We start from the raw sequence: 54,907 nt of genomic DNA, 5'->3' as shown, positions 1-54,907 counted from the left end.
TGTGCTCGACTTCGACTCCCCCGCCATCACCTTGATCCACTATAAGTCGCTGAAGGGGTTGGAGTTCGACACCGTGTTCGTGCCTGAATTACAGCAGATAACGGTTGATACAACGTCCGCCGCAACGCGCATGATGTTCTACGTAGTGATGTCAAGAGCGCGCAACGAACTTTATTTATCGTGGAGCGGTTCCTCCGAGGAGCCAGACATCGTTGCGAATCTACAAGGCTTGGTGCGACAACCATGACTGGTGAAGGGCAACGCAGCAGTTTTGAGGTCACGGGCGATCGGCTGGCGCTCAAGGCGAACTCATCGCTCGGGCAAAAGTCAGCTGGGGTTGCCAAACTATCCCCTGCGCTTGCGGTGTCGACGGGCGAGGCAGCCAAGATGGCAGGCGCCAACGCCGTTCCCGCGCCAGCCTCCTATTATGGCGGACCGACCGCCGATGGGATCGCAACCTGGACAGATGCGAGCGACGAGTCGCGGACAATAACGAATACATTGCTTCGAAATGACGATTTACCAGAGAAGGCGCTAAGGCCATCGGTTGAAGTCGGCGCCGAGGTCGTTCAAATATCCGAGCACCGGAGGCTGTTCCTTCTTACCAACCAGATGAATCTCAACGGAATTCTAAGTTCGCGGATCCTGGCCCCACGTGAGTCCTTCCACAAGTACTACGCCGATCTGTTGGAACTGTCTCCTGGTTGGGTGCCTCTGCTGACGATTCCACCGCCCGCTCAATTAATAGAAAGAGTCGTGCGAGAACACGGTTCCGGCGCTGCCGTGCTCCTAGAACTTTCCACGTCAGTTCTGAACGGCCGGGAACTTGGCAGCCCGGTGACCTACATTCGCGCTGCCAAGTTCCTAGATGTCGTTGCCATCCACTTCCGCGAGGAGAAGTCGCTACGCGAGCACCAGGCTCGCGAATACAGCAATGTAAGGCCTCACGATGAACTGCTTAGAGTCAGCCCGCAGCTATTCGAAGCGGCTTCGGAGGATGGGTTTGCGATTGGAATACCTCCGCGAGGATCGTCAATCGACTGGCTGCGAATCGACCGTGCACGAGGTGCCGTGAACGGCCTTCTAGCGGCCGGAGACAGCGGTGAGGGCCTTGCTGTCGCCGCAGGTGTGTTAGGAGCACAACTAATCCCTCCAGGAGCAGTCCTGCCGCCTTGGCTGACTTGGGACGCCATGGCAGGTTCCGTTCCGGTTCGTGTGCCTGCTACAGAGAACGAAGCCGAGCGAGCGGACCGGCTCATCTTCCACGGGGCGTACCGAATACTGGGCCAGCGAGATCGGACCGTCTCCTGGAGACCCTCCGAAGTGCTCGAGGCAGTCGCTGGCGAGATCGCAGCGAAGCAACCCAGCTCGAGAGTTCGGAAGCTAGTCGACTGGAACCTCCAGCATGTAGGTCAGATTGTCAACGTCGAACGCGATTTTGAGCCTTTTCGCAATCCTGGGACCCCGTACGTTGCCGCGAAGTCGTTGCTGATGGTCTTGTTACGACCTGACCTCGGGCAGCTCCTTGATTGGCCAGTCCAGGAGTCAGGCGCTGACCCAACCACGCGCGCGGGGGCGGCCGTCCTGGCTGGTCAATTGCGCGGTCTGGCCCGTGAGTCGGTTAAGCTCCGCAACGTGGCCTTGGACGACCTCACCGCCGCATTTGCCGTGAAAACGGCAAACGGCGTCACGGGTTCGCTCGGTCAAGCAGAGTTTGCGGCCAGCGTGGCCCGTACCGAGCTTCGGCTCGACGGCAGAGAAATACGAACGGCGCCTCCGCTCGGCCAGATCCCCTCTTGATCTTTCAAGCCCTGGGCTCTCAGGAGACTCTGCCAATACCTTTGCTGACAGTGTGCGGGCAAGACCTCCGCCACGCATCGCCGCGCCGGGCGTCTTCACCACGGCGATCCTCACGTTCATTCACAGCTGGAACGAGATCATCATCGCGGTGTCCATGACCAACGATCCTCGGATTCAAACCGCCACCGTCGCGAACTCCAAATTCACGGGTGCCACGGAATTCCAGCCGCCGTTCGGTTAACAGAAGGCCGCGGGCGTGATCGTCACCGTGCCGCTGGTGATCATGGTGCTCGTGTTCCAGCGCAGGATCGTTGAAGGCCTGACCTCGGGGGCCGGTAAATGAGTTCCTGGTGGGAGTCCGTCGTTACCTACCAGGTCTACCCGCGGTCCTTCGCGGGACGGCGGCGGCGTGGGCGACCTCGCCGGGCTCAGCGCACGCCTCCCGTACATTGCCTCGCTGGGGGGCGACGGGATCTGGATGCCCCCTTTCCAGCCCTCGCCGACCAGGGCTACGACGTGAGTAATTACTGCGGCGTGGATCCCTTGTCTTTGGACCATGGCGGAGTTTGATGCTTTGTTGTTCCGGGCGCATACTCTGGGTTTACGGGTTCTCTTGGATATCGTGGCGAACCGCTGCTCCAGCGAGCACCCGCTGTTCCAGGCAGCGTTGGCTGCCGGGCCGGGATCGCCGGAGCGGGAGATGTTCCAGTTTGTGCCCGACGGCGGTGAATCTGCCGCCGAACAACTGGCAGAGCGTCTTCGGCGGGCAGGCGTGGAGTCGAGCCGTGCCGGGGTCTGTTATTGATTCTGATTGGTACCTTCACCTGTTCTCCGCCGGCTAGCCCGACTGGAACCGGCGCAATCCCGCCGTCGGCGACTACTTCGATGGAGTACTCCGCTTCTGGTTCGACAAGGGCGTGAACGGGCCCCGCGTCGACGTAGTGCATGCCCTGTTCAAAGCGGAGGGCTCGCCGGACGCCCCGTCCGTGACCGGCGTCGTCGATGGCCTCCGCACCAACCAGCTCGTGTCCGACCAGGAGGAAGTCCACGAAGTCTATCGGCGCTGGTGACGCATCGCGGACAAGTGCGTGCCGCCGTGTGTGCTGGTGGGCGAGGTCAGCCGAGAGCCCGACCACGCCGCCCACTAGATCCGGGCCGATGAGATGCACCCTCGTTTGCCATCGCGTCCGTGCACCACGAAGCCATCAAATCGATGGCCTTGGCAAAGTCGTCGAGGCGGGGTTGGTTCAGGAAAGCGTGACGGGATCCAGTCAGAATGTGGTGTTCGACGTCGACCCGGGCGCCTCGGAGTTCGGCCGCGAACTGGTCGCCTGAAGCGCGCATGACGTCATTGTCTGCATTGATCATGAGGGTGGACGGGAACCCGGAGAGATCGTGCCCTCCTGGGAAAGCCAAACGGTCTCTAAGCGCCACTTCAGATCCTGCGTAGTTTCGGTTCAGCACATTCAGAACCCACCGGGCGTGCGTTAGCCGGCGATGACCGCGCACTCGCCGTTGGATCTCAGGCGCCCGCGGGTGCTCGGCGTGGAAGAATCCGTACGTAAAGATGGCTCCTCTCAGGTCCAGGTCCATCTCGACGGCACGGAACGCCGTTGAGGCAGCCAAGCAGGCTCCGGCGCTTGCTCCGCCGAGGATCAACCCTCCGTCTGTCTGGCTGCCGACGTGCTGAAGCGCGGTCAGAAGGTCTTCCATCGGTAGCGGGAAGCGTGCTCTTGACCGAGTTCGTCCCTTGAACGCCCAATTCAGTCCAGGGGCGGTGCGAGGCGGTAGTCGACCGTGACCACGGTAACCCCTCTATCAGAAAGAGCCCGGGCAACATCGTGCGCTTCAGGTTGGTCGATTCCGCCAGCGAAGAAACCTCCTCCGTGCGCCCAGACAAGTATGGGAGCTGGCACACGAGCCCGGCTGGGTATTGGCCGGTACCAGCGGAGCCGAACGGGTCCGTCCGGTCCTGTGGCCACCGACTCAAGAATCCCTGAGTCTCTTTTCTCATTGAACGACATCGCCATGAAACCGACCCTAACCGTAAGTGGCAGCCCGCCATCCGAGGTGCTTTGCCTGCCTTTCCGTGACTCAAGCCGCCGTTTCGAGGGCAAGGCCTGTCGCTGTGGTCGTGTACGACCACCTAGATGATTTTTCGCAGCACCTAATTTTGGGTTTTTACCACCTAATTTCCCTCGTTTCGATCTAGGGAGAGCCTTTTTCGCCACCTAGAGGCATTTTCGTGTGTTCACAATGTCCCCGGTTGCGCGGCCATTTCCGGTCGCGGGCACCCACTGGTTGGTGGGTTTGTTTCGAGGGCTATTGGGGGCCTTTTGTATGGCTGTTTTTGATCTGGGCGCGCAGACACTCGCCACCCTGGGTAAGCAAACGGATGCTTCGCATCAGGACCTCGGTGCGTTGGTGCGCCGCTTCGTGGACGCCGTCACCCCACTGGAAGGAAAGTTCAGCGGCGCAGGCAAGGCCGCGTTCGACTCCTTCAAGAACCGCTCCGATGTGGTCGCTTCGGAGTTGAACACCGCGCTGGGTGCGATCGTGCAGGGCCAGTCCGGGATGGACACCGCCTTCACCCAAGGCGACCAGGCCGCCTCCGACACGGCCCGCCGGGCCGAGGGGTCCGCGAACTTCGACGCCGCACGCTTCCAGGGAAGGGCCTAGCCATCATGAGCCGCATTGCCTACGACACGAACGTCTCCGCCCAGGTCCAGTCCGACATCCAAGCTTTGGCTGCGCAGTTGGAGAACCTCATCACCGCCCGGCAACAGGACGTGAACCACGCCATGGCCGACTTCCGCGCAGACGGAGTCGACGCCGAATACCAAGCAGTCGAAGCCCGCTGGACCAACGCCGCCTCCGACGTACGGGCCATCGTCGCACTGGTCCGCTCCACCCTCGCCCAAACCGACGACACGGCCACCACCGCGGTGGGCGCTGCACGGAACGCCGTGCAAGGCATCGGCTAACCCCCGGGTCCGCGGTTTCTGGCATGGCTGTCTGGGATATTGACGTGCCCGGCACCCACGGGGTGCTGACCGCGGCCTCGAAGGCCGTGACGGGGTTGCAGACCCCGGTCAAGAGCCTCGGTGCCGCGCTGGAGGGGGTCGCCGGTGCGGTTCCCTCGACGGTAGTGGTCCAGGCCTTGGGCGGGTTCGCCGAGAACGGGCTGAGCCCTGACCTCACCGGGGCCGTGCTCTCCGCCGGCGCCGCCCTGTCCGGGACGACGGAGGCGGTGGGGCATTACGTGGCCGGAGACCAGGCCATGGCCACCATCGCGGAAAAGAGCGCACTAATCGCCGCAGGTACCGGCCCGGCCCTGGGCACGGGTCTGGGGGCCGCGCAAGGCATCGAACCAGGCACCGAACCCGCCAGTGCCGGTGATGGCGCTATTGGGCGGTGGCCGTTACCCGACGCCGGCACCCAGCACTCGTCGGGTGGTTCGGCTGGGGGCGGGTCGCCGTTCCCTGGCCCGGGCCGCGTCAGCGAACCCGGCACCGGGGGTGGTCCGCGGTGGAAGCTGCCATGAGCTGTGACGTCGTCTTTGGCTTGACGGGAGTTTGGGAATGAGTGGGGATTTCACGCAGGTGTGTGTCCCGTCCGGTGGTGGTGGGTCGGGGATCAACCTGGAGGCGTTGCCGCCGTTGCCTGATCCTGAGGTGTTGGACGCCCAGGTCCAGTCGATGATCGTTGCCGGGGTCGGGTTCCATAACGGGGTTCAGGACGCGGCCCGGAACTGGGCCGGGCTCCGGGCCTTCTACCGGACCCCGGAAGCCGAACAAGTACTCGGCGCGTTCACCCCGGCCCTGGCCAAAGCGGCCCGGGTGAAGGACCTGACCGGCGCGGCGGCGAGGGCCCTGTACGCGTACGCGGACCGGGCAAGGGACTTCAAGCGCCGCATCACGGGTTTACGGGCCGAGGTGCAGGCGCTGGACGCGGTGATCCTGGCCAACGATGACTGGCACACGAAGGCCCAGATCGTGGACACCCACGAACGGCTCATGTCCGCCGCGTCCGGGCTGGCCCAGCAGATCCTTGACTCCGACACCCAATGCGCCAACGAACTCTCCGCCCTGACGCACGGGCACCGGTACACCCCGGTGGAGGTCCCGCGGCGGACCGTGTTCGCCTCCACGGACCAGGTCGCCAACGGGTTCAGCTGGCTGCAGCACCAATTGGGTACCGACGCCCCGGTCCCTGACCTGCCCTGGGGGCCGGCGGTATCGATCCGGCACGAGGGCCGCCTGTCCGCGATGCAGGGTTTCGGGACCGCCGCCGTCGGGGCCGTCCAGGGCCTGTACACGCTGTTCGGAACGAAAGACAAAACCCAGCAAGCCCAGGCCTGGCAAGGTGTAGGGGCGTTGGGTGCTGCGGTGTTCCGGTCCAAAGCCGTGATCGACCGGGGCTTCACGGACATGGACGACGGCGACATCGAAGCGCTCCTGACCGCCGCCGCCGCGATCAAGGAAACCGTGCACGCCGACGAATGGGCCACCGATTACTGGCGCGCCGGCGGGCAAACCACCTTCGACCTGGCCACCGCAGCAACAGGAGGCGCCGGCGGCGGCCTCACCCTCGAGGCCCGCATCACGGCCCTGGCCGCCCGGCTCCGTGGCCTGCCCACCAAGGCAGCCGCGGTTGCGGAGCTCGGCGGCGAAGCAGCCTCGGCGTCCGTGAAAGCCGGTTCGGGGACGGCAGGACTTGAGGCGGCTACAGCACGTATCGAGTCTCACCTAGCCGCTGTCGGCAAAACCGTCGACGACTACGAAATCCCGCGGGCCACATCTGAGGCCCCCGGCCTCCCCGAGGAGCCGACACCCGCGGATGGGCAGACGGCCAAATGGTCCAAGGAGGTGTCTACCCCAGACCTCAACGTTCAGCCGGCCCAATCCAAAGGCATCTGGACTGACGATATCAACCGCACAAAGACCACCCCACCCCCGGAACCCGGACCCAGAACCAGCGGGATCGACGAAGCACGCCTAAGACAACGCCTCAATCCGGCAAACCCCGAGCCGGCGGCAAGTTCGTCACATGCCGCGCCTGAGGCTCCTGAGCACAGTCCAGGGCCGGGCACCCATGTTGGCCCTTCCGCGACGCTTGAGCACGGCGCCGACGAGCTGCTGCAGACCGAGGATAGGTCCGTTGATGTCAACGCATCCGGAAGGCCAACATCAGACCCTGCACACGTTGAGGGTCCGGTGCAGGCTACGGAGGTCTATGGGGAACCGCGGGCCGTGCATGGAGAGCATCCGCCCTACCCGGAACTCACCGACAAGAACCGCGAAGTCATGGCTCTGCGTACCGACTTCGAGGCCCGGTGGGGACGCGACGACAACGGTTACGGCCGTCCTTTCACCAAGCATGAGTACGAGATTAGATACAGCGGTCCCGAAAAGAACGGACAGCCCCGTCACGTTTATCCTCCGTTCGACGGTGCGATACTTGAGACTCTTCAGAAGTTTCATGATCTATCTGCCTTCGTTCAGAAGTTCGGTAGTCAAATGGATCGCGTTGGCCCCCAAAGTGGCCGATTTATTGGAGTGATCGAGAACGGGGTCCCAGCTACATTCGAAGAACGTTCGTTACCCGTTGCACAATTGGGTGATAAATACTATCAGTACAAGTTGGTTGATGCCTGGCCTCCGGACGCGAAGGGCTGGAGCATTGAAGTTGCCCGTATCGCTCCAGCTTTCGGACGCAAAGGGGGCGGTCTACAGATGGTAATAAAGGATGCTAACGGACTAAATGTCAGCGTTGAACGGTTGATCCAAGTAGGAATTTTAGAAAAATGACAATATCTCTAGAATCGCTAAACGAAATCTGTTCCAATCTCACTGAATTACTCAAGGAATCCGATTCAGGTCTATGGCAGGAGGAGGAGAACGACTCATGGTATATAGCCATGGGGGCAGAGGCGACTCTCCGTTTATATACGAGCGATTCCGTGATCGTGATAGCAGAATCCGACAAAGGCGGGAAGGAGTTTCTTCTATTTGAGTCGACTGAAGCTGAAGCGGTTGAGTTGTTCCTTGCCCGCTTGCTATGCATGCACATTCGCGGAGACGCGGATCTCCCCATGCTGCTTGTTGTCCCCATTCCCCTAACGTTGAAAGACACAGCTCCGGGGTTTGTGCTTGCCAGCGACGGCCCGGTATCTACCCTAACCGAGACCGCCACGGGAAAGATTTATCGCGGCGATGACTTGGATCTAGTGGTCTTTTCCCATTACGCAAAAATGACGCCGCGCGAGATTCGAGAAGCCTACGCCGCGCCAGAGGGCAAACCGCCGTTCTTTCCGTTGACATGAAATAAGGGTGCACCTCGACGGGCATACGGCTAGACCTGCCAATCTCGTTGCTGCGTCTCACACTGCGGTTCTCAGTAGGGCCAACAGTAAGAAGGGTATCGAGCTTCGCAATGAAGCCGTTGGAAGATGAGGTTTGTAGATCATGCAAGAATCTCTAGATCAGTTAGTAAATCGGATCGACGACCTCGCAACCCGGTCATGTTCTGCTGCCTGGCGGAGCGCCCCCGACGGGACATGGTTCTTGCGTACCGGCCACGATCTCAGATTGCATCTTTTTCGTCGTGGCACGATGTTGCTTCTCGGCCAGTCTGAACGAGGTGCAGAGGAAGAGCTGTATTTCGAAACATCCGCAGTCGGGGCTATGGAAAGATTCATAGTCAATGAGCTCTGTATGATACTCAGAGGTCGAAACGGAAACTCATTTCTAGTGGTTGCACGACCGCCTCTTACCGAACAAAGCGTTGCTCCGGGTTTCACTCTTACGAGAGAGGGACACTTGGCGAAACTAAGTGAGGACTCCACAGGTCTCATTTGCCGCGGAGAATTTACAGATCTCATCAAGTTCTCGTACATTGCCAAGATGTCGCTGACGGAGATTCAGGACGCTTACACAGCGCCCCGCGGCCTGCCGCCGTTCTTCCCTCTGTGATGAAGTCAGCAGGGGCACGCATCGCAGCCCGCCCGGAATGCAGTTCTTTCCGATACCGGCAATCTGAGTTTAGGGACGGGACACATGGAATCGTTGCAATGGATGATGATTGGGCTCGCAGCCGTGGCTGCGTTCTTCGTCGCGGGTTCCGTCATCTGGGCTATCTTCGACGTCCTCCGACAAGGGTCCATGAACCACGTCACCAAAACGCTCTGGTTGCTCTGCCTCTTCTCCCTCCCAGTCGGGGGTCTTGTCGCGTGGCTGTACTGGCGACCACGAACCGGCGCCAGCGCTGAACGGGTCAAGATCACGAACACCATCAAGCCGTGATCGCTTGTCATTTCGGAAATTTCCGACATATCATCATCGCGTGCTTCCCGATGTCTTCGGCGCCCTCGCGAACCCCTCGCGGCGCACCATCCTCGACAGTCTCCTCGGCGGCCCCTTGTCGGCAGGCGAACTAACGGGACGCTTGGCACTCAGCCGCTCGTCGGCGTCGGAACATCTGTCCGTCCTGAAGGAAGCCGGACTGATCCGCGAGGAGCGGCAGGGCCGGCACAGGATCTACCACCTGCAAGCCACAGGCCTACAGGAAGTCAGCGGCTGGCTGAAGCACTACGAGCACTATTGGAACCAGCGGCTCGACGCCCTGGCCCAACTACTGGATGAGGAGAATCCCCATGACTGAGAACGCCATCCGCCTTGAGCGCACCTTCGCCCACTCCCCCGAGACCGTCTGGGCTGCCCTGACGACGCCGGAACTCCTCGCCAAATGGTGGGCGCCGGGCGATATCGCACCCGTGGTCGGGCACCGGTTCACCATGGACATGGGTGGTTGGGGCCAGCAGCAGTGCGAAGTCACCGCCGTCGAACCCGGTAAGTCAATCACGTTCGTCTTCGCAGAAGGCGTCCTGGACACCACCATCACGTGGTCGCTGGAAGCCACGGAAAACGGCACCATCCTGCACTTCGAACACGCCGGCTTCAACCTTGACTCCCCGATGGGCCGCACGGCTATCGAAGGCATGGGCAACGGCTGGCCAGGCCTGATCGCGCGCATCGACCAGGTGCTGGTCAGCGTCGACTAGACGCGACTACCCGGCGAGCGCCATGCAAGGATGAAGTGATGGACACTTCTTCCGAGCTTCTGGCAATCGCAATCGGCAAGGTCATCGGCGGCGGCCGGGGTGTTCCCTACGAAGCGGTTTCGCTGTGCCAGATCAATGGCCGCGTTGAGCAGTACTCCATCGCCGTAAGTCCGGCCGCCTTCACGTGGTCGGCCACCAGAATGCCCGACGGCGGTACGGACAGTTTCGATCCCAACACCCTGACGATCCGGGCTGCTGATGGTCATGACAGGGTCCTAACGCTGGACCGCGTGCCACGCTTGTTCCCTGAGTCCGTTCAGTTGGCGTTCCCGCTCTCCCTGCCGATCTGGGGCCGGCATATGGATCAGTATCATCCTGTAGCGGCCGAGGATCGTGGCACCTACACCACGCTGCTGCTCCGCCACCGGGAGGATCCCACGATCTTCGGCTCCTTCACGTTCGAAACCAGGAGCGGGGTCGGGACCAGTCTGGTGCTACCAACGTATGCCCTCAAGCTTGAGCGCGAGCCGGAACCCGAACCGGGTGAGCACGACTTCGGCTTCGTGTCTGGCCACAAGCCGTAGACCACGACTGATTTGGGGGATGTATGGAACTGGATGTTGCATCGTTGTTGGCCGGACCACGGGGTCGGCGTTTGTGCCTTGAACTCGCGATGGAGGCTGACGACGAAGTCCGCATAGCAGTCTTCGACTTGGCCTACGACCGCGATCCCGGTGCGGGCAAGTCCCGTTTCATGATGTCGTCGTTTGCAAAGTCGGGCGAGGTTCCGCCTCCGCCACCAAAACCAACGGTTGCCGAACTGGCCGACCTGATGTCCCGTTTGGATCTGAGCCACCTCGATGTCGCCCTCGTGCAGAAGGCCCTGCTTCGGGCAGTCGACACGGCACGGTACTGGCAACAGCCGGACGGTGAGGATGTCTTGGCTGCCGACGCACGCCTGGCCGATGCGCTTGAACATGTCGCCAGCGGTGTCCTGGCTACCCGTGCAGCCAAGGCCTGGGGCAATCAGTTCAGCACACCACAGTGGGCAGTCGACTGGAGATCGGCCGCTGACCCCACACCACTGTCCAGAAATCCGCGCCAGACGCTCTCCGAGTGGACGGAGCACACGCTTGATGTGGAATTCCGCAGCGCTTGGCAACTTCCGGCGGACCTCAGAGCCCAAGTGAGCGGAGAATGGTGGTCCATCCCCTACCGCCTCATTCAAACCATGAGTCGGATACCCGAAGGACTCGACCTCATAGAAGACTCACTGGGTTGGGAAGAAGCAACGGTCATCCCTGTCTCGGGTTCCGGCCGGATTCTCGAAGTCGAGGTCGCCGCGGATTGGGTCACGCTCTGCCGGGACTTCCCGCTCGAGGTCACGGCTTCCCGTCGCCATGACTGGTACCGCGCCACGGGCCGGGCCGGGAATTGGGTGATCCCGGACTGGGAACAGGTAGCCACACGTTGGGACGCCGTACACCTGACAGTGAACGGCTACCTCCACTTGGCAGGACGGGCACTGGAGGTAGACCCCGGCCAGGGCACAGCCAGCGTCATCGCGGGCTGGAATCCAGACACAACGCTGTGGCTCACGGACAGGCTCAGGGAAACCGAAGAACCCCGCCAACACTGGCGCCGGGAGAACAGCTGGGACGAATGGATGCTGCTCGGAAGTGCCTAGCTGGCATCCCTTGCGTCAGCTGGCCGAGCCAGCGGCGGGTGAAGGTGTTTGTCCGTCGCGTTGAACAACGCAGCGGGGGCGCCACCAGAGGCCGCCCGTACCTTTTGACCGGTGTCGTGCAGTTGCGGGACCATTTTGCGCGTGAAGTTGCCGGCGGGCAGGGAAGTGTTCCACACGGCGTCGTAAACGGTACGGAGCTGTGTCACTGTGAACGACTCCGGCAGGAGCCGTGCCGCAATCAGTGTGTACTCCATCTTTCCGCTGAGTCTGTCCAGTCCTTCGCGCATGATGGCTGCGTGGTCGAAGGCGAGATCACCCTTGAGTGTCTCGTGAACCGGCGACCACTCTGCCCCGGCCGCATCAGACCCAGCTGCGAGTGGAGGCAGGGTTAATCCGTCGGTGGCGAGCAGTACCAGATGGGCTATCGACACGATCCGCATGCGGGGATCCCGGTCAGGCGAACTGTAGGTCGCGAGCTGTTCCACGTGCGCCTCCGGTGACGGCAACGTCATGCCTGTTTCCTCGGCGAGCTCACGCCACGCAGCATGCAGGGCGTCCTCGTCAGGGTGAAGGAAGCCGCCGGGCAATGCGAGGGAACCCTTGAAGGGGTGTTCACCGCGGCGAACCAACGCAACGTGCAGCACACCCTGCGCGACGGCCAACACAACCAGGTCCACGGTGACAGCGGTAGCGGGATAGTCCTCGGGCCGGTACGACGCCAAGAATTTCTTTTCGCTGTTCAAGCGGTGGCTCCTGTCAGGGTAGTTCGTTTGGCCCACGGCGGTGAAGTGAAAGTGGACCGTTGCTCCAGTATGAGGTCGATGATGGTGGTAGCCGTAGCCAGCCGTCGTTCGTGACTGCCGCTCACCAATACCCAGGAGTGACCTGCTGCGGTCAGGGCCTCCTTGAACCACTCCGTCATGTCTGCCCGGATGTGCTCACCGTCGCGGATTCCGTCGTCTTCGAAGTCGACACCCTCGTGATCGGTCAGCAGGTAAATGTCACGCGAAGGGAGGTTCGCGGCCGCCTCGGCAGCGCCGAAGCTGTCCGCGCCCATGTAGCGGCGCTCCCACAGCACGGTCGCCAACGAGTCGGTATCGGCGATAACCAGAGGGCATTGGGATGCGGCGGCGTTCTCCAACGCGTTCTGTCGCTTCGCAATGAGGTCGAAATCCTCGGTGGTCCACACCAGGTCCTCAACGCCCGCGCCGGGATTGAGGCTCCGGAGTTCGTCGAGCTTCTCGTAGGTGCGCAGGCGCCCGTATTCGGGGACGTCCCCGATTGTTGGGTACCGGCTTCGGTAGTGATCCATGAGCGCCCGCGTCAAGGTAGTGGTGCCCGTGGACTCTGCCCCGACCACGATGATCCGCGTAGCCAAACCCTGCCGGGCAGGCTCAATGATGTGCGGCCAGGCTGCGTTGAGGTCGTCCCTGCAGAGAGTGCCGCTGACGGGAAACTCGCTCCTATCAGGGTCCACCAGGACGTGCTGCGCATTGAAGGCATCCGCCAGCTGGTACCCGTACATCTCCGAAGTGAAAACGGCATCAACCTTCGCAACCCCGGCGTTCTGCAAAGCCGAGCGCATTACTTCAACGTGGGCCTTCCAGATCTCGTCCGAGCCGTAATCCACGGGGCAATCATCTGCTTGGACAAGGATTCGCACGTTAGCGTGAGTTTCGAATTCGGCGGAAAGCCACTTGGCTCGGTCAGCCCTGCTTATTGATTCGAAGCGAGTGCCCAGGACGATGACATAAACGTTGTCCGACTCAGCCGCTGCCGCCTCGATCAGGTGCCGATGCCCTGCATGTGGAGGGTAGAACTTACCAATGACAAGTCCGTTGCCGTAGAGGTTCATACCAGCGCTCCTTCGCTCTGCGCGGCGTCAACGCCCTGCAGCCGGCGTGCACGGTTCCAGTCCACCAGGCCGTAAATGCAGAGCGCCAGGAAGCCGATGTAGAGAATGCCGGTGAGCGCCAGCCCCTTCACGAAGTACAGCGGTATCGAGACGATGTCCACGATGATCCAGACGTACCACTGCTGCATGATCTTCTTGGCCTGGCCGTAGGTGGCCACCAGGGATGCAGCAAGGATGAACGCGTCGGGCCACGGAACGGTGGAATTGGTTTCGACGGCGAGCATCCATCCCACCAGCGCCGTGGCGACCGCCGTGATGCCTACTCCCCAGGCGATCTCGGCGCGGCTTGCATCGCGGATGGGAAGGTCGTCCTTCACTGCGGTGCTCCGGTTTCCGCGGATCCAGTTGAACCAGCCGTACACCCCAACCACGCCGAAGATAACCTGCAACGCCGTATCGCCGTAGAGACCAGCTCCCAGGAACAGGATCATGAACGCGATGTTGTTCACGATGCCAACCGGCCAGCTCCACAGCTTCTGTCGGGCGACTCCATAGACGCAAGCTGCGCCAGTGACGAAACCGATGACTTCGATCCAGCTCACGGGGCTGCCGAGAAGGTTCGGAACAGCCGGGGAGTTCATCCAGTCGAGCAGGGCATCCATGGCCCCTCCAATCATTATTATCAAATTGATAATAATGAGAGTACACCATCCGGACCTGAAGCCGGGAGGCCACGCGATGCCTCACCCATGTGATGTGCGCAACAGAGGAAACCCGGCAATTTCGGAACCGGGATCACAACCAGGATCGTTGGAAGCTACGTAGGACACCCTGACGTTTCACCCGCACAACTTCCGGAGGCAGCCACCCCAGCCACTCGCCGTCGTACTCCCCCACACGGCCATGAACCGACGCCGGGCGACCCAACCCGGTAGGTTTATGGCAAGAGTTTTTGACCCTCGCTGAGTTACACGCCCCTCACGAAAGCAGGATCACATGACCGTCTCTCCCCTCATTTGGGGCATCACGATCGTCGTTATTTTGGCGCTTCTCGCCTTCGACTATTTCTTCCACATTCGCAAAGCCCACGTTCCGTCGCTGAAGGAAGCAGCAATTTGGTCGTCCATTTATGTGGGCCTGGCTGTTGTCTTCGGCATTCTGGTTTTGGTCTTCGGCGGAGCCCAAATGGGGTCCGAATACTTCGCCGGATACATCACGGAGAAGGCCCTGTCCGTCGACAACCTCTTCGTCTTCCTGATCATCATGGCCAGCTTCCGGGTGCCGCGTGAGGACCAGCAGAAGGTGCTGCTGTTCGGTATCGTCTTTTCGCTGATCGCCCGGACCGGCTTCATCTTCCTGGGCGCCGCGCTGATCAACTCGTTCGCGTGGGTGTTCTACCTGTTCGGCCTGATCCTCCTGCTGACCGCCGGCAACCTCCTCAAGCCCGGCGACCACGGGGACGATCAGGCGAACAACTTCATCATCCGGCTCGCCAAGAGGCTCTTCCACACCACCGATAAGTACGACGGCGACAAGCTCTTCACGGTGGTCAACGGCAAGCGTGCGCTAACCCCTATGCTCCTGGTGATGGTAGCGATCGGCGGCACGGACATCCTCTTCGCGCTCGACTCCATTCCGGCGATCTTCGGCCTGACACAGAACGTGTTCATCGTGTTCACGGCCACGGCGTTCTCGCTCATGGGCCTGCGGCAGCTGTACTTCCTGATCGACGGCCTGCTGGACCGGCTCATCTACCTGTCCTACGGCCTTGCCGCGATCCTCGCGTTCATCGGCGTGAAGCTGATCCTGCACGCGCTGCACGAGAACAACCTGCCGTTCATCAATGGCGGCGAGCACGTCAACGTTCTTGAGATTTCCACGGGCCTCTCGCTGAGCGTGATCTGCGGAACCTTGGTTGTCACCGTGCTCCTGTCGCTGCTCAGCCCAGCCGGCAAGGCCCAGACCGCGATCAACAACGCGCGTCGCCACGCCGTCGACTACCTCGACCTCGACTACACCGCCGACGCCGCCGAACGCGAGCGCATCTACCGGGCACTGACCGCGGAGGAAGCACAGATTGTGCAGATGCCGCTGAAGTACCGGAACAAGGCCAAGGACGTGGAGACGATCCGCGAGCAAGTGAAGGAAGCACACCGGCAGCACGAGGAGTTCCTCAAGCGGTAAGGCCCTGCTGGAAATCAGCGCTGCCCCAGCATTTTCCGGGGCAGCGCTGCTTTGCCCTCCAATCCCGTGCGCCTCACAAACCGTGCACGTACTTCGCGTGGTAGGAGCGTATGCGTAACGATGTCGGGAGCGCTTGGATCCTGATCACCCAAGACACCATTCTGAAGGCAACCGTGGCCACCCAGCCGGGGTTACCTGCGTGGGAAGGAAGCAGACTTCGGCGGACGCTTCTGGTGAGGCGCGCAATTGCCCTCCTGGTCATCGGAACCGTCACGGCTCTGCTCGGTTGGTCCGTCGTTGTGGGGGTCAGGCACGCCATGGACGAATACTCGACTGTTGAGGCGAGAGTGACCAAACAGGAGGACAACTCATCCCGACGTTCGGCTTTGTGTCGCCTCCATGTCTCCTACAGAGTGGGTGATCAGCAGTTGCAAGGCGTCGCAGGAGTCAACGCCGGATGTGGCACCTTGCCAGGAGTCGGCTTTCCTGTGGCTTTGAACGTCTCAACGTCCGATCCACTCGACATCTGGGTGGACGGAGCTGACGACTCGAATCACCCGGATCCCGTTGTCTTTGGCGCACTAATGCCGTTCGCCGCTTTGGCCTGCTTGTTGTGTTTTTGGGGCGACCTCACGGATTTTGGCCGAGCTCGAAAACTTCTTGCCTCAGGCGCTCAGTGGAGGATTGTCCAGGCCACGGTCACTGGAAAGACTGGCAACCGAAGCGCCCTTGCGGTCCACTTGGAGGCTGAAGATGTCGACGGCAGGCCACGATCCTTCAGCATCGTGTACCGCTTCTTCAACCCCATCGGATCTGTGCGCAAAGGCGACACCGTGGAGTTGACACTACTGGCCGATGGACGCTTGCAGGCACTCCTCTGGAGGCCGGACCAGAACCGCATCCGGCTGATTCATGTCGCCCAACCCCCAGGGAGGCACTATCTGGCAGAGCAGCAGACGTAGATCGCAAGGCCGGGAACCCAGAGCATCCCATTTCGATGGCTCGCCACGCATTAGACGACTCCTATCGTCTAAGAAGCAGCCAAGCATCGAACGGGGGCCTTTGGGTTGTCGACTGGTGCTTCACGCTACCTCTAACGACAGCCCAGCCGGGTTTGAGTTCTGCTCGTCTGAAGTGCGATACATTAGCCCAGTGAAGCTTAGATCCAGACGCGGCGAGTCTTTGCCCCTTTATCCCCGTCGGCAGTAACACCCGCCGAGGTGGAGGCCCCGATCGCTCCCGTAGAACAGTGAACCTCCCGGACCTGGCCTGGCTCGAACAGGCAACCACCCTCACCAAACTACGGGCAGGACACGCACTTACCGGGTATACGAGTCTTGGGCAGGTTCATGGTCGAGCATATGCTGTTGCTGCGCCAGTAAGAGACTTAGCGACTTCTTACCGGTCTTAGCGCCGTTGAGCACAACTGGTTCAGTATGGAGGCAGTCCTTGGACCCAGCAGGCCGCACGCCCCTGCATTACGCAGCCATGACCAACGACGTGGCAACCATCAAAGAGCTCATCGATCAGGGCGAATTGGTGAGCGCCCAGGACAAACAAGGCTTCACTCCGCTCCACTTCGCGGCCCAGGAGTATTCAGTGGCCGCCGCGTCAGACCTACTGCGCGCAGGTGCCCAAGTCGATCTGAAGAACGCGTTTGGCAACACGGCGCTGTTTGTAGCAGTTGCCAATTCACGAGGCAGAGGAGAACTAATTCGGCTCCTGCGCAGTCATGGGGCCGACCCGCTCCAGGCCAATGCGTCTGGGCAGACTCCCTTGGGATTTGCCGAATTGATCGGAAACTACAACGTAGTGGAGTTCTTTCGAGACCTTCGCGAATAGACCCCTCTGTTCACAGCCCGCCGCCTTCTCTCTCCTCGGCGATCCGCTCACGAATCGCACGCCGGTCATCCCAAACCCGTGAACCACCCATGGTCCCGGCGATCAGGGCCGCCACCACGCCGATACCGAGTACCAGCGGGCTGGGGGTCTTTCCGCCCACCAGCCAAGCAGTGATCCAAGCGCCGGGTGCGGCAAGGAGTATTGCCACCGTCGTGACAAGAAATACGAACATCGGCTTTTTCAAAAAGCAGTCCTTCTCCAGTGACATCCGCGGGATGAGGGCCCCTACGCAGGCCTGCAGATGCCCTGACGTGTGTGACGAGCTGACAAGCATCAGCCTGCACAAGAGTACAAGTGCAGGAGCCACAGTGAAGTAAAGCCCCGTTATCCGTTGATCCCACCTGGGTCTAGGCTGGCCCTCGTGACTGGCGCAACTGAAACTGACATCAAGCATGGACGCGGCCCACTCTGGCTGCTGCATCTCATAGCAGGCCTTGTCGTGCTGGCCTGCTTCGCCTACGGGATCCGCATCTTTGAGTCGCTTCCCGAGGTTGTTGCAACCCACTGGGGACCTGGTGGACGCCCCGACGCCTGGTCCCCGAAGACCTTCGGCTCGGTTTTCTTTCCTCTCCTGACGGCCGCCGGAGTCATCGTGCTTCTGGCGATCGTCGCAGCGGCGGTGCCGAAGATGGTACTTCCGGATAAGGAACCGAGCCCGTGGGAGCTCCATCACCGGGAAGGCCTGATCCGCGGCACCATCGCTGCCTTGGGCGGCACCTCGTTCCTGATAGCCGTCGTGTTCGCATTCTTTGCCTTGGCAGGATGGTCTGACCCGGATAATGTTTCTTCGTGGCCGGCCCTTTTGCTCATTGCACTGGTCCTTGGCGTGATTCCGGTTTCATACACCATGGCTTCACGCTGGGCGCGCAGGACAGCACTGGCTGAAGGAATTCGCCCCACAGCAGCCGAAGAGGAACAAGACAAGCTCTGGATCGCGGGCATCCTCTACAACAATCCTGACGACCCGCACATTCTGGTCCCGAAACGACCTGGCACAGGCATCGGCCTGACGGTAAACGTGGGCAATCGCAAAGGACGTGCCCTCATGGTCATTCTCCTGGTCGTCCTCGTGATCGGCCCACTGGTGCTCGGAACCATCGCGTCGCTGTAAAAAAGCCCCGCAATTCCGAGCGGCCCTCCCGCATGCCTGCGTCGCGACACCCGGTTCGATGGCTCCCTGTGCATTAGACGATTCCTGCCGTCGAACACGCAGCCATGCGTCTAAATGGAGCGAGGACGGATACGCCCATTTCGATGGCTCGCTGCCCATTCGATGGTTCGCACGGCACTGTGGGCAGCTACGCATCGAAATGGCGGAGGGGCACCCAAAGCACCCCCAGAGAAGCACACAAAAAAGAGGAGAATACCTCTCCTCACTTTCAATCTATACGGCACAGGGGGCCTTGCCGCAAGGCCCAGGGGTTCCTGCACAATTGAGAGCCGAATCCGGACCAAGGAGCTCCCATGCCACTCGCAACCAGTGCCTTCAACCTGCCCGAGCACCTATCCCCCAAAGCCAATCCAGCCCTCGTGGCCAAAGACGAGGAGCACTTCGCAGCCATCGCCGCCAGCATGGAACAGACCGTTGCCAGCCTCGAACAGCAACTGGAAACCATCCGGAGAGCCCCCAGCCGCTTCGGACAGGAAGCCGTGGAGAAGGACGTCGAAACCCGCCGGCTCACGGGCAGGCTCAAAGCCCTGAAATCGTACGGCCTGGACCTCTGCCTGGGCCGCATCACCACAACAAAGAACGCAGAACCCGTCTACATCGGCCGCCTCGGGCTCACGGACAGCGACGGCCAACGCCTCCTCATCGACTGGCGCTCCCCCGCCGCCGAGCCCTTCTTCGGCGCCACCCACGCCAGCCCGATGGGCTTGGCCGGCCGTCGCCGCTACCGGTGGACCCGCGGCCGGATCACGGATTACTGGGACGAATCATTCGCCCAGGACAACCCGGAGGAAACGGCAGCGCTTGAGGACCTCTCCGCCTTCATCGCCAGCCTGGGCTCCAGCCGCTCGGCCAAGATGCAGGATGTGCTTGGCACTATCCAGGCGGACCAGGACGCCATCATCCGGGCTTCGTCCCGTGGTGCCTTGGTGGTCGACGGCGGTCCGGGTACCGGCAAGACCGTGGTCGCCTTGCACCGTGCTGCCTACCTGCTCTACTCCGATCCCAGGCTGGGGCATCGCCGTGGCGGAGTCCTGTTCATCGGACCCCACCGCCCGTATCTGAACTACGTGGCGGATGTCCTTCCCAGCCTCGGTGAAGAGGGCGTGCAGACGTGCACCATCCGGGATCTGGTTCCCGAAGGAGCCACCGCGGCACCCGAGCCGGATGCCGCCGTCGTACGCCTTAAAGCGCAAGCGGACATGGTCAAGGCCGTTGAAAAAGCCGTCCGGCTGTACGAACAGCCACCGGCTGAAGGCATGGACGTGGAGACGCCGTGGGCCGATGTGTGGCTCAGCGCGGACGACTGGGCTGAGGCGTTCAACGCGCCAAGCCCAGGCACCCCGCACAACGAGGCCCGCGAAGAGGTCTGGGATGAACTGGTGACCATCCTGCTGGACAAGTTCGACACCAACGAGATCCCCGAGGACCTCCTCCGAAGGGCCTTCGCGCAGAACGCCGAGCTGACGCAAGCGTTCACCAAGGCCTGGCCCCTGTTGGACTACGCGGAGTTGGTGGCCGATCTGTGGCGCGTCCCGGCCTTCACCAAACTGTGCGCTCCATGGCTCACTGAACAACAAGTCAAGACGGTGCAACGAACCAACCCCACTGCCTGGACCTTCCCGGACCTCCCGCTCCTGGACGCAGCCCGGCAACGGCTCGGCGACCCGGAGGCCTCGAGGAACAGGCGACGCCAACGTGCAGAGGCAGCGGCGGAGAAGGACTTGATGGACCGCGTGGTGGAGGACCTCATCGCCGCCGACGATTCCGAGCTCATGGTCATGTCCATGCTCCGCGGCGGGGACATGCTGGAGAAGCTCGTCGAGGACGTAGCCATCGCAGACCCTGATGTGTTGGCCGGTCCGTTCGCGCACATCGTGGTGGATGAGGCGCAGGAACTCACGGACGCGGAGTGGCAGATGCTGCTGCAGCGCTGCCCGTCGCGGAGCTTCACGGTGGTTGGCGACCGCGCCCAGGCCCGGCACGGATTCGTCGAGTCATGGCAGGAGCGGCTGGAACGCGTGGGGTTGGGGACTATCCACCAGACCAGCCTGACCATCAACTACCGCACGCCTGAGGAAGTCATGGCGGCCGCCGAGCCCGTGATCCGCGCTGCACTCCCCGACGCCAACGTGCCCACATCCATCCGCAGCGGCCCGCCAGTGCGGCACGGCGCCTTGGATGATCTTGAGCCTCTGCTCACCGATTGGCTCGCGGCCAACGCCGATGGCGTCGCTTGCGTCATAGCAACGCACGACGCCGGATTGGGCTCGCTCCCGGCGTCGCCACGCATCCGTGTGCTGTCACCGGAACTGGTGAAGGGGCTGGAGTTCGATCTGGTGGTCCTCGTGGAGCCGGACGGATTCGGTGATGGCGTCGAGGGTGCCGTGGACCGCTATGTGGCCATGACGAGGGCAACCCAGCAGCTGGTCATACTGAGGTGACGCTGCCCGCGTAACCCCGCTGCCGGCGTCGTAAATTCAGCTGCCTTTCTCCGCTGCCGACTTAAGGTCGGCCGCGAACTGCTCAAAGCTCGCGTCGAAGGATGGGATCTTGCTGGCAAACAAAGGAAAGATGGGGCCGCCGATGCGTTCGTTCATCTCGAAGCGCGTGCCTCCGTTGGTTTCCGTGAGGGTATAGACGCGCGTGCCCAGCGCGTCACCCCAGGAGAGGCGCCGGGCGGGTTCGAACTCCTTGACTTTGAGCTTGAAGGTCCGGCTCGAATCCAGCGTGGAAACGAGCCGAATAGTCGAGCCGGGCGTGATCTCACCCTCCAAGGAGACCACCGTGGAGTTCCACGTGGGGTAGTCACTTGCCGTGGTCAGCAAGCTCCACACCTTGGCCGGGGTCGCATTGATGGTGGCGGACACTTGCGTGGTCCGGCTGAACGTCTTGCTGGTGGTGCTGGCCTTGATGCCGGAGTCGTTGGACATATTCCAGATGCTACATTCAGGCATTCCCCAGCGCTTCCCCTGCGGGCACCCATTTTTAAACTGTGCCGTCATGAACTACGGGGGCTCGCCACTGAGTTGAAAAGACTCACGCACAAAAGAGGGATGACTCATGACTGGAACGCAGGAACCCCGGGCTGCCATTGAACCGGGAATCGGCTGGGTTGTGGCTACGGACTGGACCGGGCTCAGGGGCCGAAACGTGGAAGTGTACGATCACGGACAGTTCGTGGACCGCGGGAAAGTGGAGTCCGTGACGCCGAGCGGGCACATCCTGTGGCTGGCCTTCCAAGGGAACATTCCGCGCCGCATCATCGAGAAACTGCCCGAGGTGAGCATCCGGATCATCTCGGACTAGGCTGCCGGTTTCCGCCACATCACGGACAGCACAATCACCACGGCGTTCAACGCCAGCATCACCAGGACCATCAGGCCCCAGTTGGCTTGGTTCACACCTGGTCCGTAGAACACGCCAATCAGCACGGTGGCCGTGATGGCGCCCAAGTACCGGCAGGTCTGGAAAATCCCGGCCGCGACGCCGCGCTCCTCCGGCCGGGCGGAGACGTACAGTCCTTGGTTGGAGGCTGTGCTCACGGCACCGTAGGGCACGCCCATCACGGCGGTCAGCACCAGCACCAGCGGTGGCCAGAGGGACAAGGTCAGCAGGCCAAGCGCCGCGGCCGCAACCGTGAGCACCAGCACCCCGGTGATCAGCACGGCCCGGACGCCGAACCGCTCGATCAGCCGAACGGTCAGCGGCGTTACCAAAACGGACATCGACGCAAGGGGAAGCATCAGCAGGCCTACCAGTCCGGCGTCGTAATTCCCTGCTTCCTGGAGCAACTGCGGAAGGCCGAAGAACGCAAAGTAGTAGACCCCGCTGAACACCACAAACACGAGGTAGATGAACAGGAGCGGACGGTTCCTGCCCAGCAGGCGGAGGTCCAGGAACGGCGGGTTGAAGCGGAGTTCCCGCCACGCGAAGAGCGCGCCGATCACCACGGCAGCGCCCAGCAGGTACCAGCGGAAGTCCGGCATGACGTTGAGCAAGGCCATCATGGCCAGCATCAGGGAGACCACGAACGCGAGGATGCCCGGGATGTCCGAGTCGCGAATGAGTTTGCCCAGCGAACCGGTCTCGCGTCCGGCGTCGGCGGGTGCGGTCCGTTGCACCACCAGCAAGGCGATCAGCGCCAGCGGCACGTTGATGACGAACAGTGCCTGCCAATCGAACAGGCTTACCAGCAGGCCACCCACCACGGGCCCCACGGCGGCAGCGGACGTGTTGGCCATCTGGATACGCCCGAGTGGTCGGGTGGTCGGCACGTTGGCAAGGCGGCTGAGGTCGGTGACCATCACGACGGCGGACGGATACGCCGTGGCTGTGCCCACCGCCATCAGGGCCCGGGCAACGCAGACCAACGCGAAGTTCGGCAGGAAGGGCGCGATGGCGCACGTCACCGCCACGAGTGCCATGCCGAAAGTGAACAAGCGGCGTGGACCAAAGCGATCAGCGAACCGGCCCATGAGCGGTTGGCCTGCAGCGGACGCGAGGTAGAAAGCCGTGATCACCCAGGTGACCGTGGCGACGTCGAGCGCGAAATCCTCCCGCAACACCACCAGGGCCACCGCGATCATCGACGAATTCAGCGGATTCAGCGCGGTACCGATGCTGAGCGCGGCGATGGCCAAGCCTGGTCGGGAGTTTCTGTTGGTCACCTACCCCAGTCTGGTACATCGTTGCCTCGGGTCACGAAACGGGGCCGCTGGGTGGGACGCCGGCGGGATGCCCCAGATCCGGATTCCTCGGTCGAGGCCACACGGGAGCGTGTCCGCAATGCCGTGAAGCTCGTGTAAGAGGGTGGGCGGTGACGCGACTCTTACTCCTCGAAGTGCGTCGTGACCTTGCCTGACGAGACTGCTTGGATGATCGACTGCGCCAAGTGCCGCAGCTTGATGTTCCGGTTACTCGAGGCGGTCCGGAGGATGGTGAACGCCTCCTCCTGGCTGCAGTGGTTCTGCGCCATGATCGCTCCGACTGCGAGGTCGATGATGGTGCGGGACTGCATGGCGGCGGCGAGATCGTTGCGGGCATCGCTGAGCTGCGCGATCTTGAGGGCCAGGCGAAGTGACTTGGAGGCGTGCGAGGCGAAGACTTCGGCGCGCTCAACGTCGGCATCGCTGAAAGCATGTGCCCGTTCGGAGTAAAGATTGAGCGCGGCCCGAGTGTCCCCTTCAACCACAAGCGGAACGCTGAGGACGGAGCGGAGGCCTTGTCCGGCCGCGGCCTCCACATACTCCGGCCAGCGAACTTCGCGGACCAGATCCGGAACCAAAACAGAGCCCATGCTGTCCATCGCGGTCAGGCAGGGACCTTCATGGGTGTTTTGGAGTTCATCCAGGATTCGGGCTCGTTCATCACTGCTGGCGGCAGTGGCGGCGCGCTTCTTGCGCAAGACAGTGATCCCGCAAAAAACGGGAGCATCGGAGAGCGAGAGACTTCCGGACGAGAAAGCGGCCAAGTCCGTCAGAAACGCCTCGACATCTTCGCTACCCAGGACAAGATCCAGAAAGTAACCATTCTGGAGAGCTTCCTGCTCGGGGCGGGGGTTGACCATGTGACGTGTTCCTACTGACTGAAAAGCGTCCCTGGCCTACAGCAAAGGAGCGGAGATTGCCGCCCTCTGCAAAACGGTCTGAAGATACCTTATCCTCCAACGATCACCGGTACAAAGTGCGCCACGGCAAGCGCTGACCTGCGGTTTTGTGAAGAGATCAAACGGCATTCTGTCAACTCCTTACGGCTGTCGCATCCACCAATAACTAAGTATGCTTACCATTATAGTTCCAGCCCGCCACACAAACCATCGATCGCAAAGGAGTCATCCCATGGGCATCGAAGACAGCATCCACAAGGCAGCAGAGAACGCAATGGAGGACCTGGCGGGCACATCCGATCCAGTGGACAAGGACCAGGTTCCCGATCCCAACGAGAAGGCCGACGACATCCACGTGCACTCCTCCCTCAGCGAGGGATCCAACGCCATGGACTCAGACGTACCCGGCGAACAGGAGGATGACCGCTCCTTCGCCGTGGACGGACACGGAGAAGCGCACGAAGAGCACACCCACCACGACGCGGGCGTGACAGACAGCGACATCAACCAGGACCGCGAAGGCGACCAGGACATCCCCACGGCTTCGGGAGACGTCCCCGGACCGGCCGGCCTGCCGGAGGGTGATCCGGACGCACTCCGGGCGGACCCTTCAGAGAGCGGTGAGGATCCGTCGAGCAACATGGGCCGGGGCTAAAGCTAGTGGGCGTGCCGTCCTGACCCACTCCCACAAGCGAACGGCCACTTTGCAACCTGCTGCAGTTGCGAAGTGGCCGTTCTTCCGTCAAAGAAGGTCGGGAGGGGTTACCCCCGTCGGGCAGTCTTTCCGGCGGGTAGGTCGCTTGCACGGGCAACTATCGCCTAACATCCAACCTGGAAAAACGCGGTATGAGGGCCACGTCCCGCTCGAGAGCCTTGGCAGCGGCCATCGCGGTCTCCAAGGCGACATTCTCTCCTCGTTCGAGTCGCACGATGGTGTGACGACTGGCCCGAATCATGGCTCCGAGTTCTTGCTGGGTCAGTCCACGTTCCTGGCGAGCGCTTCTCAACGCAGCCCCGAAGGACTTGGCGTCGAAGGCCCGAAAGAAGGCGGTCTCGTCCGAATGTTGCACATCTTCACCATATCAATGAAATGTCCAAATGTCGCAGATCATGAACATTTCGACAAAAAGCTCAAAAGTTCATGATCTGCTACATCAAGAAGACGAGGGCGCCGTTGTCGACCCCCGCACCACCAGCTCCGTGCCCAGTTCGATCCGTTGCGGCAGTTCCTCGTCGCCCTCCAGGTGCCGCAGCAGCGCCCGCATGGCCGTTTCTGCCATCTGGACCACCGGCTGCCGGATGGTGGTGAGCCCAGGCTCGATCCATTCGGCCGCGGGGATGTCATCAAATCCGATGATGGACAGGTCCTCCGGTATCCGCAGCCCCGCAGATCGCGCAGCCCGATAGGCGCCCAAAGCCTGGGCATCGTTGCCGGTGAAGATCGCGGTGGGCCGCTCCTTCAAGGACAGCAAGGCCTCCGTGCCCCGCTCCCCCGACTCAATGGAGAAATCTCCCGGCACCATCAGGGACGAATTCGCTTCCACACCCCCACGCCTGAGTGCCGCCAAGTACCCGTCCTCGCGGGCGCCGCTGCACTGCAAATCCTCGCGGCCGCCGATCATGCCGATCCGTCGGTGGCCCAGCTTCAACAAGTGCTCGGTGGCCGAGAACGCGCCGTCCCAGTTAGCCGCGCCCACGGTCATGAGTTCGGGTCCGGGTTGGCCAACGGGATCGATCAGGATCACGGGAATGCCCAGCGACTTGATGCGCTGGATCTGCTTCGGGTCCAGTTCATAAACCGCCAACAGGACGCCGTCGGACTTACGCTCGGCGAGGTTCGCCAACCAGGGGCGGATGCGCGAACCGTCCAGGGACAAGCTGCTGACCACGGTGCCGTAGCCTGCTTCCTGGGCCACGCGTTCCACGCCCTCAATGATTTCGCAGGCCCACTCCGAACCCATGCCCGGGAACACCAGGTCAACAAGTCCGGCCTTCTTGCTTCGTTTGGCGGGCCGGCGGGCGTAGTCGCGTTTGGCGATGATTTCTTCGACTTTGGCGCGCGTGGCGGCCGCTACATGGGCGTGGCCGTTGAGGACCTTGGAAACCGTGGGCACGGACACCCCGGCTTCACGGGCGATCTCGCTGATGGTCGCCCGTCCCGAGTCCTGCTTGGTCACCATGAAGCTACCCCTTTCAGCCGGAAGCCACCGTCCCGGCACCAACAGTTTCGGAAAGTTCCCACGCCTGGATCCGGCCGCACATGCCGTAGATCCTGCGGGATTTCCGTTCGCCCATCGTAGTCCTTGCTTCCTGCAGGTAGAAAGTTTCCATGGATTCCAGCGAAGCCAGGTGGCCCGCCGTCAGTTCCGCCTGCCGGGCAGCTCCGTCAGCCAGATATCCACGCCACAGCTCAGTGCGTTCCCGCACCAACGTCGCGGCGGCGGCATGGAAGTCCGCGAGCGCCGCCATCCCGAGCTCCTGGACGGCGGCTTTCAGCTCCAGATACCCCGCCAACGCCAGATCACGACGACGGCGCGCGGCCGCCTCCGCGAACGCCTCACCGCCGTCGGCGTCTTTGGACGGAAGGTGGGCTGCCCGCGCGTAGGAGTCGACGCTCACCAAGTGCTCGGGCGGGAAGGTCATGACGGCATCGCCGTTCTCGGGCAGCCCTGCATTCTGCATGACCACGAGCACGCGCAGGTCGCCGGAGTCGTTGATGGCGCGGTGCACGGTGCCGGGCGTGAACCACACCACCGTTCCCGGCTCCAGGGGCGTGGACGTGAACCCGCGTGAGTCGAGGGTTTCCAGACGCCCGCTCCCCTGCTGGACCACGTACGCCTCGGTGGAGGCTGTGTGCAGGTGCGGCGAACCTCCCGCTGCGCCGTCGGCCCCGGGCCACGAATAGATGCTGACTTCAGACACCGCCGTGGCGCCCGGGAACGACGTGCACACTAAGCCCAGGCCTCCAGCGCCGCCGTCGCTGCGTCCGCGAGCGCGACAGCCGAACCGGCGTCAACGCTGCCGTCGGAAATCACGACGGCGTACCGGTACGTCAGCGGTTCGCCCACCTTGAGCGGGACTACTTCGCTGAAGAACGGCGCCGAGCCGAGGCACGCGAACATCGACGAGCGCGCGAACCATTGGTTGGACGCACCCGGGTTGGCCTGGTCCTCGACGAAGAGGATGGTGGACTTGCGGCACGTGACATCATGCTGTCCGGTGAAGGCAATCCAGGACGAGCGGGTACCCATGAACTCGTCGGCACCTGTACCGGCCTCGGAACGAAACTCCCCGCCGGTGAAGGACCGGGGTCCCCTCCAGAACAGTCCGCCATAGCCCGCGTTGTCCCGGCCCTCGGTGGTGGGGCTGCCGATGGTGATGTCCGCGTCCGAAGTGTTGTCCATGGTTGTCTCGAAGAGCAGCACCCAGGAGCCCGGGATGGGCAGGAGCTGGAGGGCAAAACGCCGGTCCTCCTTGATGAGCGCCTGCCCTTCCCTTCCGGGAGTTGGCTGCGCGGTCCAGACCAGTGACTCCGAGGCTACGATCCCGTCCGTGGATTCCTCGATGCTCGTGAACACCTCGTGGTTCATGGCTCCGTTGTTATCCAGGTTGGCGTAGCCGGTTTGGCGGGTATAGGTGGCGCCGCCCCAGAAGTTGTGCTCGCCCACGTTCGGCAGGGCCCAGGACAGGCCCTTGTGCCACACGTGGTCCCATGGCCGGGAGATCGTGACCTCGTCGCCACCCAGGGTTGTGAGTGGGTGGAAGTAGGGCCGCGGGCTTTCGTACTGGTGGTCCGTGGGACGGTACGTGTAGCTCGCGATGTGCTGGGCGCCGACAGTGAAGGTGAGTGTGCGGCCATCGTCCGTGTAGCTGAGGGCGCTGGTTGTGTGGTTGGTGGCAGTGGTGGTCATGGGTTCTCCAGGGCTCAGGCGTGGGCGGTGGCGGTGGCGGCCAGGACGCGGGTACCGAGGCCATCGCCGTCCATGCCGTCGTAGAAGGGGTGGCCGGGAACAATGTCCCCTCGGCGGACAGGCCGGCCGGTGAAGGCCGAGGCGTAAATCGCGGCAGCGAACTCCAGTGTTTGCCGCGCTGAGTCGGCTCCGGCTGGAAGGGGCAGTCCGGCGTCGAGCGCGTCATACATGGCAAGGAACTGGGCCGAGTGGCCGCTGCCGCGTTCCAAGACTTCCGCTTCCCAGGCACCGATAACATCCTGCTCGTGGCCTGGGGCGGCAGTAATGGTCCAGTCCTTGGTGCCATAGCCGTAGAGGTGGCTGAGCTCGATGGTGGCAAACTCACAGTCGATGCGGATGTCCGAGGTCTCCCTCGGCGAGAGCAAGGAGTTGATCACCGTGGCCGTGGCACCGTTTTCGAAGCGGACCAGGGCAGCAGACAGGTCCTCGGTGGAGGTTGCCCGGGCTTGGCGCGAGGCTATCGCCACCACTTCCTCCCACGGGCCCAGCAGGTGCAGGAGGAGGTCGAACTGGTGGATGCCGTGGCCCATGGTCGGTCCGCCGCCTTCGGCCTTCCACGTCCCACGCCACGGGAGCTCGAAATACTCGTCGGGCCGGTACCAGAGCGTGTCGCAGCGGGCTACGAGTGGACGCCCGAAACCTGCGCCGCCGATCAGTTTGCGGGCGGCGGCAGAGGCATCACCGAAACGATGTTGGAAGACGCAGGAGAACTCGGCGCCGCTCTTGGCCTGGGCCGTTTCCAGCCGGTCGAAGTCGGCCAGGCTCAGCGCCGGCGGTTTCTCGGAAAGCACATGGGCGCCGGATTCCAGGCACTCGATGGCTTGGTCGATGTGCATCATGGGCGGCGTGCAGAGGTGCACGATGTCCGGCTTCACTTCGGCCAGCAGTTCCGTGAGGGTGCCGTATCGCCCGGAGATTCCGTGCTCGTCGCAGAAGACACGCAACCGGGCCTCGTCGACGTCGCAGGCCGCAACCAGTTGGGCGCGGTTGTCGGTGCGGGCCAGGTTGGCGGCGTGAACTGCGGCGATCCCGCCGGTTCCAACGATGGCCACTCTGTACGTGTTCATGGAGTTCTTCCTACGGGTTGGTTCGGAAAGTTTCGGACTGACAGAGGCGGTGCTTCACACACCCGGGCGCACAAATAAGTTCTCGCTTATGCGCAGAAACAGCGGATTCTGAAGTAGCTGCCCAGCACACAGTCAACACTTTCGAACCTAGAAAGTAAACAGAATTTTCTGATAGTTTCTAAAAATCGCCATCCCAACCCTAGGAGAACCCAGTGACCAGCGGCGCCGCCGAACAGCAATCACTTGCCCGCGTCCCCGCCGAGGACGTCGTGGAACACCTCATCCGTGAAATGACCCTTGAAGAGAAGCTCGCCCAACTGGTGGGCGTGTGGGTGAACGCGTCCACGCATGGCGACTCCGTTGCTCCCCTGCAAAGCCAGATGGCTGGCGACGCGCGCTCGTGGGAAGAGGTCATTGCCAACGGGCTGGGCCAGATCACCCGCATGTACGGGACCGTTCCAGTGGACCCCGCCGAAGGAGCCCGTCGGCTCGCCGCTGCCCAGGAACAAATCATGGCCGCCTCCCGGTTCGGGATCCCCGCACAGGTCCACGAGGAGTGCCTGGCCGGACTGGCCGCGTGGAAGGCCACAGCCTTCCCGGTCCCCCTCGCTTGGGGCGCAACGTTCAACCCTGGCCTGGTGCGTCAGATGGCACAGAGGATCGGCACCTCCATGCGTGGCCTCGGGATCCACCAGGGCCTGGCACCCGTGCTCGATGTAGTCCGTGACCTCCGCTGGGGCCGCGTGGAAGAGACCATCGGAGAGGACCCCTATCTGGTGGGCACCCTCGCCACGGCCTACGTCCAAGGCCTGGAATCCACCGGCGTCGTCGCCACGCTGAAACACTTCGTGGGCTACTCCGCCTCCGGGGCCGGCCGCAACCACGCGCCGGTCTCCATGGGTCCGCGCGAACTCGCCGATGTTATGCTGCCGCCGTTTGAAATGGCGATCCGCCACGGTGGCGCCCGTTCCGTGATGCACGCCTATACCGACGTCGACGGCGTACCGGCCGCCGGGAACCGCGCCCTTTTGACTGGGCTGCTTCGTGAGGAATGGGGCTTCGGTGGGACGGTGGTGGCTGACTACTTCGGGGTTGCCTTCCTCAACGTAACCCATGGAGTAGCCGCCGACTCCGGCGACGCCGCGGCACTGGCGTTGACGGCCGGCGTCGACGTGGAGCTCCCCACCGTGAACTGCTTTGGTGAGCCATTGCTCGCTCTCGTGCGCGACGGCAAGGTGGACGGCAAAGTGGTGGACACGGCGCTTCGGCGCGTCTTGAGGCAGAAACAGGAGCTGGGTCTGCTGTCCCCCGACTTCTCCGCCGTTCCGGCTTGGCTGTCTGGTCCATTTGAGCTTGATCCTGCTGAGGACCGCGAGTTGGCCCGCGAAGTGGCAACACAGTCCTTGGTATTGCTGAGCAATCAGGCTCGCGCTGATGGACCCGCGCTGCCCCTCCCCCAGCGTGGTTCCCTGGCGGTTCTTGGTCCCTTGGCCGATGATCCCTTCGCCATGTTGGGCTGCTACTCCTTCGACGCCCACGTGGGCGCGTCCCATCCCGAGGTTCCGATGGGTATCTCCGTGCCTTCCGTCGCCGCAGCGGCCTTGCAGCGGTTCCCGTCCGTGGCGGTGTCCGTGACCGGCAACTGCGAGGCCTCTTCCGAACACCAGATCGCCGAAGCATGCGCAGTTGCGGCGTCCGTGGACACCTGCGTGGTGGTGGTTGGCGACAACGCCGGACTCTTCGGCAGGGGTACCTCCGGCGAAGGGAACGACGCCGCCGACCTCCGCCTTCCCGGCGATCAGCACTGGATGTTGGACCGCGTGTTGACGGCGTGTGCTGATTCCGGAACACGTGCCGTGGTGGTGGTCCTCAGCGGCAGGCCCTACGCGCTGGGCGACTTCGCGGACCGGGCCGACGCGATCGTCCAGGGCTTTTTCCCGGGCGAAGACGGTGCGGCCGCCCTCTGGGACGTGCTCACCGGCGTCGTCAATCCGTCCGGAAAGCTGCCCGTCTCAGTGCCCCGATCCCCCGGCGGCCAGCCCGGCACGTACCTCCACTCGCGCCTCGCCGGAGCTACGCAGGTCAGCGCACTGGACCCGTCACCACTGTTCGGATTTGGGCACGGCCTGTCCTATACGGACTTTTCCCTCGCGGACCACCGGTGCGGTGCGCCCACCATGTCGACGTCGGACTCGGTCACCATCTCCTGCACGGTGACCAACACGGGTTCGCGTTCCGGGGCTGAGATCGTGCAGCTCTACTTGGAAGACCCCGTGGGCGAAGTGGTCCGGCCTGTCCGCGAACTCATCGGTTATGCCCGGGTAGAACTGGCCGCCGGGTCCTCGGCCGAAGTGGAGTTCACGGTCCATGCCGATAGGACGTCATTCACCGGGCTGGACCTGGCACGAGTGGTGACGCCGGGGCTGGTGAAGCTGCATGTCTCGACCTCAAGCACTTCAGACGCTGCGACGCACGAGGTGATCCTGCACGGCGAACGCCGCATAGTGGGCTTTGACAGGGAGATGCTGACGCCAGCTGAGGTCCGCCCGGCCTAAGCCTCCCCTACCCCCGGACGCTCTCTCACCAAACACCCCTTTCCCCCGGACGCTCTCTCACCAAACACCCCTTTCCCCCGGACGCTCTCTCACCAAACACCCCCACCCCCCGGACCCTCTCTCACCAAACACCCCCACCCCCCGGACCCTCTCTCACCAAACACCCCCATCCCCCGGACCCGCTCTCACCAAGGTGGGGTGCGTCGGCCGGAAGGGGAATGAGACGTGCCCTCCCGACCTACTTTGCGCCCACGCAGATCCGAAGGAACCCCCTTCCGGTTGCCTTTCGGCTTGGCGGGATTCGAAGTGGGTCGGGGAGGTACAGTGCCGCCCCGGCAAGGGGCTCAGCTCACGCGATCCGGGCGTCTGTGTCGGGGTCTTTGCGGGTATCCAGCATCCCGGCGACCTTCTTTTCCAGAGCGGCAACCGTGGTTTCGGGCAAGACGATCAGGCCGTCCAGTTCCTTCCGGGCGCGCTTGTAGGCCGTCTGACGCTCGGCCGGAGTGGCCGCGACGTCCTCCGCAATGCGCAGGAGTTTGCGGGCCGTGGCCAGGCGTTCCCGTTCGGGACCGGTGAAGTTGCCGTCCTTGATCCGCTTTGATTCGCGTTCCGCAATCTCGAAGGCAATCTCATAGCTGTGCACCGTCGCCCGGTATTCGGCGAGCCGGGCCGCCGTCGTAATGTCTGCAGGCGAAGCGGGCCGCATGCCGTCGGCCTCCTTCTTGGCACGAAGGAAGGCCACCGTGAGCGGCTCGCGGACGTCGCTCATCAGCGGGTAATCAATAAGCTTTCCCACGTCCAACTCGTAGTCGAGCCACTTGTGGTTCACGGCATCGTGGGCCGCCATCAAGGCGGCAACTTCGGCTTGGCTGGCTTGTTCGGTCACGGCCTGCTGGTTCTTCAGCTTGTACAACTCAACCTTGCGCCGGTGGCGCCGTTCGCTGGCACGGGACCATTGCCGGATCCACCCGCCGGCCATGCCGCCGATCGGGAAGATGAGCCACCAGTAGTGTCCGAGGAAGTCGAAGAAGGGTTGCACAGACTCATCCTCCCACCGCCGTGGACCTGCCTCAACAACGGCCGCGCCACCTCAACGGCTGATGTTCAGCGGTTTGACCCGTTCAGCGCAGGACGCCCGTTGAAGTTCAGGTTCCCCGCGGCCTACCCGGTTGTTCCTGCCGGTGTCGTCGCACCAGTCGACACCGTCCGGGGACGCGCCGACGCTGGCTATACCCGGTTTCATGGTTGCGGGCACTTGGAACGTGTAGGAGAAGCCGCCTGCGTCGGCCATGGGAGCTGTGGTGGTGAGAACTTCGACGCCGGTGGAATCCTTAACGACGATCAGCACCCTTGCGTCGTGGCCGTAGCGCGGATCGCAGGTGGCATCCTCCGCGGTAATTGTCACGGAGTCACCAGGCCTGGCGGCAGTCGGACTGACCGCGTAATCCGGAGGCATGCACGGCGGAGCGCCTCCCCAGTAAGAGATGCAGCCGCTTAGGGACATGGCAGCGAAGGACGCCGTGGCCACCGCGGCGGCGGTTCGGCGGTAGTTGATGCCAACAGTAAGTGCCATAGGTCATTGTCGCTCGCCCGAGCGCGGACGCGCCTTACCCGTGGAATCCGTGCCCGGATCGTTGCCTCCGCCGGAGCTCCAAACCGGCACTCCAATACCGCTCACCACGGCACAACCCGATCCAAGCATGAGAATCTCTTACGCTCAGCCGGAATATCCGTTAGCCCGTGCCGAGCCTCGCTACGCTCCTTAAGAACGCAAACACAGTTTTGGAAGGACTCGCCGTGCCCCTCACGAATGACCACAATGACGTGGAAGCCGCCCAGCCCCTCAACGTAGTGGTCGCAGGATCCACCAGCGCCGCAGGGCAGGCTGTCATCGCCGCACTCCTCGCGAAGGGCGCGCGGGTGGCCGCCGTCGACCTCGACGCCACCCGGCTGGAGGCCTTGGCCGAAACGTACCCAGGCACCAAGACCTATGTATGCAACCTTTCCAACCCGGAAGCCGTGGAAAAACTCGCCGCAGAAGTCCGCAACGATCTCGGCAGCGTGGAAGGACTCATCCATTTGGTGGGTGGTTGGCGGGGCGGCGAAGGAATTACCGGCCAGCGCGACGAGGACTGGGACATCCTCCACACCAGCATTATGACCACGCTCCGGAACACCACGCGCGCCTTCTACGCCGACCTCGAGGCCTCGCCGCGCGGCCGCCTGGCCATCGTTTCGGCTGTAGCGGCTGCCAAGCCGACCGCGGGCGGTGCCAGCTACTCCGCCATCAAGGCTGCATCGGAAGCCTGGGTCCTGGGCGTGGCGGACGGCTTCAACGCGGCCCAGTCAGGCCACAAGACCGAGCCGAAGGAGCAGACCTCGGCCGCCGTGGTTTTCGTGGTGAAGGCACTCCTTGACGACGCCATGAAGGAGGCCGCACCCCACCGCAAATTCCCGGGCTACACCCACGTCAACGAACTCGGCGAGCACGTGGCCGCCTTGTTCGACGCGCCGGCCTCCGGACTGAACGGGACGCGCCAGCACCTGGCCTGAGTTATCGTCGCTCCTCCTCGCTAGCATGGCCGTATGGAACAGCGACTGCATTTCATCACGTTTGCCACGCCTGATCTGGACCGGGCCCGCGCCTTCTACAAGGGCGGGCTCGGTTGGGATCCCCTCATGGACGTTCCCGGCGAAATCATCTTCTTCCAGGTTGCCCCCGGACAGGTTCTCGGTCTCTTTGACGCTGACAAGTTCGACCAGGACTTGGCCAGCGGCACCAAAACTGCGGGAGTCAGTGGCGTCACTTTGTCCCATAACGTTGGCAGCGAGGCGGAAGTGACCCGCACCATTGAGCAACTGGCCTCAGCGGGCGCCAGTGTCATCAAGCCGGCCCAGGCAGGCGCGTTCGGCGGCATCTACCATGGCCATGTCAAGGACCCCAACGGTATTGTGTGGGAAATTGCCTACAACCCCGGCTGGAGGGTCGACGACGACGGCACGGTGGTTTTCGGATGAGCGCCCCACTACGCTCGGCCGATAGCGTCATCACCGCGGACGCCCACGTGCAGTTCGAGACCTTCATCGACGAACACCGCCGCGCACTGAACGCCAGCCTGGACGGACTCACCGAAGAACAAGCACGACGCCGGCTGGTCCCCTCGCGGACGACACTTCTGGGCCTCGTCAAGCACGTGACGTTCGTGGAGAAGGTCTGGTTCGACGAAGCGATCACCTGCCGCTCCCGTGCTGAGATCGGCATTCCATCCACACCGGACGAGTCGTTCATCCTCGAGGAGACGGACACGATCGCTGGTATCCAGCAGGCCCACCGCGAGGCGTGCGAAGCATCTCGCCGCGCGGCCGCTGACCTCGGACTTGATGACCTGCTTCTGGGGAACCGCCGCGGCCCGCTGCCATTGCGCTGGGTGTATCTCCACATGCTCCGGGAGTTGGCACAGCATTGCGGGCATGCGGACATCCTGCGGGAACAGATTCTGGATGGACAAGCTGATCCCGCCTAACACCGTCCGTTATTTGGCATACCAGAACGAAATCTCACGCACAATCTGGCCTAGAAGCTTGCGCTCATTGGCCCACATCCTGCATTCTGGAATACCAAAAGCGGATCGCTAGATCGTAGCGGCCCCGGTAGTTCCACCCAGGAGTACAACGATGTGCCTTCACGACCACACTTCAGCGCCCAAGCCCACCGGTGAATTGCCGCGTCGTGGCATCCTCGCCGGCGCCGCAGCCCTTGCCGGAATTTCCGTCGCGGGCATCGCCGCTCAAATGGTCTCCGCTCCCCCGGCCTTGGCAGACAACCCGAAGTCCGGGCCGAACTATCCCGGCCAGCCTCTCACTACCCAAGCGGTGATCATTGAGGGCGGCACCGTGGTGGATCCCAAGACCGGCGACGCTGTAGCGGATGGCGTGGTGGTCCTCGACGGCGGCAAAGTGACCGCCGTCGGAACCCGGGACCAGACGCGCAAGGCGGTTGCCGCCGTCGCAAGCCGGGCGCGTGTGCTGAACGCGTCCGGCCGCTGGGTCCTCCCGGGCCTCGTCGATGCCCACGTGCACGCTAACGCCCTGGCCGATGCCCACTTGCTTCTCCAGGGTGGAGCTACGAGTGTCCGCAGCGGATCGAGTACTTTTTACCAGGACATCGCCATGGCCGCGGTACCTTCCTGGGCACCGGGCGTCACTCCGCGCATGACCCCGGCCGGACTGTTCATCTCCCCGGACCAGGGAGACTCCCTCCTGGCCGATCCGGACCTGGCACCGCTGGCCACCCTCAAGGGCGGCGTCACGGAGGCCCAGGATTTGGCCTATCTCACCCGCATCAACCTCAAGCGTGGTGCCGAGGTCATCAAGACCCGGGCCAACCCGCGGGCAGGCATCCCCGAGCAGGATCCCCGCGAATTGGTCTACAACGTGGATCAAATCGGTGCGATCGTGAAAGCCGCAAAGGGTGCCGGTGTGCTTTGCCATGCGTACAGCGCAGAAGGCATCGACGGCGCGGTCCGGGCCGGTGTCCGCAGCATTGAGCATGGCGTGTTCATGTCGGAGGCGACCATCCACGAGATGGCGCGTCGAGGAACTTATTTCACGCCCACCATGGATGCAATCACCAGCATGGCCGGGTCGAGCAACCCGATCCTGGCTGCCCGCGGCAAGGAGTACACCCCGATCCTGCAGGCAGCCGTGCGGTCTGCCAAGGACGCGGGTGTGACGATCATCGCCGGTACGGACTCGTTCGGCACGGACGTGACGCCGATCGGGACCGAGGTTCGCCTGCTCTCCGAAGCCGGCCTCACTCCCCTCGAGGCGCTGCAGGCTGCCACGACCAACGCGGCACGTTTGCTAGGCCGTGGCGACGCCGCGGGTCGCCTGGTACGCGGCTCGATGGCCGACGTCGTTATTGTGGACGCCGACCCTCTGGCGGACGGTTCTGCCCTCGAAAAGGTGAGCACCGTCATCGCCCAAGGTGCCGTGGTCCGCACGAACCTCTAAGAGCAACCCTCGGTCACTTCTTCTAGGCGGGCAGCGTGAACTTTTGCTCCACGCGCTTCAGCAGCGTTCGGGAGTTCACGCAGATGAGGTACACCACCGCGCCGGAAATGAACGGCAGCAGCCAGACCGACGTGGTAGTCAGCAGGAATCCGGCGATGAACAGGATCCCTGCGTTGCCCAAGGACACCCGCTTCAACGAGCCGAGGCTGAAGAGCGAGAGCCTGTAGATGTCCACGGTCCTGAACGAGAACCGGGACAGCAGCACCAGCGCATGAAAGGCCGCGGTGCTCACAAGGACAGCCAGGCCGATCAGCCCCACCCGGGCAGCAACTGTTTCAGGGTTGCTGCCCGGCAGGCTCATCAGGTTGCCAGCGATGACGGCAAGCAGAGCGAGGTAAGGCAGCCATACGACCAACGCCTGCAGGAAATTGAGACGGTAGGACTTCCTGAAGTCGCGGAATACTCCCGTGTCCTCGCCAGCCATGAGCCGGTTGAAGGCGTAGCACGCCGCCACCACAGCCGGACCGACCAGGACCAGCGGAAGCGGGGCCAGCGGCCCCAGCAGCGGCATGGCCAGCACAAGGACGTTGGTCAGCACCAGCAAGCCGCTCCCTACCATCACGCCATAGACAGTGCCGGCCGCCTTGAAGAGCGTTCCTGAGCCGAATTCCGCTTTCGTGGCTGCCACCGAACCTACTTCTTGTCCGCGTACGCCTTGTACGCCTTGTTGGCGAGGTCCACGTATTTGCCCATGCCTTTGCTGTCGAGTTCCTTCACGTAAGCATTGAACTCGCCGAGGGCCCTCTGTCCGGTAATGAACTTCAGGGTGTTCTGCTTGACGTGGTCCTTCAGCGGCGTGAGCGCCAGGGTGGCTTGTTCACGATCCACGTCGCTGAAGGGGACAGGCGGCGAGACAGGACGGGGCTTCTTGGACTTCATGGCCTCCTGGAACGCCAGTTCTTCCTCGTTGAACGTGGACTGCAGCAGGTCCGTGGTACCGCCATAGGCGAAGTTGCCGCCGGAGAATCCGTAGTCCACCCGAAGATCCTTGGTCCCGGCGGGGTTGAGTCCCTGATAGTTGATATCAGCTGAGAGCTTCCGCTTGCCGCCCTGCTTGGTATAGGTGGTCCCTTCGACGCCCCACTTGCTGAACTCCTGGCCGGCGTCGCTGTAGAACAGCCAATCGATGTATTGGATGAGTGCCACGAAGCTGTCCTTCTCCTTCACGGACGAGTTCAGCATGATGCCGTTTTCCAGGCGGGTACCGCCGATGATGTCACCGGCCGGACCGCCCGGAACAGTGATCTTGCCGATCTCGAAGGCGCCCTTGCCGAGCGACTGTTCCATGGAGGTGCGGTACGTGATGACGTTCTGCGAGTTGGCACTGATCACGAACGACTTGCCGGAAACGAACTTCTGGATGGCGGCGTCGTCCGTCTGCGTGAAGCTCTCCGGATCCATCAGTCCCTCGGAAACCAGTGAGTTGAAGTACGTGGCCAGGTCCTTGAACTTGTCCGAACCTGAGGCGAAGGCAAACTCCTTCTTGTCCTGGTCGAACAGCAAACCGTCCACAAGGCCCCAGCCAGCCACGGTGCCGAACGCCGGAGCTGCGATGTTCAGGACACTGTCGCCCTTGAAGCGGTCGGAGAAAGGAACGACGTCGGGATAGGCCTTCTTGAGCGCGCGGAGCACTTCACGCAACTCGTCCCAGGTCTTGGGTTCGGACAGCCCTTCCTTTTTCAGCACGTCCTTCCGGAAGCACAGCGAGTAGTCCGGCCACAGTTCTTCATGGAGGCCAGGAAGGACGTAGTACTTGCCGTCTTCCTGCGTGAGCGCCTCGATCTCGGGCTCCAGCTTCCACTTCTTGATCTTGTCCTGGTAGTGCGGCATCAGATCCACGTAGTCACTGACGGGCAAGACGGCTCCGGCCGATACGAAGGCCGATTCCTGTCCGGGATACGTTTTGGCAATGATTTCCGGGGCACTCCCTGAGCTGATGAGGAGACTGCGTTTTTGCTCGTAGTCACTGTTGGGAACGATGGTGGGTTCCAGCGTGATGTTGTTGTCGCTGGCCATCTTGGTAAAGAGCAGCCAGTCCTTCTTGTAGGGGTAGGTGGGCTGGTCTGAGAAGAGAAAGGAGAACGTCAGGGGCGCCGTCGCCTTGAACGTGTCTCCCACCTTGAAGCTGTCCATGGCACCCGTGCGGTTCTTGGAGGTGTCAACCTTCTCTTTGGTATCGGCGTCGCACGCTGTCATGACCAAACCGATGGTGACAACGGACGCGAGCCCCAGGAAGTCTCGTCTGCGGATCATTGGGTTTCCTTTCATGAGGGTTATTCCTTGACGGAACCGAGCATCACGCCCGAGAAGAAGTACTTCTGGACGAAGGGATAGACACAAAGGATGGGGATGACGGTAAGGACGATGGTCACCGACTGGATGTTGGCGGCGATCTGGCCGACGTTCTCTGCCGTTCCGCCTGCAGATCCTGCGGTAGTGACACCGGCGATCATGTTCCGGAGGTAAATGGTGACCGGGAACAGGTCCGGGTTGTCCAGGTAAAGGAAGGCCTGGAACCAGGAGTTCCAGTTGGCCACGGCGTAGAACAGCACCATGGTGGCGACGATCGCCTTGCTCAGCGGCAGCACCACGCGGAAAAGGATTCCGTACTGCGTCAGGCCGTCAATGGAGGCCGCCTCTTCCAATTCCCTGGGCATGTTTTCGAAGAAGGACTTCATGATCAGCAGGTTGAAGACGCTGATGGCATTCGGCAGCACCACGGCCCAGATGGTGTCCCGCATGCCGAGGGAGCTGATCAGGACGTAGTTGGGAATAAGCCCGCCGTTGAAGAACATGGTGAAAACGGCCAGACCAATGAAGACGCTGCGGCCCTTCAGTTCCTTCTTGGCAATCGCGTAGGCAAAGGACGTGGTGAGCACCATGGAAATGGCCGTGGCCACCACGGTGTACAGCACCGTGTTTCCATAGTTGGTCCAGAACGACGAGTCGGCCAGGATCAGCTTGTACGTCTCCGTGTTGAAGCCCATGGGGAACAGGTTGACCTGCCCGGAGTTGATGAACCCCTCGCTGGAAAACGACTGCGCAATGATGTTCAGGAACGGGTAGGCCGTCAGGAACACCACCAGCAGCAAGAACACCAGGTTGAAGGCCTGGAACACCCGCATGCCCCCGGACACTTTCATGTCGGTCACCCGGACGCCGCGGTCGGCTGTTGAAGTCTTGTTCACCAGAGGCTCGTTCCTGCGACGCGCTTGGAAATGGCGTTCGCTGAGAGGATCAACGTGAGGCCGATGACGGATTCGAACATCCCGATCGCGGCCGCGTAGCTGAAATTGCTGGATTCCAGGCCCACCCGGTACAGGTAGGTGGAGATGACGTCCGAAGCTGCATAGTTGAGCGGGTTATAGATCAGCAGGATCTTCTCGAACCCGACGGCCATGAACGTGCCGATGTTCAGGATGAGCAGGGTGATGATGGTGGGCCTGATGGCAGGCAGCGTCACATGCCACGTCTGCTGCCAGCGGTTGGCGCCATCGATCCTCGCTGCCTCGTAGAGGGATTCATCAACCCGCGTCAGCGCGGCCAGGTAGAGAATGGCGCCCCACCCCATGGTTTGCCACACTTCCGAGCTGATGTACATGGGCCGGAACCAGCTGGGATCCTGCGTGAAGTTCACGGTGTTGCCGAACAGCGCCTCGGAGATCTGGTTGACGGTTCCGGTCATGGAAAAGTTCTGCAGGATCATGCCGGCGATGATCACCACGGACATGAAATGCGGCAGGTAGGCCACCGTCTGGACGAACTTCTTGAACTTCTGCGATCTCAGTTCGTTCAGCATCAGCGCGAAGATGATGGGCATCGGAAAGCAGAACACCAGTGTCAGGACACCCAGGACAATCGTGTTCTGGAAGGCCTGCCAGAAACTGGGATCGTTGATGAAGAGGGTGATGTATTTGAAGCCCACCCATTTCTCGCCGAAAATGTTGCCGCCGGGTTGGAACTGGCGGAAAGCAATCACGTTGCCGGCCATGGGCAAGTAACGGAACACCAGGAAGTAGGCCAGTGGTAGCGCTAACAGTGTGTACAAGCGCCAATCCCGTTTGAACGCCAACTTCCAGCTTCCAGGCTTGTGGCGGCGCTTCTTGTCCGGCTTCTCCCCGACGACTGACGCCGGAGGCGTGTCCAGTCCCAGTGCCACGACGCCACCTTTTCCTCCAGGATCAGAACGCCATTTGCCTCTACCTCAACCGTGCCCTGAACCGGGCGGTCGCTGAGAAGGTCCGTGCCGCCGTCGTGGACGTCTACCTGGACGGGAGCGTCGTTGTGGTTGAGCACCAGCAGGAAGCTGCGGGCAGTGCCGTCAGCCTTGGTGCCGGCACGACGGCGGACCTGGACTCCTGCGGGCACGTCCAGTTCGGGGACGACCCCCGCAGCATGGAGTTCTTCGCTGAGCAATAGCCGGTGCAGGTCGTCATCGAGGCGCGCGGAGAGATAGAGAGCAGTGCCTTGGCCAAAGGCGTTCCGCGTCACTGCCGGTACGCCGGCGAGGCGGCCGGACGCGTAGCTGGCCAGGACCTCTGCCGTCCCGGCATGGAGATGTTCTGTCCAGTAGCTCGCCGCCGACGTACCGCCGTCGGGTGTTGAAAGCTTGACCTGTTCGTCCTCACCCGCGAGCGGGTGCATCTCCTCACTCCACGCTCCCAGGACGTTCCGCAGCGCACCCGGGTAGCCGCCCAGGCGGATGGTGTTGTCCTCATCCACGACCCCCGAGAGGTAGGACACCACCAGGCGGCCGCCGTCAGACACGTACTTCCCGAACCTCGCCGCGGACTCGTCGGTGAGGAGGTACGACGCCGGCATGATCACCAGGCTGTACGGGGAAAGGTCGCTGTTGGCGTTGACGAAGTCCACGGTCACGTTGGCCTCGAAAAGCGGCCGATAGAAACGCAGAACTTCCTGCGCATAGTTGAGGTCAGAACGCGGTGAGTTGCCCAGCTCAAGTGCCCACCAGCAATCCCAGTCGAACACGATGGCCACCTTGGCTGTGGACCGCGTGCCGGTGAGTCCACCAAGGGACTTCAACTCTTGACCAAGCTCGCATACTTCCCGGAAGATCCGTGTGTTGGGACCGGCATGGTTGACCATGGCCGAGTGGTAGCGTTCGGTTCCGCCCTTGGCCTGGCGCCATTGGAAGAACAGGATGGAATCCGCACCCTGGGCAATGGCCTGGTAGGACCCGAGGCGCATCTTCCCCGGAAGCTTGGACACGTTGACGGACCACTGGCTGACCGCCCCGGTGGCCTGCTCCATCACCATCCATGGCTGGCCTTGGCGGAGCGAGCGCATCAGGTCGAAGTTCAGCGCTGCCGAAACATGCGCGTCCGCTTCCCGTGGATCCGGGTAGATATCCAGCGCCGCAGCGTCTTCTTCCGCCGCCCAGGCCCAGTAGTCGTTGGTTTTGTAGAAGCGCATGAAGTTGGTGACGATCGGCAGGTCCGGGCTGTGCCGTCGGAGGATGTCCCGCTCCGCCTTGAAGTGTTCCAGCATGCTGTCCGAGGTGAACCGGTGGAAGTCCAGGCGCCGGGAGGGGTTGGACCACGTGCGTGGCTGCGCCGGTACACGGACCTGGTTCCAGTCGGTGTAGTGCTGTCCCCACACCGTGGTGCTCCAGGCCTGGTTGAGTTCGTCCAGGGAGGCGTACTTCCGTTGCAGCCATGTCCGGAACGCCTTCTCTGCCCAGGGGCCGTAGGACGTGGGTCCGTATTCGTTGCCCACATGCCACATCCGCAGCGCCGGGTGCTGGGCGTACCGCTCCCCCATCTTCTCCGTGAGGGCCAGGGACTTTGCCCTGTAGACGGGATGGGAAACATCAAAATGCTGGCGGGAGCCAAAACCGAAAATGCTGCCATCCGCGCGCTCAGGCATGATGTCCGGATGCTGCTCCACGAGCCACGCCGGCGGTACGGCATCCGGGGTAGCGAGGTCCACGCCGATCCCGTGGGCATGCATGAGATCCATGACGTCATCCAGCCACCCGAAGTCGAAGACACCGTCCGTGATCTCCAACCGGCTCCACGAAAATACTGCCAGCGTCACCAGGTTCACGCCTGCTTGCTGCATGAGCCTGGCATCTTCGAGCCACACCTCGCGGGGCCATTGTTCAGGGTTGTAATCGCCGCCGTAAGCAATGCCGCCCAGGCGTTCATGCAGGCGTTTCAAACGCTCTTCAGCGCTCAGTAAGTCCTCAGGGTGGATGGTCATCTTCGTCCTTCACTCGGCCTTCGTCGCCCCGAAGCTTCAGTGCGACGCGCATCACAGAGAGAAACTATCGTAAAGTTTACGCAATAACAACAGATGAGTTTCCGAAGTCGCGGGTAACTTTTAAGCTGCAATGGAGGCCAGTATCGGGTGCTGCTCTCGTGCGCTGGGGCAGATAAGCAGATCCGGAGCTTGCCGTGAGGCCCACATAAGGACAATCCAGTTTCTGCTGGAATCCAGAAACTATCGGAAAGACCAAGGCGGGGTAGGTCTCGCCGGGTACGCGGGAAGACGTTGCTTTCGCTGTTCGTGATCGGGGGTTTCCGCCGCTTTCCGGCGAACTCGCGTGCGGGCAGCGGCAGGGCCGGACAGCGCCACAGAAACCGTTGACACGTGACCAAATGGTCACCTATTCTTTTCCCATGGACCCCGTGTTCAAGGCACTCGCAGACCCAACCCGCCGGGAATTGCTCGACGAGTTGTTCCGCGAGGACGGGCAAACCCTGTCAGCCCTCGGAGCCCGGTTCGAGATGACACGTTTCGGCATCGCCAAGCACCTCAAGCTGTTGGAGGATGCAGGACTGGTGGTCACCCGCCGTCGGGGGCGTGAAAAGCTGCACTTCCTGAACCCGGTCCCCATCAGGCTCATCCATGACCGCTGGGTGAGCAAATACGCAGAACCATGGGCCGCTGCCCTCAGCGACCTCAAATCCAGATTGGAAAGTCCCATGGAAAAGATCTTCGAGATTTACATCAAGACCACTCCGGAACGGCTGTGGGAAGCCATTACCAACAGCGAGATCCGGAGCAAGTACCAGTTCGGAAACACGTTCACGTCGGACTGGACACCGGGTGGCCGCTTCGAGATGCGGAACGTCAAGGCAGATGCTCCGCTGGGCGAGGGCGAGAACATTGAGGTTGACCCACCGCGCCGGCTCGTCCAGACCATGACCGCGCTGTGGGGCGAGGACGTCAAAGCCGAGGGTACGTCCCGGATCACGTGGGAGATCGAACCGGTGGGCGACTCCTGCCACCTCACCGTGACCCACGACCAGCTCCGCGAAGGCGCCAACGACCAGCTGTACGGCGGCTGGCCCATGATCCTCTCGGGCCTGAAGACCTGGCTCGAAACGGGCGAAACGCTGACCACGCCGGGCTCCCTCATGTACGCCTAACCCAAGTAAGTCGCACCCAAGTGGGTCGCATTAGTGCGCGTTATGAGCCGTCATAACGCGCACTAATGCGACCCAGTTGGGTTAGGCGACGGGTGTTACGGGCTCGCGCTCGGTGAGCCACGCCGCCTGCAGGGTGCCCAGCAGGTGCGGCGCGAATTCCTCGCCGATGGACAGGACCACACGGCACCGTGCTCCGCGCTGGTCCGGGAAACCGACGTACTGTCCGCGAAGGTCGCACACCGTCTGGCCGCGGCTCGGACCGCTGGTGGTGTCCACCTGGACGCGGACCTTGGGTGCGGTTGCAAGCTCTACTCCCCTGACGGCAATGGCCGCGGCGAGGGGATCGTGCATGGCAGAGCAGGCCCGGCCGAAGATGTCAACGTAGAAGCCAAAGTAGTAGCCCAGCATCTCGCCGAGGGCCTGCGAGACGGGGTGGTCCGAGGCCAGGAGTTCCTGCCGGTGGGACTCCTCCAGCACGTTGGTCATGGTGACATCCAGTGGCACCAAGGTCACGTCCCAATCGGCGGCAAGGACTTCGGCCGCGGCCTCGGGATCGTTGGCGATGTTCGCTTCGGCAACGGGCGTGATGTTCCCCGGGGCCAAGGCTGCGCCGCCCATGATGGTGATTTCTGCAACCAACTCCGGCAGCTTCGGTTCCAGTCGGAGGGCCTCGGCGATGTTGGTCAGCGGCCCGATCGCCACGACTCGCAGCTCACCCGCGTATTGGCGTGCCAGCTCCACCAGGAGCTCGGCGGCAGTCGACTGAACGGGTGACCGGTCAGACGGCGAGAGGTCCACTCCCCCGATCCCGTTGTCGCCATGGACGTGCGGAGCGCCACCGTGGAAGGTGCCCACCTGCGGATCGTGGGCGCCCACAGCGACAGGAATGTCCGGCTGCCCGGCGAGCTTCAGCAAGTCCAGTGTGTTCCGGGCGCCGCCGGCCGCACTGATGTTGCCGCTCACGGTGCCGATGCCCACGAGCTCCGCCCGCGGAGTGGCCAAGAGGTAGGCGAGGGCCAAGGCGTCGTCGATGCCGGTATCGCAGTCAAGGAAGAAGGGTGCGGGCTGTTTCATGGTTTCTCATTTCGGATTGGCTTGATGAAGGGGGGCCGTGCCCCCGAGTGGTGGGGGCCGCCGTCGTGCTTTAGATCTTTTCGCCCTTGGGGGCGGCGATGAACAGGCTCACCACAAACGCGAGGACCGTGATCCCCACGGAAATCCAGAGCGCTGTGGAGTACCCGGCGGCGGTGCCCAGGCCCGCGAACGGGGCAACAACCACGACTCCGAGACTCGCCCCGATGCCGAAGCTCGCTCCGTTGATGCCCGGCAGCGCGGCCGGCGCTTCCTTGGGCGAGAGGAGGACGGAGAGGCCGTTGATGGCAGTGAGGAAGAAGCCGTTGTAGAAGATGCCGAGCGCTGCGATGGCGATCAGGACGGCGATCTGGTTGTTGGCAAACAGGGCAGCCACGATCGCGCAGGCCAGGCTGGCTGCGGAGCCGACGCGGACGGTCTTGATCCAGCCGCGGCGGTCGGCGATCCAACCGGCGAGCGGAGCTGCGAAGACCCCGATCAACGCCGCGGGAGTCAGGAAGAGCAAGGCCGCGACGGATGCTGACAGCCCGAAGCCGTTGGTTTTGTCCTGGCTCAGGAGCACCACGGTGAAGTTGATGATGGCGAAAATCCCGGCGAGCGTCAGGACCGTGGTGGCGATAACGGGCCACACTTGGCGGGAGCGCAGGTGATGGACGGCCACCAAGGGGGTTTCGCGCTTCTTCTCGATGAGCCAGAACGCGGTGAAGGATGCGATGCTGCCGGCAAGGAGACCCAGGGCTGCCGGCGAAGTCCATCCGGCCGAGGAACCGGTGGAAACGAAGTAGGTGATGAACACCAGGAACACCGAGAGCGAGCCCGCACCCCACCAGTCCATGCGGCCGCTTGCGGCGGCTGAACGCCCCTTGGGGACCACTTTGATGACGCACACGACGGCGATCGCGGCCAGTACCAGCACGGCGACGAAGATCGACTGGAATCCCATGGTCTCCGCCATCAGGCCGCCGAAGTAGCCGTCCACGCCACCCACGCCGCCGTTGATGGCGGCAATGATGCCGATGGAGGTGCCGAAGAGCCGTGCGGGCAGGTATTCGTTCAGGACGATGTAGGACAAGGCGAAGATCGCACTTGAGGTGCCCTGCATGAACCGGCCTGCCACCAGCAACGGAAGGTTCGGAGCAAAGATGCACAGCACCGTTCCCACGCCCATGATGGCGAGGACCAACAGGAGCGCGGTGCGTCGGCCGATGAAGTCGCTCCAGCGTCCGATCACGGGACCTGAGATGGCGCCGGCCAGGAAGAACATGGACTGTACCTGGGCAACGGCTTCAGGAGACTCACCAAAGAACGAGCCGATGTGCGGCAGCGCCGGGGTGATCATGCTGGCGTTGAGCTGGAACGCGAGGACGGCCAGGACAAGCGTGGTGATCAGGAAGGCGGCGGCACGGCCCTGGAAGCGGGTTTCCTCTTCGACGGCGGCGGGTGCCGTTTCCTGCGGTTCCACCGCGGTGTTGGGGATGTTCACATCAAACTCCTTTGTCCGAGGGCGCCGGCGAGCGCCGCGAGATGTGAGTTGTTATACAAGCATGTATTACTCGCTTGTGCAACCTCTCACATTTCTCCGGTACAGTGTCCCTAACCGATTCCAAGCGAGGTTCCCTTGACCGACAACGCTGTCCAGTTCCTGTCCCGGCCCATCGCTGCCCAACAAGGGCAGCCCCTGCGAGTGGCGGCCTACTCCCGCATCGCAGAGGCCATCAGGACCAAGCTCCTGCCGCCGGGCTCACTCCTGCCCACGGAGACAGAACTGGGCACCATGATGGACGTGAGCCGCACCGTGATCCGGGAGGCCCTCATGCTCCTGGAAGAAGACGGCCTGACACGTTCACGACGCGGTGTGGGCCGGTTCGTGGCAGACACCTTGCCCCGGATCGGGATCGAACACATCCGTCCGTTCGACCAACTGCTGGGCGGGCCGGACTCCGACATCCAGGTCAAACGCGTGGCCGCGATCAAGCAGCCGGCCTCCGAATTCGTGGCCCCGGGTCTGGGCGTCCAACCCGAGGAAGACGTCTGGTTCTGGGAAAGTGTCCTCATCCGCGATGGTGAACCCGTGGCCCACCTGCAGGAAAACGTGGCGCAGGACCTTCCGGAAGCCGCAGCCTTGCTGGATGCCGCGGAAGCTCCAGGGCTGCCGGCGCAGACTCTGCTGGAAATCCTCGCGAGCCTTTCCGGCAGCACCCTGGGACCCGGCGAATGCCAGATCAGCCTGAGCACCGCGGGCCCCAGCCGCGCCAAGCTCCTGAACCTCCGTCCGTCCGATCCGGTGCTCGTGCTGACCCAGTACGTCCGCCGCAACGGCGCCCCGGTCTACCTGGCCAAATGCCTGGTAGCCGCCCGCGCCGGGCACCTCTCAGTCATCCAATCCTCCTGACGTTCCGTTCCAAGATAGGGCCCTCCATGAGCACTTCCCCTGCACTCACTGTTGTGGGCAGCATCAACCTCGACATCACCGCCACCACCCACCGGCTCCCCTCCCCCGGTGAAACCGTGGGCGACGGCGTTCTCCGCCAGCAACCCGGCGGCAAAGGCGCCAACCAGGCCGTCGCCGCAGCCCGGCTCGCAGGAACCTCCCGCATGGTCGGGGCCGTGGGCCAGGACGAAGCCGGACGCACGCTTCTGAACGCGATGGCAGACGCCGGCGTCGACGTCGGCGGTATTGCGCACGTGGAGGAACCGACAGGCACCGCACTCGTCCTGGTGGACAGCGACGGCGAGAACCAGATCGTCGTGTGCCCGGGGGCCAACGCGCACGTGTCCGTGGATGGCGTTACCTTCGGTGAAGGTCCCGTGCTGTGCCAGCTCGAGGTGGACCAGGAAGTGGTCCTGGCTGCCGCCCAGGCCGCCAAGGGCTTCTTTGCCCTGAACGCCGCGCCTGCCGCGCCTTTGCTGCCGGAACTCCTGGAGCGCTGCGACCTGGTGATCGTGAACGAAACCGAGTACGCCCTGATCCCTGAGCTGCGTTCCGCACCCCTGGTGGCCGTGACCTACGGCGGCGAAGGCTCGGCGATCCTGGTGCACGGCGAGAAAGTGGCGGAGGCCCCGGCCATTTCGGTGACAGATATTGCCAACACCATCGGTGCCGGCGATGCGTTCTGCGCCGCCCTGGTGTTGTCACTGCAGTCCGGGCTGGACTACCGGCACGCCCTTGCCGCGGCCAACGCTGTGGGTGCCGACGCCGTTCGGGATCCCTCCTCACAGCCGGCCTTGCAGCGGCTGGAGCACTACATCGAAGCAACCCGGGCAGTGGCTGGCCGTCCCACCAAGTAATCTGCCCAGCGCTTCAAGGCGACGTCCACGGGCGGGTGATGCAGGCCGTGGCCCTCTGCCAAGGCGACCGCTTCCGCCGTCGGATACCGCTCCTCTGAAAGGAAAGACAACGTCTCGGGATCGGCCCGGGTGATCTTCGCGGGGAGCTTCTTCAGCAGCGCAACAGGAATCCTTAACCGCGGAACCCTGACGCCGAAGTGCTCGCCCAGCATGGTGAGCAGCTCCGGCAGGGGAGGTGTGGCGTCGTCGAGGACCCAGTATGACTTGCCTTCCGCGGCCGGGACTGTGGGTAGAAGGGCCATGAAGGAGGCCAGGTAGTCCGCGGTAACCACCGGAACGAAGGTGCGCTTGCCCCCGGGAAGCGCAGGCAGCCGACCGCGGTAGAGGTCGAGGACGGAAGTGCCCAGCCCGAGAACCTGCCCGCATTCACCCGACTTCGAGTGGCCAATGACCGATGCCGGATTGGCCACGGTCAAAGGAACTCCGGCGGCGATCGCGGCGGCTTGGACCACGGCGTCGGATTCCACTTTGGAACCTTCGTAAGCTCCGAGGCGCCTGTACTCAGCTGCACGGCGCTCTGCACTCCAAGGAACGTCCGCCGGGTCCTGGCCGCCGACCCGGTATCCCGACAAATGAACCAAGCGCTCCAAGGAGGGAAGCATCCCGGCAAACGCAGTGACATTCCTGGCGCTCACCACGTTCGCTTGGTAGGCGTCGTCGGGAGTCATCCCGAACGCATAGGCGCCGGCGACGTTGTGGACTTCAGTCACGCCGCGAAAAGCGCTCGACGCCGGATCAAGGCCCAGGCTCTCGGCGCTGAAGTCTGCGACCACGCAGTTTGGATGGTGGCCAGCCCCATGCTCCTGCAACCAAAGCAAGAGGCTGTCGAACGAGGACAGGCTACGCACGGCCACCTGGACACGAACGCCCTGGTCCAGCAGTTCAAGGACAAGCCACCTTCCGATGTGGCCAGTTCCTCCGAAGACCAGGGCGTGGCGTTGGACTGTCATCGGGTCTCTTTGGCGCCATGCGACGTGCTCAGCAACAGCTTGATGGTGGCCGCGGCCGCATCCAAGGGCTGGGTGGACTGATAGGTGCGGCAGAGAATGAGGGCTCCCTCGATCATGGAAACGACTGACGTCGCCAGTGCTCCGGCTTGGCTTTCCTCGAGGTCGAGGCTTTCGAGGACTCCGGCGACGCCCGTCACCCAGCCTTTGTAGGCTTCCCGGCAAGCGTCCCTGAGTTCGAAGTTCTCAGCACCGGCGTCCAGGGCTACCACCGAAACGGGGCACCCGGCCTGGTAGTCACTGGAGACAAGGATGTCCTGCAACGCCGAGACAAGCCCGTCCACCGCAGCTTCCGATTTCCCTGTTGCCACTGCCTGCGAGAGGAGGTCGTTGAATTGACTTGCGGCCAGCTGGACCGCCGCCACACCGAGTTCCGCCTTGCCCTCCGGGAAATGAAAATACAAAGACCCCTTGGGTACCTCCGATTCTTCGAGGACGCTGTTGAGGCCAGTGCCGTGGTAACCCTGGCGTTGGATCAGGGAAAGCATGGACTCGGCCAACCGATGTCGCGTTGCGAGCCCTTTGGGATGCGAAGTTGCCATAGTTCAAATAATAGACCATCCGGTCTATTATTTAGCTTTGGGTATTTGCTACGATTGCTACGGAGGTAAAAATGACAACAATCCCGCACCGCGAACTACGCAATCAGAGCAGCAAGATCCTTGAGCGTGTAAAGAATGGCGAAGTCATTGATGTCACCAACAACGGTGAGGTCGCAGCAACACTCATTCCACCGTCCTCTTCGCCCTTCGAAAAGCTCCTGCGAGCGGGCGGCGTTCGGCCAGCCATAAGCTCGCCGGTGGATTTCCGACTCATACCGCGCGTAAAGGTCGAGCTTGGCACGGCAGAGATACTCGCAGACCTGCGCGGTGATCGGTGATTGTTTATACGGATACTTCAGCGGTGTTGAAGTTGGTGGCGGACGAAAGTGAATCGCAGTTCCTCGCCGGGCACCTGGCCGACATTCGTGCTTCCGGAGGACACCTGGTCGCTTCGATGCTCCTTTATACGGAACTCCATTGCGCGGCCCGCCGGCGGAACCTGCCCTTCGATGTCGTCAACGACGTTCTATCGGCGATCAACCTGGTAGATGTAACCCGATCAGATTTGATGTTCGCGTCAGCGTTGCCCAGACAACTCCGGAGCGCAGACGCAATCCACTTGGCAACAGCTATCCGGCTCCAGGTGGACAACGTGGTGGCCTACGATTTAGAGCTCCTACTGGCGGCCAAAGAGTCCGGCCTTGATACGACTTCCCCCGGCGCTTAGCCGACGATCCGAAAGTCCCTAAAGTCTCCCGTCGCTCCGGAAACGTCGGATTCGACGCTCTCCACACGGCCCGGGGCATCGGATGAATCCAACCAGGCCAGCATGCGGTCAACATCGGCAGCCGGTCCCTCGGCCACAATCTCAACGGAGCCGTCGGAGCGGTTCCGGACTGTGCCTTTCAGCAGGAGTTCGTCCGCTTTTCGGGCCGTCCAGTAGCGGAAACCAACGCCCTGCACCACGCCGGAAATCCGGGCAGTGAGTCTCACCCCGTCTGTCGCCATGGACCCACCTTAACGAATCCCGCCCCTGTTCGCTGCTCCCGACCTTCAAAGGTTGGGTTCAGCGAACACGGGCGGGATTCTGTGTTGGAAGTAGCTAGCTGACCACGATGTCCCGGGTGGCGTGGTTGTACGTGATGGTGACCGGGCCGCCGTCGTGGTTCAACTCGTGGTTGGCACCATCGCGGGCGCCGAACGCGCCATAGTTCTCCTCCCACGAGCGGTTCAACGCGATCTTGTAGGTGTAGAAACCGGCAGGCAGCTCAGCGGTCAGGGACCACAGCTGGACCAGCGGGTTGAACTCCATCTGTGCCTCGTCATACTGCGGAGCCCAATCCTCGGCCGCACCCAGGAGCTTGTTGAAGTCGCCCGCAATGGCAACGGCCTCCGGCTGCGGCAGAGTCTCGACGGCGGGGGCTGCGGCTGCTTTGGCCGGCGCCTTGCGCGTGGTCTTCTTGGCGGCCTCGGCCTTCGGTGCAGCGGCTTTCTTTGGAGCAGCAGTCTTCTTGGGCGCGGTGGCCTTCTTGGCCTTGGGCTTGGCCGGCGGGGCCGTCGGAACAGCGACGTCGTCCGGAATGGGAGTGCCGGCGTCGAGCGCTTCGGCGAAAGCCGAAACATCCGGGAACGCGACCGTTGCACGCAAGCCGTCTTCCGGAATGGTCCAGCCCGAGCGGCCCTTGACCAGCCAACCGGCCTTGACCAGCTTGGCTGAGGCCGAGGTCAGGTTCTTGTGGCCGCGCGGAATGCCACCGCTCAACAGCTCTGCCTCGTGGGCGTCGAAGGGAACGCGGACGGTTGCTTCGGCCAACACTTCACCGGCGTTCAGCGTATCTCCGGACCATACGCTTTCGGCGAGGATGTCCAGTACGGCCTTCAGACGAAGGTTGGTGTTCTCGGCGGTGCTCGCGCCCATGCTTCTCCTTCAAAAGTGGATACTCACCCAGCAGTTTGCCAATGATTTGTTAATTCCGGCGACTGCAAAAGGTAAACACCGTGTGTCGTGACCGAGTGTGACATTCGTGACGCCGCAAGTGAGCGAAGGGTCTCGGCTCAGGCCCTGCTACTGCTGCGGAACGGACTCCTTGACCCACTCCGTCACTTCGTCCAGCAACACCTTTTTCCGCTCGTCGCTGGCGAAGGAAGACCGGATGGAGTTCGCGGCAAGAGTGGCCTGCTCAGGCACGGAGAAGCCGTGGACTTTCACCAGTTGCTGGTAGTTGTCATCCACGTATCCGCCGAAGTACGCGGGATCGTCGGAGTTCACGCACACGTTGAGTCCGATGGCCAGCATCTCCGGGAGCGGGTGGTCCTCGAGCTTGTCCACTGCGCGGAGCCGGACGTTGGAAAGCGGGCACACCGTCAACGGCACCTGCTCAGCAACCAGGCGCTGGACCACGTTGGTGTCCTCCATGCAGCGGATGCCGTGATCAATGCGCTCAGCGTGCAACACATCCAGTGCCTCGGTGATGTACTCCGCGGGGCCTTCCTCGCCCGCGTGCGCGATCCGCCGCAGCCCGGCCTCCAGCGCGCGCTGGTACAAGCGTTCAAACTTCGACGGCGGATTGCCCACCTCTGCGGAGTCCAGGCCGATGCCAACAATCGGTGCGTGCATGGCGAGGAGCTGGTCGAACACCTCCAGGGCCGAATCCTCGGACATGTCGCGCAGGAATGCTGCGATAAGAAGAGTTGAAACGCCGAAGTCCTCCTCCGACGTTGCCAGTGCGTTGGCCACTCCGTTCACGCACGTCTCCAAGGAAACCCCGCGCGAAACGTGTGCTTGCGGGTCCATCATGATCTCGGCGTGGCGGACTCCCCCGGCGGCGGCACGCTTCAGGTAGTCGCGGGTCATGTCCGTGAAGTCCTGCTCGGTCTGCAGCACGGCCATGTTGGCGTAGTAAAGGTCCAGGAAAGACTGGAGGTCTGAGAACTCGTACTTCTCGCGCAGTTCTTCGATGTCCTCATAGGGCAACTCGATGCCGTTACGCTCAGCGAGGGAGAAGATCAGCTCGGGCTGCAGGGTCCCTTCGATGTGCAGGTGCAGTTCGGCAACCGGGGGTGCCGTCGTCGTCGTTTTCTCACCAAAAGTTTCCACCCGACAACTCTAGGCCGAAGTCCGGCGCGTGTCCCGGAGCACTCAACTTGGTTCTGCGCCCCGGCACCGCCAAACTGAAGGGATGCAGACTTTCCTCCCCTTCGCCGATTTCCGTGAGAGCGCGGCCGCGCTGGACACCTCAAGGCTCGGCAAGCAGCGCGTCGAAGCCCTCCAGGTGCTCCGCGCCCTCGTCATCCCCGAGTACGGATGGCAGAGCCACCCCGCCGTTCGCATGTGGATGGGCCATGTACCCGCCCTGACCCTGTACGGCCTGGCCATGGCCGACGAATGGATCAAGCGCGGACATCCTGACAACACGCGGGACAACATCACCGAATTTGCACCACAGGCGGCCCACCCGGACTATGCCGGCAAAATCGTCATGCCGTGGTGGTTGGGCGACGAGGACCTGCATGAGACGCACCGTTCCAAGCTCATCGGCAAGGACCCCAAGCATTACAAGCACCTGTTCCCCGGCACCGAAGAACGGCTGGACTACATCTGGCCCGAACCGCGCCACGAATTCCACCCCGAAGATCCGGAAGACGACCGCCTGTGGATCCTCCGGTCCGCCGTCGAGGACCTCCGTCCTAAAGACCTGCGCACCGTCAGCCTGCCACCGCACGGAAAGGCCCGGCCAGCAGCCGATCCTGACGAGTACCAGTTCGTGTACCAGGAGGAAAAGTCCCGCAGGAACCTCGGCGCACCCAAGAAGCGGCCGGTCAAGCTCGAGAAGAAGCCCACCCGCAAGCGCGCCGCCGCCGAGGAAGCGTTCAACGTCCTTCCCGGCAAAACAGAGATCGCGGTTCCGTTCGACGGCGGCCGGATCTTCGCGCTGGGCAAGGTAGTGGGCCGGCCCATCACCGTTGACGGACGCTTTGCCCGCAACTTCGAACTCACCGACGTGATTGACCGCGCAGCTTTCGACTACCCGGCCCTGCTGCAGGATCCCCGGGTGTTCTTCCCCGTTCCCGCACCGTAACCGCCAGGAGGGCCATGGATTTCCAGCACATCATCGAGGTAGTAGGCCGCTACATGGATTTTGCCGGTGTGGCGGTGATGGTGGTTGGCGCCGTGGTTTCCCTTCCGCTGGCCCTCCGTGGGTTCCAACCCAAGCGCGCCGACGGGCTGGCTCCGTTCTCCCCCTACCGCGCCTACCGGCAATTGCTGGGTCGGTCCATCCTTTTGGGACTCGAACTCCTGGTGGCCGCTGACATCATCCGTACGGTCGCAGTGACGCCCACGTTTGAAAGCGTGGGCGTCCTCGCGATCATCGTGCTGATCCGGACGTTCCTGAGTTTCTCCCTGGAACTGGAAATCACCGGCCGCTGGCCGTGGCAAAAGGAAAAGAACAACGACGCCGGCACCCAACTGGGTCGCAGTTAATGCCGTTTTGAGCCGGCGGTTTCTAGCGGTTATCGCAACAGGAAGGTTCTGATCATCTCATTTGGGGTGCAGAAGTCGAATCGTTGGCGGGGTCTGTCGTTGAGTTCGT

The 54,907-nt window shown here is 62.7% G+C and carries 61 protein-coding genes and 2 pseudogenes (1 of these 63 cut by a window edge); 35 read left to right on the top strand and 28 right to left on the bottom strand.

The genetic code is table 11. The annotated features are described in order from the left end of the window. From ACIPY3_RS19335 to ACIPY3_RS19315, 5 genes and pseudogenes are all read left to right on the top strand, one after another. On the top strand, positions 1–247 hold the 3' end of the coding sequence (locus ACIPY3_RS19335; RefSeq protein WP_400336655.1) for a 3'-5' exonuclease. It extends 854 nt beyond the left edge of the window; the window shows 247 of its 1,101 coding nt (coding positions 855–1,101); its start codon lies off the left edge, out of view; the stop codon is at positions 245–247. Then, on the top strand, positions 244–1,800 hold the full coding sequence (locus ACIPY3_RS19330; RefSeq protein WP_400336654.1) for a hypothetical protein: 1,557 nt from the start codon (positions 244–246) through the stop codon (positions 1,798–1,800). The genes ACIPY3_RS19335 and ACIPY3_RS19330 overlap by 4 nt, the downstream gene beginning before the upstream one ends. 52 nt (positions 1,801–1,852) lie before the next feature. Further along, on the top strand, positions 1,853–2,041 hold the full coding sequence (locus ACIPY3_RS19325) for a hypothetical protein (RefSeq protein ID WP_400336653.1): 189 nt from the start codon (positions 1,853–1,855) through the stop codon (positions 2,039–2,041). Between the two features lie 168 nt (positions 2,042–2,209). Continuing rightward, positions 2,210–2,605: pseudogene (locus ACIPY3_RS19320) on the top strand (alpha-amylase family glycosyl hydrolase). Between the two features lie 97 nt (positions 2,606–2,702). Then, positions 2,703–2,870: pseudogene (locus tag ACIPY3_RS19315) on the top strand (alpha-amylase); the annotation flags it as partial. 46 nt (positions 2,871–2,916) lie between these two features. On the opposite strand, the gene ACIPY3_RS19310 reads toward ACIPY3_RS19315, so the two are convergent. Next, the gene (locus ACIPY3_RS19310) at positions 2,917–3,567 is read right to left on the bottom strand and encodes an alpha/beta hydrolase (protein WP_400336702.1); all 651 of its coding nucleotides are present in this window, start codon (positions 3,565–3,567) and stop codon (positions 2,917–2,919) included. After that, on the bottom strand, positions 3,564–3,824 hold the full coding sequence (locus ACIPY3_RS19305; RefSeq protein WP_400336701.1) for an alpha/beta hydrolase fold domain-containing protein: 261 nt from the start codon (positions 3,822–3,824) through the stop codon (positions 3,564–3,566). The genes ACIPY3_RS19310 and ACIPY3_RS19305 overlap by 4 nt, the downstream gene beginning before the upstream one ends. 316 nt (positions 3,825–4,140) lie before the next feature. Between ACIPY3_RS19305 and ACIPY3_RS19300 the strand changes: the two genes are divergently transcribed. From ACIPY3_RS19300 to ACIPY3_RS19250, 11 genes are all read left to right on the top strand, one after another. After that, positions 4,141–4,479, top strand: a complete 339-nt coding sequence (locus ACIPY3_RS19300; RefSeq protein WP_400336652.1) for a hypothetical protein — start codon at positions 4,141–4,143, stop codon at positions 4,477–4,479. 5 nt (positions 4,480–4,484) lie between these two features. Then, a complete protein-coding gene (locus ACIPY3_RS19295; protein WP_400336651.1) occupies positions 4,485–4,784 on the top strand; it encodes a pore-forming ESAT-6 family protein in 300 nt (99 codons plus the stop codon). A gap of 23 nt (positions 4,785–4,807) precedes the next feature. After that, entirely contained in the window at positions 4,808–5,344 is a 537-nt protein-coding gene (locus ACIPY3_RS19290; RefSeq protein WP_400336650.1) for a DUF6507 family protein, read from the top strand. Between the two features lie 37 nt (positions 5,345–5,381). Continuing rightward, complete coding sequence (locus tag ACIPY3_RS19285; protein ID WP_400336649.1) at positions 5,382–7,610, top strand: glycohydrolase toxin TNT-related protein; 2,229 nt, start codon at positions 5,382–5,384, stop codon at positions 7,608–7,610. Then, complete coding sequence (locus tag ACIPY3_RS19280; protein ID WP_400272916.1) at positions 7,607–8,125, top strand: Imm61 family immunity protein; 519 nt, start codon at positions 7,607–7,609, stop codon at positions 8,123–8,125. Before ACIPY3_RS19285 ends, ACIPY3_RS19280 begins: the two co-directional genes overlap by 4 nt. A 142-nt stretch (positions 8,126–8,267) precedes the next feature. Beyond that, positions 8,268–8,774 (top strand): Imm61 family immunity protein, encoded by a 507-nt coding sequence (locus ACIPY3_RS19275; protein WP_400336648.1) that lies wholly within the window; start codon positions 8,268–8,270, stop codon positions 8,772–8,774. 84 nt (positions 8,775–8,858) lie between these two features. Further along, entirely contained in the window at positions 8,859–9,104 is a 246-nt protein-coding gene (locus tag ACIPY3_RS19270) for a PLD nuclease N-terminal domain-containing protein (RefSeq protein ID WP_400336647.1), read from the top strand. Positions 9,105–9,144: 40 nt separating this feature from the next. Further along, positions 9,145–9,462 (top strand): metalloregulator ArsR/SmtB family transcription factor, encoded by a 318-nt coding sequence (locus tag ACIPY3_RS19265; protein WP_400336646.1) that lies wholly within the window; start codon positions 9,145–9,147, stop codon positions 9,460–9,462. Continuing rightward, positions 9,455–9,862, top strand: coding sequence for an SRPBCC domain-containing protein (locus ACIPY3_RS19260; protein ID WP_400336645.1), 408 nt, complete (start codon positions 9,455–9,457; stop codon positions 9,860–9,862). Before ACIPY3_RS19265 ends, ACIPY3_RS19260 begins: the two co-directional genes overlap by 8 nt. A 38-nt stretch (positions 9,863–9,900) precedes the next feature. Then, positions 9,901–10,446, top strand: coding sequence for a hypothetical protein (locus tag ACIPY3_RS19255; RefSeq protein ID WP_400336644.1), 546 nt, complete (start codon positions 9,901–9,903; stop codon positions 10,444–10,446). Between the two features lie 23 nt (positions 10,447–10,469). Further along, on the top strand, positions 10,470–11,549 hold the full coding sequence (locus ACIPY3_RS19250) for a hypothetical protein (RefSeq protein WP_400336643.1): 1,080 nt from the start codon (positions 10,470–10,472) through the stop codon (positions 11,547–11,549). On the opposite strand, the gene ACIPY3_RS19245 is transcribed toward ACIPY3_RS19250, so the two are convergent. The 3 genes from ACIPY3_RS19245 to pnuC are packed head-to-tail and all read right to left on the bottom strand — an operon-like array spanning position 11,546 to position 14,066. Continuing rightward, the gene (locus ACIPY3_RS19245; protein WP_400336642.1) at positions 11,546–12,292 is read right to left on the bottom strand and encodes an NUDIX hydrolase; all 747 of its coding nucleotides are present in this window, start codon (positions 12,290–12,292) and stop codon (positions 11,546–11,548) included. The genes ACIPY3_RS19250 and ACIPY3_RS19245 overlap by 4 nt on opposite strands. After that, positions 12,289–13,404: an AAA family ATPase gene (locus tag ACIPY3_RS19240; RefSeq protein ID WP_400336641.1), complete on the bottom strand. Its 1,116-nt coding sequence runs from the start codon at positions 13,402–13,404 to the stop codon at positions 12,289–12,291. The genes ACIPY3_RS19245 and ACIPY3_RS19240 overlap by 4 nt, the downstream gene beginning before the upstream one ends. Beyond that, positions 13,401–14,066, bottom strand: a complete 666-nt coding sequence (pnuC, locus tag ACIPY3_RS19235; protein WP_400336640.1) for a nicotinamide riboside transporter PnuC — start codon at positions 14,064–14,066, stop codon at positions 13,401–13,403. Before pnuC ends, ACIPY3_RS19240 begins: the two co-directional genes overlap by 4 nt. 334 nt (positions 14,067–14,400) lie before the next feature. On the opposite strand from pnuC, the gene ACIPY3_RS19230 reads away from it, so the two are divergent. From ACIPY3_RS19230 to ACIPY3_RS19220, 3 genes are all read left to right on the top strand, one after another. Further along, positions 14,401–15,588, top strand: coding sequence for a TerC family protein (locus ACIPY3_RS19230; protein WP_400336639.1), 1,188 nt, complete (start codon positions 14,401–14,403; stop codon positions 15,586–15,588). Positions 15,589–16,076: 488 nt separating this feature from the next. Next, a complete protein-coding gene (locus ACIPY3_RS19225; RefSeq protein WP_400336638.1) occupies positions 16,077–16,550 on the top strand; it encodes a hypothetical protein in 474 nt (157 codons plus the stop codon). A 454-nt stretch (positions 16,551–17,004) separates the two neighbouring features. Then, positions 17,005–17,430 carry an ankyrin repeat domain-containing protein gene (locus ACIPY3_RS19220; RefSeq protein WP_400336637.1) on the top strand — a complete coding sequence of 142 codons (426 nt, stop codon included), beginning with the start codon at positions 17,005–17,007 and terminating at the stop codon, positions 17,428–17,430. A 10-nt stretch (positions 17,431–17,440) separates the two neighbouring features. On the opposite strand, the gene ACIPY3_RS19215 is transcribed toward ACIPY3_RS19220, so the two are convergent. Further along, positions 17,441–17,662: a hypothetical protein gene (locus ACIPY3_RS19215; protein WP_400336636.1), complete on the bottom strand. Its 222-nt coding sequence runs from the start codon at positions 17,660–17,662 to the stop codon at positions 17,441–17,443. Between the two features lie 189 nt (positions 17,663–17,851). Here ACIPY3_RS19215 and ACIPY3_RS19210 point away from each other — a divergent pair, with 189 nt between their 5' ends. Next, positions 17,852–18,601 carry a DUF1648 domain-containing protein gene (locus tag ACIPY3_RS19210; RefSeq protein WP_400336635.1) on the top strand — a complete coding sequence of 250 codons (750 nt, stop codon included), beginning with the start codon at positions 17,852–17,854 and terminating at the stop codon, positions 18,599–18,601. 353 nt (positions 18,602–18,954) lie between these two features. Continuing rightward, entirely contained in the window at positions 18,955–21,102 is a 2,148-nt protein-coding gene (gene helR / locus ACIPY3_RS19205) for an RNA polymerase recycling motor ATPase HelR (RefSeq protein ID WP_400336634.1), read from the top strand. A gap of 36 nt (positions 21,103–21,138) precedes the next feature. On the opposite strand, the gene ACIPY3_RS19200 is transcribed toward helR, so the two are convergent. Further along, positions 21,139–21,591: an SRPBCC domain-containing protein gene (locus ACIPY3_RS19200; RefSeq protein WP_400336633.1), complete on the bottom strand. Its 453-nt coding sequence runs from the start codon at positions 21,589–21,591 to the stop codon at positions 21,139–21,141. Between the two features lie 130 nt (positions 21,592–21,721). On the opposite strand from ACIPY3_RS19200, the gene ACIPY3_RS19195 reads away from it, so the two are divergent. Continuing rightward, a complete protein-coding gene (locus tag ACIPY3_RS19195; RefSeq protein ID WP_400336632.1) occupies positions 21,722–21,967 on the top strand; it encodes a hypothetical protein in 246 nt (81 codons plus the stop codon). Here the strand turns inward: ACIPY3_RS19195 and ACIPY3_RS19190 are convergent. Continuing rightward, complete coding sequence (locus ACIPY3_RS19190) at positions 21,964–23,328, bottom strand: MFS transporter (protein ID WP_400336631.1); 1,365 nt, start codon at positions 23,326–23,328, stop codon at positions 21,964–21,966. The two genes, ACIPY3_RS19195 and ACIPY3_RS19190, sit on opposite strands and share 4 nt — an antisense overlap. 161 nt (positions 23,329–23,489) lie before the next feature. Further along, the gene (locus tag ACIPY3_RS19185; RefSeq protein WP_400336630.1) at positions 23,490–24,227 is read right to left on the bottom strand and encodes an ANTAR domain-containing protein; all 738 of its coding nucleotides are present in this window, start codon (positions 24,225–24,227) and stop codon (positions 23,490–23,492) included. Positions 24,228–24,498: 271 nt separating this feature from the next. Between ACIPY3_RS19185 and ACIPY3_RS19180 the strand changes: the two genes are divergently transcribed. Then, positions 24,499–24,921, top strand: coding sequence for a hypothetical protein (locus ACIPY3_RS19180; RefSeq protein WP_400336629.1), 423 nt, complete (start codon positions 24,499–24,501; stop codon positions 24,919–24,921). Positions 24,922–25,078: 157 nt separating this feature from the next. Here ACIPY3_RS19180 and ACIPY3_RS19175 read toward each other — a convergent pair whose 3' ends face one another. The 5 genes from ACIPY3_RS19175 to ACIPY3_RS19155 form a co-directional block, all read right to left on the bottom strand. Continuing rightward, positions 25,079–25,336, bottom strand: a complete 258-nt coding sequence (locus ACIPY3_RS19175) for a helix-turn-helix transcriptional regulator (protein ID WP_400336628.1) — start codon at positions 25,334–25,336, stop codon at positions 25,079–25,081. A gap of 84 nt (positions 25,337–25,420) precedes the next feature. After that, the gene (locus tag ACIPY3_RS19170) at positions 25,421–26,446 is read right to left on the bottom strand and encodes a LacI family DNA-binding transcriptional regulator (protein WP_400336627.1); all 1,026 of its coding nucleotides are present in this window, start codon (positions 26,444–26,446) and stop codon (positions 25,421–25,423) included. A 13-nt stretch (positions 26,447–26,459) separates the two neighbouring features. Continuing rightward, positions 26,460–27,188: a cupin domain-containing protein gene (locus ACIPY3_RS19165; RefSeq protein WP_400336626.1), complete on the bottom strand. Its 729-nt coding sequence runs from the start codon at positions 27,186–27,188 to the stop codon at positions 26,460–26,462. A 29-nt stretch (positions 27,189–27,217) separates the two neighbouring features. Further along, positions 27,218–28,177, bottom strand: coding sequence for a PmoA family protein (locus tag ACIPY3_RS19160; protein WP_400336625.1), 960 nt, complete (start codon positions 28,175–28,177; stop codon positions 27,218–27,220). 14 nt (positions 28,178–28,191) lie between these two features. Then, positions 28,192–29,304, bottom strand: coding sequence for a Gfo/Idh/MocA family protein (locus ACIPY3_RS19155; protein WP_400336624.1), 1,113 nt, complete (start codon positions 29,302–29,304; stop codon positions 28,192–28,194). Positions 29,305–29,516: 212 nt separating this feature from the next. Between ACIPY3_RS19155 and ACIPY3_RS19150 the strand changes: the two genes are divergently transcribed. Further along, positions 29,517–31,859 carry a glycoside hydrolase family 3 N-terminal domain-containing protein gene (locus ACIPY3_RS19150; protein WP_400336623.1) on the top strand — a complete coding sequence of 781 codons (2,343 nt, stop codon included), beginning with the start codon at positions 29,517–29,519 and terminating at the stop codon, positions 31,857–31,859. A 349-nt stretch (positions 31,860–32,208) separates the two neighbouring features. Here ACIPY3_RS19150 and ACIPY3_RS19145 read toward each other — a convergent pair whose 3' ends face one another. Further along, positions 32,209–32,898, bottom strand: a complete 690-nt coding sequence (locus ACIPY3_RS19145) for a hypothetical protein (protein ID WP_400336622.1) — start codon at positions 32,896–32,898, stop codon at positions 32,209–32,211. Positions 32,899–32,949: 51 nt separating this feature from the next. Continuing rightward, on the bottom strand, positions 32,950–33,432 hold the full coding sequence (locus ACIPY3_RS19140) for a hypothetical protein (protein ID WP_400336621.1): 483 nt from the start codon (positions 33,430–33,432) through the stop codon (positions 32,950–32,952). A 224-nt stretch (positions 33,433–33,656) separates the two neighbouring features. Between ACIPY3_RS19140 and ACIPY3_RS19135 the strand changes: the two genes are divergently transcribed. The 4 genes from ACIPY3_RS19135 to ACIPY3_RS19120 all read left to right on the top strand — a co-directional run bounded on the left by ACIPY3_RS19135 (position 33,657) and on the right by ACIPY3_RS19120 (position 36,872). Beyond that, positions 33,657–34,412: an SDR family NAD(P)-dependent oxidoreductase gene (locus tag ACIPY3_RS19135; RefSeq protein ID WP_400336620.1), complete on the top strand. Its 756-nt coding sequence runs from the start codon at positions 33,657–33,659 to the stop codon at positions 34,410–34,412. Positions 34,413–34,445: 33 nt separating this feature from the next. After that, positions 34,446–34,877, top strand: a complete 432-nt coding sequence (locus tag ACIPY3_RS19130; protein WP_400336619.1) for a VOC family protein — start codon at positions 34,446–34,448, stop codon at positions 34,875–34,877. Then, complete coding sequence (locus tag ACIPY3_RS19125; RefSeq protein WP_400336618.1) at positions 34,874–35,383, top strand: DinB family protein; 510 nt, start codon at positions 34,874–34,876, stop codon at positions 35,381–35,383. The genes ACIPY3_RS19130 and ACIPY3_RS19125 overlap by 4 nt, the downstream gene beginning before the upstream one ends. A 151-nt stretch (positions 35,384–35,534) precedes the next feature. Beyond that, the gene (locus ACIPY3_RS19120; protein ID WP_400336617.1) at positions 35,535–36,872 is read left to right on the top strand and encodes an amidohydrolase family protein; all 1,338 of its coding nucleotides are present in this window, start codon (positions 35,535–35,537) and stop codon (positions 36,870–36,872) included. A gap of 22 nt (positions 36,873–36,894) precedes the next feature. Here ACIPY3_RS19120 and ACIPY3_RS19115 read toward each other — a convergent pair whose 3' ends face one another. Genes ACIPY3_RS19115 through ACIPY3_RS19095 form a run of 5 tightly spaced genes read right to left on the bottom strand, consistent with a single transcriptional unit; the run spans position 36,895 to position 43,154 of the window. Beyond that, the gene (locus tag ACIPY3_RS19115) at positions 36,895–37,560 is read right to left on the bottom strand and encodes a DUF624 domain-containing protein (RefSeq protein WP_400336616.1); all 666 of its coding nucleotides are present in this window, start codon (positions 37,558–37,560) and stop codon (positions 36,895–36,897) included. Positions 37,561–37,565: 5 nt separating this feature from the next. Continuing rightward, complete coding sequence (locus ACIPY3_RS19110) at positions 37,566–39,200, bottom strand: extracellular solute-binding protein (RefSeq protein WP_400336615.1); 1,635 nt, start codon at positions 39,198–39,200, stop codon at positions 37,566–37,568. 5 nt (positions 39,201–39,205) lie between these two features. Continuing rightward, complete coding sequence (locus tag ACIPY3_RS19105; protein ID WP_400336700.1) at positions 39,206–40,075, bottom strand: carbohydrate ABC transporter permease; 870 nt, start codon at positions 40,073–40,075, stop codon at positions 39,206–39,208. 41 nt (positions 40,076–40,116) lie between these two features. Beyond that, a complete protein-coding gene (locus tag ACIPY3_RS19100) occupies positions 40,117–40,980 on the bottom strand; it encodes an ABC transporter permease (protein ID WP_400336614.1) in 864 nt (287 codons plus the stop codon). Next, positions 40,965–43,154, bottom strand: coding sequence for a beta-galactosidase (locus ACIPY3_RS19095; RefSeq protein WP_400336613.1), 2,190 nt, complete (start codon positions 43,152–43,154; stop codon positions 40,965–40,967). The genes ACIPY3_RS19100 and ACIPY3_RS19095 overlap by 16 nt, the downstream gene beginning before the upstream one ends. A 419-nt stretch (positions 43,155–43,573) precedes the next feature. Between ACIPY3_RS19095 and ACIPY3_RS19090 the strand changes: the two genes are divergently transcribed. After that, entirely contained in the window at positions 43,574–44,326 is a 753-nt protein-coding gene (locus ACIPY3_RS19090; protein ID WP_400336612.1) for an ArsR/SmtB family transcription factor, read from the top strand. Positions 44,327–44,407: 81 nt separating this feature from the next. On the opposite strand, the gene ACIPY3_RS19085 is transcribed toward ACIPY3_RS19090, so the two are convergent. After that, positions 44,408–45,400, bottom strand: coding sequence for a nucleoside hydrolase (locus ACIPY3_RS19085; RefSeq protein ID WP_400336611.1), 993 nt, complete (start codon positions 45,398–45,400; stop codon positions 44,408–44,410). 70 nt (positions 45,401–45,470) lie between these two features. Next, the gene (locus ACIPY3_RS19080) at positions 45,471–46,901 is read right to left on the bottom strand and encodes an MFS transporter (RefSeq protein WP_400336610.1); all 1,431 of its coding nucleotides are present in this window, start codon (positions 46,899–46,901) and stop codon (positions 45,471–45,473) included. A 135-nt stretch (positions 46,902–47,036) separates the two neighbouring features. Here ACIPY3_RS19080 and ACIPY3_RS19075 point away from each other — a divergent pair, with 135 nt between their 5' ends. Further along, positions 47,037–47,810 (top strand): GntR family transcriptional regulator, encoded by a 774-nt coding sequence (locus ACIPY3_RS19075; RefSeq protein ID WP_400336609.1) that lies wholly within the window; start codon positions 47,037–47,039, stop codon positions 47,808–47,810. 26 nt (positions 47,811–47,836) lie between these two features. Further along, complete coding sequence (locus tag ACIPY3_RS19070) at positions 47,837–48,706, top strand: PfkB family carbohydrate kinase (protein WP_400336608.1); 870 nt, start codon at positions 47,837–47,839, stop codon at positions 48,704–48,706. On the opposite strand, the gene ACIPY3_RS19065 is transcribed toward ACIPY3_RS19070, so the two are convergent. Both ACIPY3_RS19065 and ACIPY3_RS19060 read right to left on the bottom strand, forming a co-directional pair. After that, a complete protein-coding gene (locus tag ACIPY3_RS19065; RefSeq protein WP_400336607.1) occupies positions 48,661–49,716 on the bottom strand; it encodes an SDR family oxidoreductase in 1,056 nt (351 codons plus the stop codon). The two genes, ACIPY3_RS19070 and ACIPY3_RS19065, sit on opposite strands and share 46 nt — an antisense overlap. Continuing rightward, on the bottom strand, positions 49,713–50,315 hold the full coding sequence (locus ACIPY3_RS19060) for a TetR/AcrR family transcriptional regulator (protein ID WP_400336606.1): 603 nt from the start codon (positions 50,313–50,315) through the stop codon (positions 49,713–49,715). The genes ACIPY3_RS19065 and ACIPY3_RS19060 overlap by 4 nt, the downstream gene beginning before the upstream one ends. Before the next feature lie 71 nt (positions 50,316–50,386). On the opposite strand from ACIPY3_RS19060, the gene ACIPY3_RS19055 reads away from it, so the two are divergent. Then, complete coding sequence (locus tag ACIPY3_RS19055) at positions 50,387–50,653, top strand: type II toxin-antitoxin system Phd/YefM family antitoxin (RefSeq protein ID WP_400336605.1); 267 nt, start codon at positions 50,387–50,389, stop codon at positions 50,651–50,653. Next, a complete protein-coding gene (locus ACIPY3_RS19050; protein ID WP_400336604.1) occupies positions 50,650–51,042 on the top strand; it encodes a type II toxin-antitoxin system VapC family toxin in 393 nt (130 codons plus the stop codon). Before ACIPY3_RS19055 ends, ACIPY3_RS19050 begins: the two co-directional genes overlap by 4 nt. Here ACIPY3_RS19050 and ACIPY3_RS19045 read toward each other — a convergent pair. The 3 genes from ACIPY3_RS19045 to ACIPY3_RS19035 all read right to left on the bottom strand — a co-directional run bounded on the left by ACIPY3_RS19045 (position 51,039) and on the right by ACIPY3_RS19035 (position 53,412). Then, positions 51,039–51,323, bottom strand: coding sequence for an acylphosphatase (locus tag ACIPY3_RS19045; protein ID WP_400336603.1), 285 nt, complete (start codon positions 51,321–51,323; stop codon positions 51,039–51,041). The two genes, ACIPY3_RS19050 and ACIPY3_RS19045, sit on opposite strands and share 4 nt — an antisense overlap. A 94-nt stretch (positions 51,324–51,417) precedes the next feature. After that, on the bottom strand, positions 51,418–52,233 hold the full coding sequence (locus tag ACIPY3_RS19040) for a glycosidase (RefSeq protein ID WP_400336602.1): 816 nt from the start codon (positions 52,231–52,233) through the stop codon (positions 51,418–51,420). A 147-nt stretch (positions 52,234–52,380) separates the two neighbouring features. Further along, entirely contained in the window at positions 52,381–53,412 is a 1,032-nt protein-coding gene (locus tag ACIPY3_RS19035; protein WP_400336601.1) for an adenosine deaminase, read from the bottom strand. Positions 53,413–53,494: 82 nt separating this feature from the next. Here ACIPY3_RS19035 and ACIPY3_RS19030 point away from each other — a divergent pair, with 82 nt between their 5' ends. Both ACIPY3_RS19030 and ACIPY3_RS19025 read left to right on the top strand, forming a co-directional pair. After that, on the top strand, positions 53,495–54,394 hold the full coding sequence (locus ACIPY3_RS19030; RefSeq protein ID WP_400336600.1) for an MSMEG_6728 family protein: 900 nt from the start codon (positions 53,495–53,497) through the stop codon (positions 54,392–54,394). A 14-nt stretch (positions 54,395–54,408) separates the two neighbouring features. Next, positions 54,409–54,798: a DUF1622 domain-containing protein gene (locus tag ACIPY3_RS19025; protein WP_400336599.1), complete on the top strand. Its 390-nt coding sequence runs from the start codon at positions 54,409–54,411 to the stop codon at positions 54,796–54,798. The last annotated feature ends 109 nt before the right edge of the window (positions 54,799–54,907 follow it).

It is taken from the genome of Paenarthrobacter sp. NPDC089714 (assembly GCF_044748905.1).
Taxonomy (GTDB): Bacteria; Actinomycetota; Actinomycetes; order Actinomycetales; family Micrococcaceae; genus Arthrobacter.
Note: the sequence above shows the minus strand (reverse complement) of the source record. Positions and strands in the feature narration are given on the sequence as shown.

Excerpts from the sequence above, each read along its gene's own strand:
- ACIPY3_RS19330 (WP_400336654.1), top strand. The coding sequence starts at position 244 with ATGACTGGTGAAGGGCAACGCAGCAGTTTTGAGGTCACGGGCGATCGG.
- ACIPY3_RS19305 (WP_400336701.1), bottom strand. The coding sequence starts at position 3,824 with ATGTCGTTCAATGAGAAAAGAGACTCAGGGATTCTTGAGTCGGTGGCC.
- ACIPY3_RS19300 (WP_400336652.1), top strand. The coding sequence starts at position 4,141 with ATGGCTGTTTTTGATCTGGGCGCGCAGACACTCGCCACCCTGGGTAAG.
- ACIPY3_RS19295 (WP_400336651.1), top strand. The coding sequence starts at position 4,485 with ATGAGCCGCATTGCCTACGACACGAACGTCTCCGCCCAGGTCCAGTCC.
- ACIPY3_RS19290 (WP_400336650.1), top strand. The coding sequence starts at position 4,808 with ATGGCTGTCTGGGATATTGACGTGCCCGGCACCCACGGGGTGCTGACC.
- ACIPY3_RS19285 (WP_400336649.1), top strand. The coding sequence starts at position 5,382 with ATGAGTGGGGATTTCACGCAGGTGTGTGTCCCGTCCGGTGGTGGTGGG.
- ACIPY3_RS19280 (WP_400272916.1), top strand. The coding sequence starts at position 7,607 with ATGACAATATCTCTAGAATCGCTAAACGAAATCTGTTCCAATCTCACT.
- ACIPY3_RS19275 (WP_400336648.1), top strand. The coding sequence starts at position 8,268 with ATGCAAGAATCTCTAGATCAGTTAGTAAATCGGATCGACGACCTCGCA.
- ACIPY3_RS19270 (WP_400336647.1), top strand. The coding sequence starts at position 8,859 with ATGGAATCGTTGCAATGGATGATGATTGGGCTCGCAGCCGTGGCTGCG.
- ACIPY3_RS19260 (WP_400336645.1), top strand. The coding sequence starts at position 9,455 with ATGACTGAGAACGCCATCCGCCTTGAGCGCACCTTCGCCCACTCCCCC.
- ACIPY3_RS19255 (WP_400336644.1), top strand. The coding sequence starts at position 9,901 with ATGGACACTTCTTCCGAGCTTCTGGCAATCGCAATCGGCAAGGTCATC.
- ACIPY3_RS19250 (WP_400336643.1), top strand. The coding sequence starts at position 10,470 with ATGGAACTGGATGTTGCATCGTTGTTGGCCGGACCACGGGGTCGGCGT.
- ACIPY3_RS19240 (WP_400336641.1), bottom strand. The coding sequence starts at position 13,404 with ATGAACCTCTACGGCAACGGACTTGTCATTGGTAAGTTCTACCCTCCA.
- pnuC (WP_400336640.1), bottom strand. The coding sequence starts at position 14,066 with ATGGATGCCCTGCTCGACTGGATGAACTCCCCGGCTGTTCCGAACCTT.
- ACIPY3_RS19230 (WP_400336639.1), top strand. The coding sequence starts at position 14,401 with ATGACCGTCTCTCCCCTCATTTGGGGCATCACGATCGTCGTTATTTTG.
- ACIPY3_RS19215 (WP_400336636.1), bottom strand. The coding sequence starts at position 17,662 with ATGTTCGTATTTCTTGTCACGACGGTGGCAATACTCCTTGCCGCACCC.
- helR (WP_400336634.1), top strand. The coding sequence starts at position 18,955 with ATGCCACTCGCAACCAGTGCCTTCAACCTGCCCGAGCACCTATCCCCC.
- ACIPY3_RS19200 (WP_400336633.1), bottom strand. The coding sequence starts at position 21,591 with ATGTCCAACGACTCCGGCATCAAGGCCAGCACCACCAGCAAGACGTTC.
- ACIPY3_RS19195 (WP_400336632.1), top strand. The coding sequence starts at position 21,722 with ATGACTGGAACGCAGGAACCCCGGGCTGCCATTGAACCGGGAATCGGC.
- ACIPY3_RS19185 (WP_400336630.1), bottom strand. The coding sequence starts at position 24,227 with ATGGTCAACCCCCGCCCCGAGCAGGAAGCTCTCCAGAATGGTTACTTT.
- ACIPY3_RS19180 (WP_400336629.1), top strand. The coding sequence starts at position 24,499 with ATGGGCATCGAAGACAGCATCCACAAGGCAGCAGAGAACGCAATGGAG.
- ACIPY3_RS19170 (WP_400336627.1), bottom strand. The coding sequence starts at position 26,446 with ATGGTGACCAAGCAGGACTCGGGACGGGCGACCATCAGCGAGATCGCC.
- ACIPY3_RS19160 (WP_400336625.1), bottom strand. The coding sequence starts at position 28,177 with ATGACCACCACTGCCACCAACCACACAACCAGCGCCCTCAGCTACACG.
- ACIPY3_RS19155 (WP_400336624.1), bottom strand. The coding sequence starts at position 29,304 with ATGAACACGTACAGAGTGGCCATCGTTGGAACCGGCGGGATCGCCGCA.
- ACIPY3_RS19140 (WP_400336621.1), bottom strand. The coding sequence starts at position 33,432 with ATGGCACTTACTGTTGGCATCAACTACCGCCGAACCGCCGCCGCGGTG.
- ACIPY3_RS19130 (WP_400336619.1), top strand. The coding sequence starts at position 34,446 with ATGGAACAGCGACTGCATTTCATCACGTTTGCCACGCCTGATCTGGAC.
- ACIPY3_RS19125 (WP_400336618.1), top strand. The coding sequence starts at position 34,874 with ATGAGCGCCCCACTACGCTCGGCCGATAGCGTCATCACCGCGGACGCC.
- ACIPY3_RS19120 (WP_400336617.1), top strand. The coding sequence starts at position 35,535 with ATGTGCCTTCACGACCACACTTCAGCGCCCAAGCCCACCGGTGAATTG.
- ACIPY3_RS19110 (WP_400336615.1), bottom strand. The coding sequence starts at position 39,200 with ATGAAAGGAAACCCAATGATCCGCAGACGAGACTTCCTGGGGCTCGCG.
- ACIPY3_RS19105 (WP_400336700.1), bottom strand. The coding sequence starts at position 40,075 with ATGAAAGTGTCCGGGGGCATGCGGGTGTTCCAGGCCTTCAACCTGGTG.
- ACIPY3_RS19095 (WP_400336613.1), bottom strand. The coding sequence starts at position 43,154 with ATGACCATCCACCCTGAGGACTTACTGAGCGCTGAAGAGCGTTTGAAA.
- ACIPY3_RS19090 (WP_400336612.1), top strand. The coding sequence starts at position 43,574 with ATGGACCCCGTGTTCAAGGCACTCGCAGACCCAACCCGCCGGGAATTG.
- ACIPY3_RS19085 (WP_400336611.1), bottom strand. The coding sequence starts at position 45,400 with ATGAAACAGCCCGCACCCTTCTTCCTTGACTGCGATACCGGCATCGAC.
- ACIPY3_RS19070 (WP_400336608.1), top strand. The coding sequence starts at position 47,837 with ATGAGCACTTCCCCTGCACTCACTGTTGTGGGCAGCATCAACCTCGAC.
- ACIPY3_RS19065 (WP_400336607.1), bottom strand. The coding sequence starts at position 49,716 with ATGACAGTCCAACGCCACGCCCTGGTCTTCGGAGGAACTGGCCACATC.
- ACIPY3_RS19060 (WP_400336606.1), bottom strand. The coding sequence starts at position 50,315 with ATGGCAACTTCGCATCCCAAAGGGCTCGCAACGCGACATCGGTTGGCC.
- ACIPY3_RS19055 (WP_400336605.1), top strand. The coding sequence starts at position 50,387 with ATGACAACAATCCCGCACCGCGAACTACGCAATCAGAGCAGCAAGATC.
- ACIPY3_RS19045 (WP_400336603.1), bottom strand. The coding sequence starts at position 51,323 with ATGGCGACAGACGGGGTGAGACTCACTGCCCGGATTTCCGGCGTGGTG.
- ACIPY3_RS19040 (WP_400336602.1), bottom strand. The coding sequence starts at position 52,233 with ATGGGCGCGAGCACCGCCGAGAACACCAACCTTCGTCTGAAGGCCGTA.
- ACIPY3_RS19030 (WP_400336600.1), top strand. The coding sequence starts at position 53,495 with ATGCAGACTTTCCTCCCCTTCGCCGATTTCCGTGAGAGCGCGGCCGCG.
- ACIPY3_RS19025 (WP_400336599.1), top strand. The coding sequence starts at position 54,409 with ATGGATTTCCAGCACATCATCGAGGTAGTAGGCCGCTACATGGATTTT.